General features: G+C 64.7%; 56 protein-coding genes and 1 tRNA gene (2 of these 57 cut by a window edge). 23 read left to right on the top strand and 34 right to left on the bottom strand.

Annotated features, from left to right (window positions below; genetic code table 11):
* Nucleotides 1-3,075 carry the 3' portion of a carbamoyl-phosphate synthase large subunit gene (gene carB / locus FJV43_RS23225; protein WP_239621386.1) on the top strand. Its footprint begins 390 nt before the window's first position, so 3,075 of the gene's 3,465 nt are visible here — the last part of the coding sequence; the start codon falls outside the window, past its left edge; its stop codon occupies nt 3,073-3,075.
* Between the two features lie 214 nt (nt 3,076-3,289).
* Complete coding sequence (greA, locus tag FJV43_RS23220; protein ID WP_035710309.1) at nt 3,290-3,763, top strand: transcription elongation factor GreA; 474 nt, start codon at nt 3,290-3,292, stop codon at nt 3,761-3,763.
* A gap of 308 nt (nt 3,764-4,071) precedes the next feature.
* Here the strand turns inward: greA and FJV43_RS23215 are convergent, their stop codons facing one another.
* Nucleotides 4,072-4,551, bottom strand: coding sequence for an Lrp/AsnC family transcriptional regulator (locus FJV43_RS23215; RefSeq protein WP_028178740.1), 480 nt, complete (start codon nt 4,549-4,551; stop codon nt 4,072-4,074).
* A gap of 266 nt (nt 4,552-4,817) precedes the next feature.
* Between FJV43_RS23215 and trxB the strand changes: the two genes are divergently transcribed.
* The 5 genes from trxB to FJV43_RS23190 all read left to right on the top strand — a co-directional run bounded on the left by trxB (nt 4,818) and on the right by FJV43_RS23190 (nt 8,912).
* Nucleotides 4,818-5,783: a thioredoxin-disulfide reductase gene (gene trxB / locus FJV43_RS23210; protein WP_239621379.1), complete on the top strand. Its 966-nt coding sequence runs from the start codon at nt 4,818-4,820 to the stop codon at nt 5,781-5,783.
* Between the two features lie 4 nt (nt 5,784-5,787).
* Nucleotides 5,788-6,711 (top strand): LysR family transcriptional regulator, encoded by a 924-nt coding sequence (locus FJV43_RS23205; RefSeq protein WP_028178742.1) that lies wholly within the window; start codon nt 5,788-5,790, stop codon nt 6,709-6,711.
* A gap of 440 nt (nt 6,712-7,151) precedes the next feature.
* On the top strand, nt 7,152-8,060 hold the full coding sequence (locus FJV43_RS23200; protein ID WP_239621374.1) for a 4-hydroxy-tetrahydrodipicolinate synthase: 909 nt from the start codon (nt 7,152-7,154) through the stop codon (nt 8,058-8,060).
* Nucleotides 8,061-8,485: 425 nt separating this feature from the next.
* Nucleotides 8,486-8,635, top strand: coding sequence for a hypothetical protein (locus FJV43_RS23195; protein ID WP_165935876.1), 150 nt, complete (start codon nt 8,486-8,488; stop codon nt 8,633-8,635).
* A gap of 130 nt (nt 8,636-8,765) precedes the next feature.
* Nucleotides 8,766-8,912 (top strand): hypothetical protein, encoded by a 147-nt coding sequence (locus FJV43_RS23190; RefSeq protein WP_162131096.1) that lies wholly within the window; start codon nt 8,766-8,768, stop codon nt 8,910-8,912.
* 77 nt (nt 8,913-8,989) lie between these two features.
* On the opposite strand, the gene FJV43_RS23185 is transcribed toward FJV43_RS23190, so the two are convergent.
* Both FJV43_RS23185 and FJV43_RS23180 read right to left on the bottom strand, forming a co-directional pair.
* A complete protein-coding gene (locus tag FJV43_RS23185) occupies nt 8,990-9,667 on the bottom strand; it encodes a ParA family protein (protein ID WP_061880428.1) in 678 nt (225 codons plus the stop codon).
* Nucleotides 9,668-10,006: 339 nt separating this feature from the next.
* Nucleotides 10,007-10,357 carry a hypothetical protein gene (locus FJV43_RS23180; protein ID WP_239621372.1) on the bottom strand — a complete coding sequence of 117 codons (351 nt, stop codon included), beginning with the start codon at nt 10,355-10,357 and terminating at the stop codon, nt 10,007-10,009.
* A 472-nt stretch (nt 10,358-10,829) separates the two neighbouring features.
* On the opposite strand from FJV43_RS23180, the gene FJV43_RS23175 reads away from it, so the two are divergent.
* Both FJV43_RS23175 and FJV43_RS23170 read left to right on the top strand, forming a co-directional pair.
* Nucleotides 10,830-11,996 carry a CaiB/BaiF CoA-transferase family protein gene (locus FJV43_RS23175; protein ID WP_239621371.1) on the top strand — a complete coding sequence of 389 codons (1,167 nt, stop codon included), beginning with the start codon at nt 10,830-10,832 and terminating at the stop codon, nt 11,994-11,996.
* A 2-nt stretch (nt 11,997-11,998) separates the two neighbouring features.
* Nucleotides 11,999-12,922, top strand: a complete 924-nt coding sequence (locus FJV43_RS23170; protein WP_239621369.1) for a CoA ester lyase — start codon at nt 11,999-12,001, stop codon at nt 12,920-12,922.
* 199 nt (nt 12,923-13,121) lie between these two features.
* Here the strand turns inward: FJV43_RS23170 and FJV43_RS23165 are convergent, their stop codons facing one another.
* Entirely contained in the window at nt 13,122-13,325 is a 204-nt protein-coding gene (locus tag FJV43_RS23165; protein WP_239621367.1) for an MbcA/ParS/Xre antitoxin family protein, read from the bottom strand.
* A 91-nt stretch (nt 13,326-13,416) separates the two neighbouring features.
* Here FJV43_RS23165 and FJV43_RS23160 point away from each other — a divergent pair, with 91 nt between their 5' ends.
* The 3 genes from FJV43_RS23160 to FJV43_RS23150 all read left to right on the top strand — a co-directional run bounded on the left by FJV43_RS23160 (nt 13,417) and on the right by FJV43_RS23150 (nt 14,845).
* A complete protein-coding gene (locus FJV43_RS23160; RefSeq protein ID WP_239621362.1) occupies nt 13,417-13,701 on the top strand; it encodes an AEC family transporter in 285 nt (94 codons plus the stop codon).
* Between the two features lie 358 nt (nt 13,702-14,059).
* A complete protein-coding gene (locus FJV43_RS23155; RefSeq protein WP_239621360.1) occupies nt 14,060-14,473 on the top strand; it encodes a nuclear transport factor 2 family protein in 414 nt (137 codons plus the stop codon).
* A 75-nt stretch (nt 14,474-14,548) separates the two neighbouring features.
* Nucleotides 14,549-14,845 carry a hypothetical protein gene (locus FJV43_RS23150; protein WP_239621359.1) on the top strand — a complete coding sequence of 99 codons (297 nt, stop codon included), beginning with the start codon at nt 14,549-14,551 and terminating at the stop codon, nt 14,843-14,845.
* On the opposite strand, the gene FJV43_RS37180 is transcribed toward FJV43_RS23150, so the two are convergent.
* Both FJV43_RS37180 and tenA read right to left on the bottom strand, forming a co-directional pair.
* Complete coding sequence (locus tag FJV43_RS37180) at nt 14,842-14,976, bottom strand: hypothetical protein (RefSeq protein ID WP_256456200.1); 135 nt, start codon at nt 14,974-14,976, stop codon at nt 14,842-14,844. The two genes, FJV43_RS23150 and FJV43_RS37180, sit on opposite strands and share 4 nt — an antisense overlap.
* A gap of 231 nt (nt 14,977-15,207) precedes the next feature.
* Nucleotides 15,208-15,882 carry a thiaminase II gene (tenA, locus tag FJV43_RS23145; RefSeq protein ID WP_239621357.1) on the bottom strand — a complete coding sequence of 225 codons (675 nt, stop codon included), beginning with the start codon at nt 15,880-15,882 and terminating at the stop codon, nt 15,208-15,210.
* Between the two features lie 154 nt (nt 15,883-16,036).
* Here tenA and FJV43_RS23140 point away from each other — a divergent pair, with 154 nt between their 5' ends.
* Complete coding sequence (locus FJV43_RS23140; RefSeq protein ID WP_239621355.1) at nt 16,037-16,273, top strand: hypothetical protein; 237 nt, start codon at nt 16,037-16,039, stop codon at nt 16,271-16,273.
* A 127-nt stretch (nt 16,274-16,400) separates the two neighbouring features.
* Nucleotides 16,401-16,477: transfer RNA gene (locus FJV43_RS23135), tRNA-His, on the top strand.
* Nucleotides 16,478-16,627: 150 nt separating this feature from the next.
* Here FJV43_RS23135 and FJV43_RS23130 read toward each other — a convergent pair.
* From FJV43_RS23130 to FJV43_RS23110, 5 genes are all read right to left on the bottom strand, one after another.
* Nucleotides 16,628-16,876 carry a hypothetical protein gene (locus FJV43_RS23130; RefSeq protein ID WP_239621353.1) on the bottom strand — a complete coding sequence of 83 codons (249 nt, stop codon included), beginning with the start codon at nt 16,874-16,876 and terminating at the stop codon, nt 16,628-16,630.
* A 151-nt stretch (nt 16,877-17,027) separates the two neighbouring features.
* Complete coding sequence (locus FJV43_RS23125; RefSeq protein WP_239621352.1) at nt 17,028-17,504, bottom strand: hypothetical protein; 477 nt, start codon at nt 17,502-17,504, stop codon at nt 17,028-17,030.
* Between the two features lie 182 nt (nt 17,505-17,686).
* Nucleotides 17,687-18,706: a hypothetical protein gene (locus FJV43_RS23120; RefSeq protein ID WP_239621350.1), complete on the bottom strand. Its 1,020-nt coding sequence runs from the start codon at nt 18,704-18,706 to the stop codon at nt 17,687-17,689.
* Between the two features lie 17 nt (nt 18,707-18,723).
* Nucleotides 18,724-19,329, bottom strand: a complete 606-nt coding sequence (locus FJV43_RS23115) for a hypothetical protein (protein WP_239621348.1) — start codon at nt 19,327-19,329, stop codon at nt 18,724-18,726.
* A gap of 857 nt (nt 19,330-20,186) precedes the next feature.
* A complete protein-coding gene (locus FJV43_RS23110; RefSeq protein WP_239621347.1) occupies nt 20,187-20,621 on the bottom strand; it encodes a phasin in 435 nt (144 codons plus the stop codon).
* 654 nt (nt 20,622-21,275) lie between these two features.
* Here FJV43_RS23110 and FJV43_RS23105 point away from each other — a divergent pair.
* A complete protein-coding gene (locus FJV43_RS23105) occupies nt 21,276-24,779 on the top strand; it encodes a PAS domain S-box protein (protein WP_239621345.1) in 3,504 nt (1,167 codons plus the stop codon).
* Nucleotides 24,780-24,784: 5 nt separating this feature from the next.
* On the opposite strand, the gene FJV43_RS23100 is transcribed toward FJV43_RS23105, so the two are convergent.
* Nucleotides 24,785-25,264 (bottom strand): nuclear transport factor 2 family protein, encoded by a 480-nt coding sequence (locus FJV43_RS23100; protein WP_239621344.1) that lies wholly within the window; start codon nt 25,262-25,264, stop codon nt 24,785-24,787.
* Nucleotides 25,265-25,437: 173 nt separating this feature from the next.
* On the opposite strand from FJV43_RS23100, the gene FJV43_RS23095 reads away from it, so the two are divergent.
* Nucleotides 25,438-26,418, top strand: a complete 981-nt coding sequence (locus FJV43_RS23095; protein WP_239621342.1) for a LysR family transcriptional regulator — start codon at nt 25,438-25,440, stop codon at nt 26,416-26,418.
* Between the two features lie 62 nt (nt 26,419-26,480).
* Here FJV43_RS23095 and FJV43_RS23090 read toward each other — a convergent pair whose 3' ends face one another.
* The 11 genes from FJV43_RS23090 to FJV43_RS23040 form a co-directional block, all read right to left on the bottom strand.
* Entirely contained in the window at nt 26,481-27,653 is a 1,173-nt protein-coding gene (locus FJV43_RS23090) for an acetyl-CoA C-acyltransferase (protein WP_239621340.1), read from the bottom strand.
* A 267-nt stretch (nt 27,654-27,920) separates the two neighbouring features.
* The gene (gene serA / locus FJV43_RS23085) at nt 27,921-29,510 is read right to left on the bottom strand and encodes a phosphoglycerate dehydrogenase (RefSeq protein ID WP_239621331.1); all 1,590 of its coding nucleotides are present in this window, start codon (nt 29,508-29,510) and stop codon (nt 27,921-27,923) included.
* 219 nt (nt 29,511-29,729) lie between these two features.
* Nucleotides 29,730-30,902, bottom strand: a complete 1,173-nt coding sequence (locus FJV43_RS23080) for a phosphoserine transaminase (protein ID WP_239621329.1) — start codon at nt 30,900-30,902, stop codon at nt 29,730-29,732.
* 79 nt (nt 30,903-30,981) lie between these two features.
* Nucleotides 30,982-31,173, bottom strand: a complete 192-nt coding sequence (locus FJV43_RS23075; protein ID WP_239621322.1) for a hypothetical protein — start codon at nt 31,171-31,173, stop codon at nt 30,982-30,984.
* 173 nt (nt 31,174-31,346) lie between these two features.
* Nucleotides 31,347-31,811, bottom strand: a complete 465-nt coding sequence (locus tag FJV43_RS23070) for a GNAT family N-acetyltransferase (protein ID WP_131869240.1) — start codon at nt 31,809-31,811, stop codon at nt 31,347-31,349.
* A 17-nt stretch (nt 31,812-31,828) separates the two neighbouring features.
* Nucleotides 31,829-32,419: a glutathione S-transferase family protein gene (locus FJV43_RS23065; RefSeq protein WP_239621321.1), complete on the bottom strand. Its 591-nt coding sequence runs from the start codon at nt 32,417-32,419 to the stop codon at nt 31,829-31,831.
* A gap of 69 nt (nt 32,420-32,488) precedes the next feature.
* Complete coding sequence (locus FJV43_RS23060; protein WP_239621319.1) at nt 32,489-33,370, bottom strand: outer membrane beta-barrel protein; 882 nt, start codon at nt 33,368-33,370, stop codon at nt 32,489-32,491.
* Nucleotides 33,371-33,537: 167 nt separating this feature from the next.
* Nucleotides 33,538-34,368 carry an outer membrane beta-barrel protein gene (locus FJV43_RS23055; protein ID WP_239621312.1) on the bottom strand — a complete coding sequence of 277 codons (831 nt, stop codon included), beginning with the start codon at nt 34,366-34,368 and terminating at the stop codon, nt 33,538-33,540.
* A gap of 227 nt (nt 34,369-34,595) precedes the next feature.
* Nucleotides 34,596-35,846, bottom strand: a complete 1,251-nt coding sequence (locus FJV43_RS23050) for an MFS transporter (RefSeq protein WP_239621306.1) — start codon at nt 35,844-35,846, stop codon at nt 34,596-34,598.
* A 141-nt stretch (nt 35,847-35,987) separates the two neighbouring features.
* Nucleotides 35,988-37,331: a phosphoglucosamine mutase gene (glmM, locus tag FJV43_RS23045; protein ID WP_028180072.1), complete on the bottom strand. Its 1,344-nt coding sequence runs from the start codon at nt 37,329-37,331 to the stop codon at nt 35,988-35,990.
* A 223-nt stretch (nt 37,332-37,554) separates the two neighbouring features.
* On the bottom strand, nt 37,555-37,722 hold the full coding sequence (locus tag FJV43_RS23040; protein WP_165935878.1) for a hypothetical protein: 168 nt from the start codon (nt 37,720-37,722) through the stop codon (nt 37,555-37,557).
* A 114-nt stretch (nt 37,723-37,836) separates the two neighbouring features.
* On the opposite strand from FJV43_RS23040, the gene FJV43_RS23035 reads away from it, so the two are divergent.
* Nucleotides 37,837-38,973: an alpha-hydroxy acid oxidase gene (locus FJV43_RS23035; RefSeq protein WP_239621304.1), complete on the top strand. Its 1,137-nt coding sequence runs from the start codon at nt 37,837-37,839 to the stop codon at nt 38,971-38,973.
* A gap of 220 nt (nt 38,974-39,193) precedes the next feature.
* Here the strand turns inward: FJV43_RS23035 and FJV43_RS23030 are convergent, their stop codons facing one another.
* The 8 genes from FJV43_RS23030 to FJV43_RS22995 form a co-directional block, all read right to left on the bottom strand.
* Nucleotides 39,194-40,162, bottom strand: a complete 969-nt coding sequence (locus FJV43_RS23030; protein ID WP_239621302.1) for an IS110 family transposase — start codon at nt 40,160-40,162, stop codon at nt 39,194-39,196.
* A 325-nt stretch (nt 40,163-40,487) separates the two neighbouring features.
* Entirely contained in the window at nt 40,488-41,114 is a 627-nt protein-coding gene (locus FJV43_RS23025; RefSeq protein ID WP_239621300.1) for a hypothetical protein, read from the bottom strand.
* Nucleotides 41,115-41,172: 58 nt separating this feature from the next.
* Complete coding sequence (locus FJV43_RS23020) at nt 41,173-42,012, bottom strand: shikimate dehydrogenase (RefSeq protein ID WP_239621298.1); 840 nt, start codon at nt 42,010-42,012, stop codon at nt 41,173-41,175.
* Between the two features lie 124 nt (nt 42,013-42,136).
* The gene (locus tag FJV43_RS23015; RefSeq protein ID WP_239621297.1) at nt 42,137-43,879 is read right to left on the bottom strand and encodes a SulP family inorganic anion transporter; all 1,743 of its coding nucleotides are present in this window, start codon (nt 43,877-43,879) and stop codon (nt 42,137-42,139) included.
* A 92-nt stretch (nt 43,880-43,971) separates the two neighbouring features.
* Nucleotides 43,972-44,244, bottom strand: a complete 273-nt coding sequence (locus FJV43_RS23010) for a helix-turn-helix transcriptional regulator (RefSeq protein WP_124160417.1) — start codon at nt 44,242-44,244, stop codon at nt 43,972-43,974.
* Nucleotides 44,245-44,577: 333 nt separating this feature from the next.
* Entirely contained in the window at nt 44,578-46,626 is a 2,049-nt protein-coding gene (locus FJV43_RS23005; protein ID WP_239621296.1) for an elongation factor G, read from the bottom strand.
* 213 nt (nt 46,627-46,839) lie between these two features.
* Nucleotides 46,840-47,319: a DUF992 domain-containing protein gene (locus FJV43_RS23000; protein ID WP_239621294.1), complete on the bottom strand. Its 480-nt coding sequence runs from the start codon at nt 47,317-47,319 to the stop codon at nt 46,840-46,842.
* Between the two features lie 174 nt (nt 47,320-47,493).
* On the bottom strand, nt 47,494-48,696 hold the full coding sequence (locus FJV43_RS22995) for a pyridoxal phosphate-dependent aminotransferase (RefSeq protein WP_239621292.1): 1,203 nt from the start codon (nt 48,694-48,696) through the stop codon (nt 47,494-47,496).
* 549 nt (nt 48,697-49,245) lie between these two features.
* Here FJV43_RS22995 and FJV43_RS22990 point away from each other — a divergent pair.
* From FJV43_RS22990 to FJV43_RS22965, 6 genes are all read left to right on the top strand, one after another.
* The gene (locus FJV43_RS22990) at nt 49,246-49,896 is read left to right on the top strand and encodes a glutathione S-transferase family protein (RefSeq protein WP_239621290.1); all 651 of its coding nucleotides are present in this window, start codon (nt 49,246-49,248) and stop codon (nt 49,894-49,896) included.
* A 153-nt stretch (nt 49,897-50,049) separates the two neighbouring features.
* Nucleotides 50,050-50,226: a hypothetical protein gene (locus tag FJV43_RS22985; RefSeq protein ID WP_162832045.1), complete on the top strand. Its 177-nt coding sequence runs from the start codon at nt 50,050-50,052 to the stop codon at nt 50,224-50,226.
* 73 nt (nt 50,227-50,299) lie between these two features.
* On the top strand, nt 50,300-50,458 hold the full coding sequence (locus tag FJV43_RS22980; protein WP_035672192.1) for a hypothetical protein: 159 nt from the start codon (nt 50,300-50,302) through the stop codon (nt 50,456-50,458).
* Between the two features lie 128 nt (nt 50,459-50,586).
* Complete coding sequence (locus FJV43_RS22975) at nt 50,587-51,399, top strand: PAS-domain containing protein (protein ID WP_239621285.1); 813 nt, start codon at nt 50,587-50,589, stop codon at nt 51,397-51,399.
* 151 nt (nt 51,400-51,550) lie between these two features.
* On the top strand, nt 51,551-52,006 hold the full coding sequence (locus FJV43_RS22970) for a GNAT family N-acetyltransferase (protein WP_239621265.1): 456 nt from the start codon (nt 51,551-51,553) through the stop codon (nt 52,004-52,006).
* Between the two features lie 256 nt (nt 52,007-52,262).
* Complete coding sequence (locus FJV43_RS22965; protein WP_239621263.1) at nt 52,263-53,204, top strand: aldo/keto reductase; 942 nt, start codon at nt 52,263-52,265, stop codon at nt 53,202-53,204.
* Between the two features lie 13 nt (nt 53,205-53,217).
* Here FJV43_RS22965 and FJV43_RS22960 read toward each other — a convergent pair whose 3' ends face one another.
* From FJV43_RS22960 to FJV43_RS22950, 3 genes are all read right to left on the bottom strand, one after another.
* On the bottom strand, nt 53,218-53,541 hold the full coding sequence (locus FJV43_RS22960; protein WP_024340421.1) for an antibiotic biosynthesis monooxygenase: 324 nt from the start codon (nt 53,539-53,541) through the stop codon (nt 53,218-53,220).
* A gap of 142 nt (nt 53,542-53,683) precedes the next feature.
* Nucleotides 53,684-54,901: a DUF1501 domain-containing protein gene (locus FJV43_RS22955; protein ID WP_239621258.1), complete on the bottom strand. Its 1,218-nt coding sequence runs from the start codon at nt 54,899-54,901 to the stop codon at nt 53,684-53,686.
* 2 nt (nt 54,902-54,903) lie between these two features.
* Nucleotides 54,904-56,113, bottom strand: the 3' portion of a protein-coding gene (locus FJV43_RS22950; RefSeq protein ID WP_239621253.1) for a DUF1800 family protein. Its footprint extends 347 nt past the window's final position; 1,210 of the gene's 1,557 nt are visible here — the last part of the coding sequence; its start codon lies off the right edge, out of view — the gene reads right to left on this strand; the stop codon is at nt 54,904-54,906.

Genomic DNA, 56,113 nt, shown 5'->3' with positions numbered 1-56,113 from the left:
GCCGAAGACCGCCAGCTGTTCCGCAACGCCATGGAGAAGATCGGGCTGCAGACGCCGAAGTCGCGGCTCGCCAACGCGTCCGAGCTGAAGAAGTCGTTCCGCGACAAACACCAGGCCGAACGCGAGAAGCTGTCGGGCGCGGCGCTCGAAGAGCTCGACCGGCAATGGACTCTCGGCGAAGGCGACCGGCGCAAGCGCTATCAGGAATATGCGCTCGGACAGGCGATGATGGCGCTGTCCGAGATCGGCCTGCCCGCGATCATCCGCCCCTCCTTCACCATGGGCGGCACCGGCGGCGGCATCGCCTACAACAAGGAAGAGTTCCTCGACATCATCGAACGCGGTCTCGATGCGTCTCCCACCAACGAAGTGCTGATCGAAGAATCCGTGCTCGGCTGGAAAGAGTACGAGATGGAGGTCGTGCGCGACAAGAACGACAATTGCATCATCGTCTGCTCGATCGAGAACCTCGATCCGATGGGCGTCCACACCGGCGATTCCATCACGGTGGCGCCGGCGTTGACGCTGACCGACAAGGAATACCAGATCATGCGCGACGCCTCGCTGGCGGTGCTGCGCGAGATCGGCGTCGAGACCGGCGGCTCCAACGTGCAGTTCGGCGTCAATCCCGAGGACGGCCGCATGGTCGTCATCGAGATGAATCCGCGCGTGTCGCGCTCCTCCGCGCTGGCCTCTAAGGCCACCGGTTTTCCGATCGCCAAGGTCGCCGCCAAGCTCGCCGTCGGCTACACCCTGGACGAGATCGCCAACGACATCACCGGCGGTGCCACGCCGGCCTCGTTCGAGCCGACCATCGACTACGTCGTCACCAAGGTGCCGCGCTTCGCCTTCGAGAAATTCCCGGGCGCCTCGACCACGCTGACCACGTCGATGAAGTCGGTCGGCGAAGTCATGGCGATCGGGCGCACCTTCCAGGAAAGCCTGCAAAAGGCACTGCGCGGGCTTGAGACCGGGTTGACCGGCCTCGACGAGATCGAGATCGAGGGCCTCGGCCGCGACGACGACAAGAACGCGATCCGCGCCGCGCTCGGCACGCCGACGCCGAACCGGCTGCTCCAGGTCGCCCAGGCCATGCGGCTCGGCTGGTCGAACGAGGACATCTTCAAGTCCTGCAAGATCGATCCCTGGTTCCTCGGCGAGATGCGCGGCATCGTCGACATGGAGGAGAAGGTCAGGAAGAACGGCCTGCCGGGCAACGCCTTCGGCATGCGTACGCTCAAGGCCATGGGCTTCTCCGATGCACGCCTCGCCGTGCTCGCCGAGACGACGGAAGCGGAGGTGACGGCGAAGCGGCACGCGCTCGGCATTCGCCCCGTCTACAAGCGCATCGACACCTGCGCGGCCGAATTCGCCTCCCCCACCGCCTACATGTATTCGACCTATGAGGCGCCGTTTGCAGGCGCGCCGGCGGACGAAAGCACGCCGTCCGACAAGAAGAAGGTCATCATTCTCGGTGGCGGTCCAAACCGCATCGGCCAGGGCATCGAGTTCGACTATTGCTGTTGTCACGCCTGCTTCGCGCTGCATGACGCCGGCTACGAATCCATCATGGTCAACTGCAATCCGGAGACGGTGTCGACCGACTACGACACCGCCGACCGGCTCTATTTCGAGCCGCTCACCGCCGAGGACGTGCTGGAGATCATCGCGAAGGAGCGCAGCAAGGGCACGCTGCACGGCGTGATCGTGCAGTTCGGCGGCCAGACGCCGCTGAAGCTGGCGCGCGCGCTGGAGGCTGCCGAAGTGCCGATCCTCGGCACCTCGCCGGACGCCATCGACCTTGCGGAGGACCGCGACCGCTTCAAGCGCGTGCTCGACAAGCTTCGTCTCAAGCAGCCGAAGAACGGCATCGCCTATTCGGTCGAACAGGCGAGGCTCGTCTCCGCCGACCTCGGCCTGCCGCTGGTGGTCCGCCCGTCCTACGTGCTCGGCGGCCGCGCCATGCAGATCATCCGCGAGGAGAACCAGCTCAACGACTACCTGCTCGGCACGTTGCCGGAGCTGGTGCCGGCCGACGTCAAGGCGCGCTACCCGAACGACAAGACCGGGCAGATCAACACCGTGCTCGGCAAGAACCCGCTGCTGTTCGACCGCTATCTGTCGGACGCGACCGAGATCGACGTCGACTGCCTCTGCGACGGCAAGGACACGTTCATCGTCGGTATCATGGAGCACATCGAGGAAGCCGGCATCCATTCCGGCGACAGCGCCTGCTCGCTGCCGCCGCACTCGCTCGATGCGAAGATGATCGAGGAGCTGGAGCGGCAGACCCGCGAGCTCGCGCTCGGCCTCGACGTCATCGGCCTGATGAACGTGCAATATGCCATCAAGGACGGCGATATCTACGTGCTCGAGGTCAATCCGCGCGCTTCGCGCACGGTGCCGTTCGTCGCCAAGGTGGTCGGCACGCCGGTCGCCAAGATCGCCGCGCGCATCATGGCGGGCGAGAAGCTCGCCGATTTCAAGCTGAAGAAGGCCAGGCTCAAGCACGTCGGCGTCAAGGAATCGGTCTTCCCGTTCGCGCGCTTCCCCGGCGTCGACACGGTGCTCGGTCCCGAGATGCGCTCGACCGGCGAGGTCATGGGCATCGACCGTTCGTTTGCGGTGGCCTTCGCCAAGAGCCAGCTCGGCGGCGGCACGCGGGTGCCGCGCAAGGGCACGGTGTTCGTGTCGGTGCGCGAAAGCGACAAGACGCGCATCGCCGAGGCCGTTCGCGAATTGCACTCGCTCGGCTTCAAGGTGCTGGCGACCTCGGGCACCCAGCGCTTCCTGACCGACCAGGGCATCCCGACCGAAAAGGTAAACAAGGTGCTGGAGGGGCGGCCGCACATCGTCGACGCCATCACCAACGGGGACGTCCAGCTCGTCTTCAACACCACCGAAGGCCCGCAGGCCCTGGCCGACAGCCGTTCGCTGCGGCGCGCGGCCCTCTTGCATAAAGTGCCGTATTACACCACTCTTTCCGGGGCCGTGGCGGCCGCGCAGGGCATCCGCGCCTATTTGGGCGGGGACCTTGAGGTTCGTACCCTGCAGAGCTACTTTTCGGAAACCTGATCGCTAGCTCCGGCGAAGCCGCGGCTAAGTGATTGGCGATGAAGCCACAATGGCCGGAGGAACTGTCCGGCCAGGTGGTGGTTCTGTTCCGGCGCTAAAAGCCCATATCTGTCAACGTCCGGCAGTCCCTGCGTTGGGCTCCGGAAACACTGACGAATCAAGGTTGCGGCGCCCATCCGCGTTTGGGGCGCACGATCGAAGGACGAGAGAGACGATGGAAAAGGTTCCGATGACCCAGGCCGGCTTTGTCGCGCTCGGGGAAGAATTGAAGCAGCGCCAGTCCGTGGATCGTCCGCGGATCATCGAGCATATCGCGGAGGCGCGCTCGCACGGAGACCTGTCGGAAAACGCGGAATATCATGCCGCGAAGGAAGAGCAGTCCCACAATGAAGGCCGCATCGCCGAGCTCGAGGACAAGCTCGCGCGCGCCGACATCATCGACATTTCCAAGCTCTCCGGCGACACCATCAAGTTCGGCGCCACCGTGACGCTGGTCGACGAGGACACCGAGAAGAAGACGGTGTGGCAGATCGTCGGCGAGGTCGAGGCCGACGCCAAGAAGGGCCGCATCTCCATCACCTCGCCGCTCGCGCGCGCGTTGATTGGCAAGAAGAAGGGATCGACCGTCGAAGTCAATGCACCCGGCGGCGCCAAGGCGTATGAGATCACCAAGGTGGAGTGGCGGTAAGGATTTGCCGCTGCATGTGACGTTTGAAGAAGGCCGCGCGATCTGCGCGGCCTTCTTGTTTCGGGGTGAGCGCTTGCGCGAGTGGAGCGCGCGCTCTCACCGCGTCATTGCGAGCGTAGCAGGAGCAGCGAGCATCACTCCATCACCGTCACCCTGAGGTGCTCGCCTCTTCGGCGAGCCTCGAAGGGCGACGGCCCGGCTGCTGCTGCATCTCGGCCGTGCATCCTTCGAGGCTCGCCATGGGACGCGTTGCATCCCATGCCTCACACCTCAGGATGACGGGACTGACAGCGCCGCTACGCCGGCCCCTACCTTCTTCCCTTCACATCCAGCGGCACGGCCGCCTCGTACTTCGAATTGTGCAGCACCAGCGAGGTCCGCACGTTGCGGACATGTGGCGCGGCAGTCAGGTGCGTGACGAAATCCTGGAAGGTCGCCATGTCGGGCGCGACGCATTTCAGGATGAAATCGACCTCGCCCGACAGCATCCAGCATTCCCGCACCAGGGGCTCGGCGCGGACGAAATCCTCGAAAGCGCGCAAATCCGCCTCGGCCTGGCTGGACAGGTGCACGGCCGCGAACACGGTGACGTCGAAGCCGAGTTTGCGGGCATCGAGCAGGCCCCGATAGCCGTGGATGTAGCCCTCCTCCTCCAGCGCCCGGACACGGCGCAGGCAGGGGGGCGGCGAGATGCCGACGCGCTTGGCCAGCTCGACATTCGTGATTCGACCGTCGGCCTGAATCTCGGTGAGAATCTTCAGGTCGATCTCGTCTAGGTTCCGCGACACGTGATTGGAACTCCTGCCCTTTGCAGCGGTATTGGATGGTTTGTCGAAATCCTCATAGCCCAGTCGGCACGGGCAGCGCAATTTTATTGCGCGTGCAACGCAATCGACTTTTGTTCCCTGTTGGAAAAATCCGCCGAGAGGGAATGCAATTCTTGCATAGCTCACCAGAAGGCTTAGATTAGCTCTGATATTTCAGCGCCTCCGCGAGGCCTCCCGGCACCTTCCGCGCCCGCGCTGCAGATCCCCCGTGAAAGGCGTCCGTCGAAATGTCCGCTCCTGTTCATGCAAAGGTCGTCATTGTCGGCTCCGGCCCTGCTGGCTACACGGCGGCAATCTATGCCGCGCGGGCGATGCTCGAGCCGATCCTGATCCAGGGCATCCAGCCCGGCGGCCAGCTCACCATCACCACCGACGTCGAGAATTATCCGGGCTTCGCCGACGTGATCCAGGGCCCCTGGCTCATGGAGCAGATGGAGAAGCAGGCGGTCCATGTCGGCACCAGGATCGTCACCGACCTGGTCACCAAGCTGGAGACGGCGCAGCGGCCGTTCCGCCTCACCTGCGACAGCGGCGATGTCTATCTCGCCGACACCGTGATCCTCGCCACAGGCGCGCAAGCGCGCTGGCTCGGGCTGCCGTCCGAAGCCAAGTTCCAGGGCGGCGGCGTGTCGGCCTGCGCCACCTGCGACGGCTTCTTCTACCGGGGCAAGGACGTGATCGTGGTCGGCGGCGGCAACACCGCGGTCGAGGAGGCCCTGTACCTCACCAACCATGCCTCGCAGGTCACCATCGTGCATCGTCGCGATCACTTCCGCGCCGAGCGCATCCTGCAGGAGCGCCTGTTCAACCACCCGAAGATCAAGGTGATCTGGGACTCGGCCGTGGACGAGATCTGCGGCACCGAGAATCCGAACAAGGTCACCCATGTCCGGCTCAAGAACGTCAAGACCGGCGCGCTCACGGACGTGAAGGCAGACGGCGTCTTCATCGCCATCGGCCACGCGCCGGCGACGGAGCTCGTCAAGGACCAGGTCAAGCTGAAACCGTCGGGCTATGTCGAGGTCGCCCCGAACTCGACCGCCACCTCGGTGCCCGGCCTGTTCGCCGCCGGCGACGTCGCCGACGAGACCTTTCGCCAGGCCGTGACGGCCGCAGGCCTCGGCTGCATGGCCGCACTCGAAGCCGAACGTTTCTTGGCCCTTCGCGCCAGCGAGCGCGCGGCAGCGGAATAACATCATGCCTCGAACACGCGACGGATTTACGGATATGGATTGGGACAAGCTGAAGGTGTTTCACGCGGCGGCGGAAGCGGGCAGCTTCACGCATGCGGGCGAGCAGCTCGGCCTGTCGCAATCGGCGGTCTCGCGCCAGGTCTCGGCGCTGGAGCAGGAGCTTTCGGTCTCGCTGTTCCACCGCCACGCCCGCGGCCTGATCCTCACCGAGCAGGGCGACCTGCTCTTCCGCACCGCGCATGACGTGTTCATGCAGTTGCAGGCGGCGCGCGCCAAGCTGACCGACAGCCGCGAGCGGCCGAGCGGTGATCTCAAGATCACCACCACGCCCGGCGTCGGCATCAACTGGCTGATCCCGCGGCTCGGCGAGTTCACCGCGCTCTATCCGGAGATCCGCATCTCGCTGATCGTCACCGACGAGGAGCTCGATCTGTCGATGCGCGAGGCCGACGTCGCGATCCGCACCCGCAAGCCGACGCAGCCGGACCTGATCCAGCGCAAGCTGTTCGCGATGGGCTTCCACGCCTATTGCTCGCCGGAATACATCAAGCGCTTCGGCACGCCGCGCACGCTGGAGGAGCTCGACTCCCACCGCATCATCACGCTCAGCGACGGCAGCTTCGCGCCGCATCTTCAGAACCGCAATTGGCTGATCGAAGCCGGGCGCAACGGCTCCGGCCCGCGCGAAGCCTATTTCAAGGTCAACAACATCCTCGGTCTCGTGCGCGCCTGTCAGCAAGGCCTCGGCATCGCCGCGCTGCCGGACTATCTCGTCGAGGAACAGAACAAACTCGTGCAGCTGTTCGGCGAGTCGGATTCGATCCAGCTCGACACCTACTTCGTCTATCCCGAGGAGTTGAAGACGGTCGCGCGCGTGCAGGTGTTCCGCGACTTCGTGGTGAGCAAGGCGCAGCGCTGGCCGTCCTGATTTCCGCATGACTGACATGCGGCCTCGGCTGTTGCTGCATGACACTGGCCAAGCCCATAATGTTTGCACGCTGAGCCTTCGCGTTGCGCATTTGTCCCCCTCCTCCAGTGGCGCGGGAGTTCAGTAATCCCTCTTGGAAGGTGATTGTGTCGGCCTCACGTGGCCAATACCTAAGCCGGGCCTTCGGGTCCGGCTTTTTTTCGTCTGCAAGAGCTTTCGCCCTCCGCGTGTATTGACAGTTCCAGGCATACCCCGCATCATTTGCAGATGATCACGAAGTCGTGCGCAGCCAATTCGAAAAAAGGCCCCCATTCGGGGACCTCGGATTTCTGCGCGCACTAGCTGACTTCGTCATCGCTGCAAATCCCGAAAACCCCGCCGCCTGGACGGGGTTTTTTCATGTGCCCTCCGTCTCAGGTTTCCCGAGAAGGAGATGGAACATGACCGGACTTGAAGATCACTTGCACGGGCTGTGGCTGCCGCTGGTGACGCCGTTTCAGGGCGGCGCGCTCGACGAGAGATCGCTGCGGCGGCTGACGCGGCACTACGGCGCGGGAGCCGTCGACGGCTTTATCCTGGGGGCGACCTCCGGTGAAGGCATGACGCTGCGCGAGGCCGAGCTCGAACGTCTCGTCGCCGTGGTGCGCGACGAGATAGCGGCCGGCGGCCTCACCATGCCGATCTGCCTCGGGCTCTCGGGCGCCGACACCGCGCGGCTGAAGGAGCGCCTCGACGAAACCGCGGACTGGCCGATCGACGGTTACCTGATCGCGAGCCCCTATTACGTGCGGCCGTCGCAGCGCGGCCTGCTGGCGCATTTCGAGGCGCTCGCCGATCACGCGGCATGGCCGATTGTGCTCTACAACATCCCCTATCGCACCGCCGTGAACATCACCAACCAGACGCTGCTGCGGCTTGCCGAGCACAGGAACATCGTCGGGCTGAAGGATTGCGGTGCGAGCCGCGAGCAGTCGATCGCGCTGCTGCGCGACCGTCCGAAGGCATTCCGCGTGCTCACCGGCGAGGATGCCAACTATTTCGAGGCGCTCAGCGACGGCGCCGACGGCGGCATCGTGCTGTCGGCGCATGTCGAGACCGCGACCTTTGCAGCCGTCCATGCCGAGCTGAAGCGCGGCAATCATGATGCTGCGCTGGCGCGCTGGAACGAGGTCGCCGAGCTGACGCGGCTATTGTTCTCCGAGCCGAGCCCCGCGCCGGCGAAGTACTGGCTGTGGCGCAGCGGCCTGATCGACAGCCCCGAAGTGCGCCTGCCGATGGTCGAAGTGAGCAGCGAGCTCGCAGCGGCGATCGATCGCGAGATCGAGCGACGGACGAAGGTCGCGGCGTAGCGGCTTCGCTTACCCTCCCCTGGAGTGGGGTGGGGTGACGGTCTCTCCACATCGAACACTGCTCGAGCTGAGAGATCACCCCACCCCGCTCGCGCTACGCGCGATCGACCCTCCCCCTCCAAGCAGGGCAATCGCATTTGAATATTGCAGAGGTCGTCATGCCCGGGCTTGTCCCGGGCATCCACGTTCTTTGTGCTGCGTGGAAAGGCGTGGATGGCCGGGACAAGCCCGGCCATGACGCTGTGGAAACAGTCGGTACCCATAGCCACGTCTCATATGCGATAGCCCTGCCCTCCAGGGGAGGGTAAGAGCACCGCCCCGTGGTTAACCGCTCCTCAATCGCCTTCGCTCCCGCCGCATCGCGCATCCACGGCTCGTTTACGCAATCGCGCCTATCCTCCGGGACCTACAGAGGGGGAATGACCATGGGGCATCGCATCCGGCCGACGGCCGCGCGACAATTCGCGCCGGCCGATCTCTTGCAGGGAATTCTGGTGGTGTCGTCGTTCGGGTTCTGGGCGGTGATGCTCGGCCTGATGCCGGTGCTGCTGTTTCGCCTCTGGCTGGTCGGCTGACGGACGCGCGCGCGGGATGGTTAACCCGCGGTAGCACCTGTGTTCAAAAAGCAGGGGCAGCTGCGATCCGGATCTTAAAACATCCCCGCTACCACTGACGCCCATAAGCGAAGAAATCGCGGAGGCGTTTGTGAATAGTCAGAATGAAATGGCGTCGCATTACGACGCCGGACAGCAGGGCTTTACCACCGAGGACATTCTCTGGGCCGCCGGCATCTGGTCGGTGATCCTGACCCTGTCGCCGGTCATCGTGTTCTACATGCTGATGGTGGCGTAACTCGTCTTCACCGGTGCAAAAACGCAAAACGCGCGGCTCGTCCGCGCGTTTGTCGTCCGGGGAATGAACAATGAAAATTAAGCTGCCTGCTTGTGCATTGCGCCGGAAGCCGACGCCGTGCCGCGAATAGCCTTGACCGAACGCTCGATCGCCGCCCACAGCCTTGCGATCTCCTGGGCTGCACGGCTCTCGGCCTGATACTCGCGCGCACCCTCGCCGTGGCTCAGCGCCATCAGCAGGTCCGAACGATTGGTGATCTGGCCGCCCCACACCGGAGCACGGAATTTGGCCAGCGCTTCGCGGGCGATGGTGACGATCGGGCTTTCGGATTCGTCGCGCTTGGCCGGCGCACCGTTGAGCACGACCGCGTAGGGCTTGCGCGCGGCGCGGCACATCTGGATGGTTTCCTGCACCGCGTTGACGTCGAACACGCCCGGACGGGCGGGGATCACCACCATGGTTGCGTTCTTGATCGCGTCGTCGACGACGGCCGACAGGTTCGGCGGCGTGTCGATCAACACCCATTCATAGCCGTCACGCTTGGCAGCGGAGACGATGCCGCTGACGGAGTTCACGGCAGCCTTGATCGGCGGTTCGTTGGTGCCACGCAGCTTGTGCCACAGCGTGAGCGAGCCCTGCGGATCCGCATCCACGAGCATGACCTGCTTGCTCGCCTTGATCTGCGCGGCGAGATGTGCAGCCAGGGTACTCTTGCCCGAGCCGCCCTTACGCGATGCAAAAACAATAACGTTCATACCTTCGGCCTCCAGATTGACCCCAGGCCGCGAAAATGAATCAGCGCGCTGATTCGGGAAAGAAAAATTTATCAGGGGTTGCGTTACGGCCACGAAATAACAAGGCGTGTTGGCTTTTGAGTCACACTGCATCGCCGAACGGAGACGCGGACCCAAGCGAAACACCGCTCGCCCGGGCATTTGTGCGTTATTTGAGCAACAAGCGGGACAACGCAACCTTGCCGCGCAAACCTGCGGGCGCCTCTTTTCCGTCCCCGGGGGCTGTCATGGCCGCAAGCCTCGCGCGACGGCGCGTGAACAAAAGGAGTCCAGTGGCTGTCGCCAAGCCGACGTCCGCGCTCAGCCTTCGCTGGATTTCTTTCTGGCCACCTTCGGCGCCGGCTTGGTGGTCTTCTTCGCAGCCTTGGGCGCGATGTTGGTCGGCTTGCCGGCGCGGACCTCGCCCGGCTCGGGGCCGGAGCGGAAGAACACCCGGCATTGCGGCGAGAGCTGCGCCTTCTTCTTGATCATGCAGGCGGTGATGGCATCGACGTTCGGAACGAACTCGCTGCACAGCCGCATCGCATCCGGCGAGCAGGCCTGCTGCTCCTCCTGGGTGTAGGCGAAGCCGGCGCGCGGCAGGGCCAGGACGGCGAGGGCAAGCGAGAGGCTTGCAGCGGCCAATGATTTCTTGAAGCGAAATGCCGGCATTGATGTCCCCACGTGATGTGTCCTTGGGAATAGTGGGTGAACGGCGGTGCGTTGGCAACGAGGGCAGATGCGAAAGCCGCAACGTGTGCGGTCTCGGCAACAGGGCGGTCAGCCTGCCGTCTTCTCCGCTGTCATCCCCGCCTTGTGCGCAAGTGCGCACTGGGGCGGGGATCCAGTATTCCAGAGACGCCTGCTGTTCCCAGAGGGGCCGCGCCGTACTGGATCCCCGCCTGCGCGGGGATGACAGTTGTGGGTGGGGAAGCGCTGAACACAAAAACCGCGAAAACAACCCCATGCACAGTAGCCAAGTGACGGCAATCCCTCGTTATTTTTCTCCTTAGGATTTAACGAAGTCGAATTTGACTTGTCGGGCAAAACAGGGGCATGATGGCATCGTCAAAAAGATGCGCGTGGGGTGGTCGGCCTGTCTCCTGCGCCGGTCAAAAGCGTTGGCGGGAGTGGAGGCGATCGCATGGAGGGGAATGAGGCGGAATTGCCGCTGGCGGGCGTGACGGTGGTCTCGCTCGAGCAGGCGATCGCGGCGCCGCTGGCCAGCCGCCACCTGGCGGACTGGGGCGCGCGGGTCATCAAGATCGAGCGGCCGGGCGCGGGCGATTTCTGCCGGGACTACGATCACGTCATGAACGGCATGTCGAGCCAGTTCGTCTGGACCAACCGTTCCAAGGAGAGCCTCGCCATCGACCTCAAGAGCGAGGGCGGCCGCAAGGTGCTCGACGCCCTGCTGCCGCGCGCCGATGTGTTCATCCAGAACCTCGCGCCCGGCGCGGCGGAGCGGCTCGGCCTCGATGCGGCATCGCTGGTGCGAAGATTTCCGCGCCTCATCGCGTGCGACGTGTCGGGCTATGGCACCGGCGGCCCCTACGGCAACAAGAAGGCCTACGATCTCCTGGTGCAGTGCGAGGCCGGCGTCCTCGCCATCAACGGCACCGAGGCGGAGCCCGCCAAGGTCGGGCTCTCGGTGGTCGACATCGCCACCGGCATGTACATCCTCAACGGCGTGCTGATGGCGCTGTACGCCCGCGAGCGGACCGGCAAGGGCACGGCCTTCCAGGCCTCGCTGTTCGATTCCATCACGGACTGGATGAGCTATCCCGCGTTCTACACTGAGAGCACGGGCCGGCCGCTGCCGCGCACCGGCGCGAAGCATGCGACGATCGCACCTTACGGACCGTTTCGCGTGGGCGACGGCAACACCATCTTCTTCGGCATCCAGAACGACCGGGAATGGCGGTCGCTGTGCCGCATCGTGCTTGGCGATGCCGGCTTTGCCGACGACCTGCGCTTCCGCACCAATCCGCTGCGCATGCAGAACCGCGACGACCTGCAGGCGCATATCGAGCAGCGCTTTGCCTCCATGACCAGCGAAGAGGTGCTGCGGCTGCTGGACGAAGCCGCGATCGCCAACGCGCATCTGAACTCGGTCGAGGCCTTCCTGCAGCATGAGCAGCTTCATGCACGCTCGCGGGTGCAGAGCGTGGGATCGCCGAGAGGCCCGGTGATGAGCTTCCTGCCGGCGCTCACCATTCCAGGCGTGAGCCCGCGGATGGACCCGGTGCCCGATGTCGGCGAGCACAATGAGTCCATCCTCCGTGAACTCGGGCTGGCCAAGGAGACGTGACGATGGTCTCGCTGCGACCGAGCCGGGCCTATCTGGCCGTTCCCGCGCATCGCTCCCGTCTCGTCGCCAAGGCCGCGGCTTCAGTGGCGGACGCGGTATTCATGGATCTCGAGGACGCCGTGCCGCCTGCCGAGAAGGCTGTTGCGCTGGAGGAAGCGGTGCGGTCGCTGTCATCGCTCGATTGGGGCAGCAAGCGCGTCGCAGTCAGGCTCAATGCCGTCGACAGCCCGTTCATCGCAGAAGAGATCCGCACGCTGGCGACCCTGCCGCGGCTGGATGCGGTGATCGTGCCAAAGGCGGAGCGCGCAAGCGACATCGTCGCCATCGCCGATCGCTTGCGCGCGGCCGCGCCGGATCGCGCCGCACCTGTTACGCTCGAACTTCTGATCGAGACCGCGCTCGGCCTCGTCAATGTCGACGCGCTCGCCGCCGGACACCAAAGCGTGGCCGCGCTGCATCTCGGCGTCGGCGATCTCGCGGCCTCGCTCGGCGCCCGCACCTCCGACGTCGGCATCTCGCCGGACGGCTACCGCCACGTGGGATCGGCGCAGAGCGGCTACGCCTCCGCGCCGCTCGACCTGTTCGCCTATCCCATGATGCGCCTGCTGGTGGCCGCGCGCGCCTTCGGCCTGCGCGCCATCGACGGCCCCTGCGGCGCGTTCCGCGATGCCAGGCTGACTGAGGCCAGCGCGCAAAAGGCCGCGGCGATGGGGTTCGACGGCAAGCAGGTCATCCATCCTGACCAGATCGAACCGACGCTGCGCGCCTTCACGCCATCGGCCGAGGAGCTGGCCCAGGCGCGGCGGGTCGTCGAGGCGATGGAGCAAGCCGAGGCGCAGGGTCAGGGCGCGGTGACGCTGGACGGCAAGATGATCGACTATGCCAATGTGCGGATGGCGCGCAGGATTATTGGGTTGGGGTCGTAGGGATTCGTGGAGGTCGCATGCGCTCCAGCGCATCCTTCGAGACGCCCGCCTTTGGCGGGCCCTCAGGATGAGGACGAAATGCGCAACAGCAGTTTCGGCGAGCCCTGATGCTGCTTCGCCTTATCCTGAGGAGACCGCTGAAAGCGGTCGTCTCGAAGGATGAGGCGTGCGCTCAGCCGACCCCGGAAGATCCAGATCCTCACGTGACGATGCCGTGATCGATTTGGTGCAGCATCTCCTCGACCACGCGCGCGCCCTCCTCCGTTGCGAGGTAAGCCAACGGCGTTTCACCACCGAGCGCTTGCTTGGGCTTACGCAGCCAGCGATACGCCTTTGCAGGATCGCCGAACACATTTGTAGCGAGACAGTCGACCCGCGCCAGCCACGCTGCCTTTTCGATCATTTCGTTTGTCAAACGACCAGCCTCCGAGGCATCCAACCAAGCGGAAGATAGACATATCTTCAGGTGCCTTCAACGCACTCCGACAATCGGGATGTTGGCCTGCGAGACTTCGCGTACTGTTCACGGGAGTGCCCTATCGACGCGATCCAGGTGCGCGCTCAAGCTCGCGGCAATACCGGCAGCCGCATTCGTGCTGGCAAGATTGCTCGACCTGCCACCGATTGCCGCCGGTGTCGTCGTGCTGTTCGCGGCGATGCCGACGGGCGCGAACGCCTACATCTTCGCGGTGCAATATCAGCGGCTAGTGAACCCGGTGTCGGGCGCGGTGGCGCTGGGGACGCTGATGGCAGCGGTGACGTTGCCGGTGGTGGTGTGAGTGGTGGCGCGGTGAGGTGAGGCTTTACGGTCGACGCCGCTCGGCCTCGCCCGAATTGCCAATCAGCGCAGGCCCAGGAACGAGAGCACCACACCAATCACGACGACAAGTCCGACCAGATAGATAATTCCGTTCATAGCTCAGCTCCTCAGCGTTGTTCGTCCTGCCTCGGCTACAAACACGCAGGGTCATCAAAAGGTTCGCCGGTGCTGGCCGCCGTTTTCTGCCAAAGCCGGGGAACGAAAACGAACGATCCTGTTTCGTGGTGCGCTGAGCACCTGCACCATGGGTCTTATGCTTTTGCCTTTGCACGCAAAGGTCGCTAGGCTGCCCTGATACGTGTTGCAGGGAGGGTAACATGGGACAACGCGAAGACATGCTCGCGCTGGTCAGGAGCGCTTACGCCGCACGCGACAACGATGACGCCGAGGGTTTGGTGGCAGCTTTTCATCCCGACGGTCTGTTCAGCTTGAAGGGCGACAAGAACGCGCTCGGATTGACGGGGAGCGTGCACGGACACCCGAACCTTCGTGGTATCTTTAGTCAATTGATTGAAGACTTCCGCTTCGAAGGACGCGAGATCCTGGCTGAGTTGGTCGACGGGGATCGTGTCGCCATCCATTCCCGCGTAGACGTTCGATACGGTCCCACGGGGCAAACTACGCGGACCGAGATCCTCGATCTGTTCAAAATTCAGGATGGCAAGATCGTCGAGCTGATCGAGTTTGCGGACACCGCGCAGGTCAAAGCCATGATTTCCTGCGCACGATGAGATTGGATCTTCATCGCGCTTGAAGCGGGCGAGAAGCTCGGCATCCTCGTGACATGCGCGCTCAAGCTGCGGGCGATGCTGGTGGCCGCGTTCGGGCTGGCAAAACTGCTCGACCTGCCGCCGCTAGCTGCCGGCGCCGTCGTGCTGTTCGCGGCGATGCCTACTGGCGCGAACTCCTACAAGTATCAGCGGCTGGTGAACCCGGTTGTCGGGTGCGAAGGCGCTGGGGACGCTGCTGGCGGCGACGACGTTGCCAGTGGTGCTGTGGGTGGTGGCGGGAGGGACGTAGCGCCGCGCCGACACAAACTCGGCTGCTGGGTTTACGGTGCTCGGCATGACCAATCGAAGGCGAGCATTTTGACTTTAGCCTAGGCAGCCCAGTCCATGATCGCGTCGATGAAGGTCTGAGCCTGGCGGATCGCGTCGAGCCTCGTCGCACAGACACCGACCGACACTGTTCGGCCCTTTCCGACAGTCCACTTCCAACCAGCCGGGTAGCTCATTTCAACGATCGAGAAGCTTACGCCGCGATGTTCCACGGAGAACCTCCGCTAACATGTTGCTGTGTCTGAAAAGGCTACTCCAAACGGCGAATTTGTCCAGCCGAACGCAGGCCCACAATTCGCTCGCGCGGCTTGGATATAAGCGTCTAGGAGAGCGCATGGAGACTTATTGCGGTGGTGGTGTTGATGGTGGCGGGAGGAAGTAGGGGCGCCTGACGATTGCCGACCCCGCTATTCAACACGTTGGCCCGCGCGCCAGGCCATCTCCCAGAAGTCTGCCTCGAGGCGGGTGGCTTCCTTGAAGATCGCAATCAGCTCGGCCTCGCGGGCCGGCGTGGCGTAGAGATCGGCGAGCTGCTCCATATGCGCTAGAGCCTTGGCAGCGACCTCCTGGTACGCCACGCCGGCGTACTCGGCGATCCAGACGCGATAGGCGTTGCTCGCCGCGTCGGCATCGGGGCGCGAAGCGAGCCGCGTTGCGATTTCCGCGTACCCGATCACGCAAGGCGCAAGCGCCACCTTGAGCGCCAGCAGATCGCCGCGCATTCCCGCATCTAACACGTAGCGCGTATAGGCCAGCATCTCGGCCGCCGGAGGGGCTTGTTCAAGGTCGCTCGGGGATAGACCCCATTCGGCACAGAGCTTCACGTGCAGATTCATCTCGACATCAAGGATGGCCGAAAGGCCGGCCGCGGCTTCACGCATGTCGGCAAGTCTGGGCGACTTGTAGACCGCGAGCGCGTAGGCGCGCGCAAACTCGATGAGGAACAAATAGTCCTGAACGAGGTAGTGACGAAACGCCGCTTCGGGGAGCGAGCCGTCTGCCAATCCGTTCGTGAAGGGATGCTCGGTATAAGCCCGCCACTCAACGGATGCTTCTGTCTTGAGACGCTCGAAGAAACTCACGATGTTTTTCGCCTAGCTTGCTTGTCCATGAACATCCGTGGCTCGCTACCGATAGCGCATTGCGAACCGAGGAGCTACGGTGACCGCGCACAGAGCTAAACGTTAATTACGGTGACAGTGCTGTCACCGTAATTATTGGTTTGATCCTACGACCTTGGAGGCGAGGCTGGTCGCGGCTGTTGATGCGTTGCCGAACGCCTTCGCGCTCTCGGCAGCGGAGAGGCAGGAGACGCTGGCCGGCATCGAAGCTGAGCTGCTGCAAAGTGAAAGGGAAGAGGAAAGCCTGATCACACTCAGTGAGGCGGCGGACTCGACGATCATGCGCCGCGTCAATGCCGATGCACCGCTCCGATGCCTGCCATCAAATCCGATTTCGTCGCACCGCCGGTGATTTCCGCAAGGTTTTTCGCCCCATTGCGGCCTTGCCAAACCGGGCCGTTGCACCTAGTTTCCGCCCCGTCCAGCCCCCTCGGCACCGGCCCTCTCGAAGGGCGTCCCAAGGCGCGGCTCGCCAGGATGCAGTTGTAGCTCAGTTGGTTAGAGCGCCTGTCTGTGGAACAGGAGGTCGGTGGTTCGAGCCCACCCAACTGTACCAGCTTGAAATCTCAGCAAGAAACGCCACATCTAGAGTGTCATTCTGACCTGCTCGGCTTTGCCTTAGCAAATGTGTGCCGGCAAAACCGGCTCGCGCGGAGCCGGGCCGGCAGGGGGTGCCCGCCGACCCGTCGATGTCGCTCCCGAAGAGTTAGACGATGGGCACCGGGTAGGCCTTCGCGAAGCGGCGCCCGTGAACGATATGGTTTACGGTGCCGACGTTCAGGCCGATAGCAATGGCCGCGGTAGTCTGCGACCAGCCCATCACCCGCACCGCCCAGAGGACGTTGCAGGCTTTCTGGAAGTTGCAGGGGTGGTGGTTGTTAGAATGCATCTGTGAAGTCCTTTCACCATAGGGTGTTTTCGAGGACTCCCGGCCTTGAAAAGGCTTGGCCGACATGCGAATCTATTCGGTGCAAGTGCCGCATATCGAGCTTTCTCCGGCCAGGAGATAGTTTTGCGGTCCTACTGAGCGGCTCAGGTGTTGCAAGCGCCTGAGCCGTTTCACTTTCCGAGGTGGACCACGTCCCCGGAAAGCTTCTCTTCGTCGATCATGCGCCCTCCTTGAAGATGTCGCGCTCTGCCGGCAGCGGCTTGTCCTTGATCCACCATCCGACGCCCTTAATGGAAACCAAGCGGCCGCTCTGACCCAGGACGGCGCTCAAGGTGGAGCGCGGTTCCTTGGACTTGAAGGTGATGCCCTTCTTGTCGAGCTCATTGAAGATGGTGCCGAGGGGGACAGGCCGGCCCGCGCTCTGGATCATTCCTTCGGCAATAGAAATTGAGGCCTTTGTGATGCTCACGCTCGGATCGATGGGGCGTTCCCAAGGAAGCGCCTGCCGCTGTGGTGCAGTCGCCGCCGGCGCCGCAACCGCGGGCGACGTCGTCGCTTCGACGACCTGCAAGTTGTATTTCGCCGTCAGCCGCTCAAGCTGTTCCAAATCCTTATCAATCTCGGCAGCCTGGCGCTGGGCTTGCTCAAGAATCTGGGCCTTGCGCTCGGCCAGCACCTTCCTTGGGTCAGCCATAGGTACTCTCCGTATAGACTCGCTATCCCAAGTGTATAGGGGCGCTCCCAAGTTCCCGTCAAGGATCATAGGGCTCGTTCCCCTTATATTCACAGGCCCAAGATGAGGCTTTGGCTGGCCTCGGTTGCTCCGCGCCCTATTGGGAGCGTCAACCTCGTCGCTATGGAGGACCAAAAAAAGCATCAGCCTTCGCTCTCTCCCTTTGCCTCCAACAAGTCGGCTTCCTGTTCGTCGATGGGGTACTTGGACAGCGCGTATCTTTGCTTAAGCGCAAGATCGGCTAGCATCGTCTTGTATTCGGGGGCCAAGTCTAGAAATTGGGCTTTCGCCCATTCGCTCCGCTGCACAATGAAAACGCTGGCTACGAAATCGCAGCGAGCCCAAAGATACTCAACAAAGGCTGCCTTCAGCTTATCGAGAGATTCGTGCTGGCGGTCGTCGCATTGTGCTTTGATGTGGTCGAATGCGTTCTCGATGTCGCCGGATACTCGTTGAACGGCTTCTTCCATGCCCTCATCGTCCTTCACCGAGGCATACTTGGGACTCAATAGGACGTCGCCATATTGCTTCTCGAATTGTGACGTCAGCCACAGCGCGTCTTCGACGCACTCAAGAGGATCGTCTTCGTTCTCATCAGGCAAACCAAGAACGTCTGTTTCATGAATAAATTTGTGACGCGCATCGAAGACGCGCTCTAGGCGGTCAAGCTTCGCTGCATACTCCTTGTTCAGGACGGTGTCGCCGTTTGTTCCAATATTCACAAAGTCCCAAGGGAAATCATGCGGCTTGCCAAGAAGCACTGAAAAGAAGTGGCTTGCCCTTTCTCGATAGGCCGCCAGCGTCGAGACGGAAATGTTTGCAGCGACGATATCCGCCAGACCGAACGTTTTGCTGGTCGCTGATACTAAAGTGTCGGTGTCCACCTGAATGTCTTTATAGAGCGCTCGTAGCATGTCCGGGAAATCGTCAAATGCTTCCGCCGCGGCTGCATAAAAGTACTTGATGTGGCTTTCGAGGCAGGTGCATATCCCGACGAGAAGGTACTTGCGGTACGACGCCGGCGCGTTCGCATAGTCTTCTTTGAGTCGCCAAAGACGTTCTTCCGCAACCCCGGCCGCATCGTGATAGCTAGCGCCACCTCTCCGTTTCGCAAATTCAGCTATCCGTTGTTGTGAGGCGAGGCGCTTCGGTGCTTTTGACATCAACAGGTCTTGCTCTCTCAAGTAGACGGTTCTTTAGCTTCGGTTGAGGCCGTCGCGCTCGTCGGAGGTGTCGGCGGTGGGGGTGGAGCGGCAATTACTGGAAAGGGCTCCACAATATCCTTGGCGCCGATATCCAATGCTCGCTCTAGCAGAGCGTTGAATGCCGCTTCTGTGAGTCCTGGCGTCTTCTTTTGTTGATGCATCCGAATGATGTGGTGCGGATTCCAAATCAACACGTGGCTGATGTCACCCGATTTGCCGGGCTTAATGTCTATGAAGTTCAGCTCCTTGAGCAGCAGCATGCGCGTTCGCCAAGTGTAGACAGCGCGCTGGCCGGTAAACCCAGCAGCATGGGCCATCTCATGGGGTTTCGATAGATTCACCATCGAGTTGTCCCACGTGTCGCACCAGAGGGCGAGATAAGTCGAAGAAAGCGGTTTTCCGTTGCTCAGGTCGTCCATGATCCTGAGGATGAGAGGCATTGTCTTTGGGATCGTGGCAAAGCCCTTGTTGGCTTTGCGATGCCAGAGCCAGGGGTCCGCCCCCGGCCACAATGCTTCGCGCTGGGCGAGCTGCTTCGCGACGATAGCCTTGCCTGCGGCAACTGTGGACGGGATGGCCATTCGAAAGACTTTCAGATTGAGGAGGGAAGCGGGACCGGGGTGGAGACCGGCCCCTAAGTGAGGTTCCCTCGGCATCGAGTTTGGACCCCGGTGCTTGAAGGCAAACTTACAGTAAATATCAATAAAATCAATGACTTAGATGTTTACTGGTTGGAGGTGAGTTGCAGTCGATTGCATTTCATATAATCGAAAATTCACGAGCCAGCGTAACTCAAGGTATCGAGTTTAGTCAAACATTTCGAGCGACTCCCGAAAAAGGAAGCCTTTTCAGAGCCTTAGGGAGACGTGCCCTATACTCAATGTGCTACTGTGCTGTATCGTGCTAAATTGTGCTCGATGTGCTCGCAGCGAACCAGGCACCCGCCTGGCCCTGCGAAACTGGAAACTTCAAGCGAGCCGCCGCTGGAAAGCCGGACAGGGGAAGCGGCTGGCTCGCTTGCCCCTGCCGCGCCCGGAAGTGAGAAGAGGCCGCAGGGAGTCGGGGGTTCTTTCATGAACATGGTCACTCCACCGACTTGACCATGGTCAGAGCGGGCCGATCCGCTCCGAGAGACGACCTCCCGAGACGACGGCTTATCGGGAGGGTATTCGCTTAAGCCGCCTTCACCCGCTGGACCTTGCTCCTCTCCGTGCCGGCGAACTGGACGCCGAGCACCGCTCGAGCGCCGTCTCTGCCGGCTTACGGGGCATTCCAGGGCGGAGAGAGCCGTCACCCTCGCCCCGCGAGGCTTCGCATCGCCTGGCGCCGGAGTCTCCCGCATCCGCCTTCAGGGCTTCAGCGGGACGAGCGCGGAAGCGGCAAAGAAAAACCCGGGCATTTCGGCCCGGGTTTCGTTGGTTTAATCCTGCCTCACCGCTCAGGCGGCGGACGGATAGTACTTCGAGGCACTGGCCTTGATCGGCTCGGCGGTCTCGGCGGCGACGCGCTGGGAGAGCTCGACCAGCTCCTTGGCCTGCGACTGCAGGGTCTCGAACTGCTTGCGGGTGTGGCCGGTCCACAGCTCCAGCGCTTCGGCCGGCGACTTCAGGCCGAACAGCTGCTGGGCGAAGTCGAGCTGGGCGCTGGTGTTGGCCTTCATGAACTCGACCAGCTTGGCGGTGTATTCGCTCGCGCCCTTGGAGGCGCAGGTGAAGACGGCTTCGACGGTGCCGTTGTGGGTCTCGGCGGCGTCCTTGAACTTGGCGTAGTTCTCGCGGGCCTGCGACACGCCCTTTTCGGCGAACGCACGCATCTGCTCGGGAACCTCGAACGGAATGATCGAGGCAGAAAACGGATCAGTCGCACCTGTCATGGTTGTCCCTCACGCTAATGGAAAAATCGAGTGAGCCTTCTGGCGCGCCCGCCGGCCCCGATCGCGGGCCCTCACCTTCAGCGGGTACGAAAGACTGGAAACGCGGAACGAATGAGATGGCTCGCCCAGCGCCCAGCACTATGACTGCCTATCATGTCAACATTGTGCATCGCAACGCGCCACAAGGGTGCGCTGCGAAATTTAATCTAGGTCAGGGTGAGGTTCCGGGTCGGGGGAACCGGGGGTTGAGGTAGTCGGGTGTGTTGGGCAGGTGGCTCTTCACCTCTTCCGCTTGCTTGCGGGAGAGGTCGGATCGCACAAGCGATCCGGGTGAGGGCTCTTTTCTCTGGGGGAGTCTTCGCTGTCGAGACACCCTCTCCCCAACCCTCCCCCGCAAGCGGGGGGAGGGAGCGCACCTTCGTCGGAGCTCTCAGCGAATCTCACTCGTCAGGCCGGCCTGACCCGCTGCTCTTCGAATCCCTTGGATGCAACGGCGCTTCGGCTTGCGGGGTCGGCACCATTAAGGTTATCGCCGCTTGGGGCGCCGTTTCGGGCTGGCGGCCGTGGACCTGCCCGCGCCTCTCGGGCGATAACTCTTTCTTAAGGCTGCCATTCCGGCAGCCGCCACCTGATGCGTGAGCGACAGCCGGCCTTATGAAGCGTTCGGATTTCCAGTTGCGAGGTGTGGGCGATCCGCGGCTGGCCGTGCATGCGACCTCGCCGCTGGCCACCTGGCTGTGGTCGGTCGACGGCGCGCGCGTGCTGTGGGCCAATCCGGTCGGCGCAAACCTGTTCGGCGCGGCGAACAGCGCTGGCCTCGCGGACAAGGTGTTCGGCCCGGCGGACAGCCATCGCCGCCAGGTCGCCCGGCTCGCGGGCCAATTGCCGGCGAACGGCACCGTGCGGCTCGAACGGCTGCGCGGCTTCGGCGCCCGGCTCGGCACGCTGATGACCTGCGCCTGCGCGCGGCTCGACTTCGCCGATGGCGGCCATGCCGTGCTGGTCACCGCCATGGATCCCACGTCGCGCCCGATGCCGCTGGTCGAGCGGCTGTCTCGCCTGGTCGCGGGCGCCAAGGTGCCGATGGCCGCGTTCGCGCCGGACGGATTGTTCGTCGGCGCCAGCGAGGCCGCCCGCTCCCTGCTCGGCTTCCGCGATCTCTTTGAGGCCGGCCTCGACCGGGCACGCAGCGATGCGCTGGCAACCGGCCGCGCCGCGACGCCGATCGGCATCGGCCAGATGGTGCTGCAACGGGTCGGCACGGGGGCCGATGTCGGGCTTGTCGCGCTGATCGAGCCTGCGGCCCGGACAGCAGCGGCGCACGAGGCCGCGCCTGAAGTGGCGCCCAATATCGCACGCGGCCAGCCGGCTCCGCCCGCGCCCGAGGTCCTCCCTGTCGAGCCTGCAGCCGCAGGGCCGGAGGAGCCTGCGCCTTCGAACGCGCCGCCGAACGCGTTCGCGCTGTTCGACGCCTTCACCGATCCGGTCGAAACAGCTGCGCCAGCCGAGACTGCACACACGCCCGGGCAGCCCGCCTGCGAGGCGATACCGGACGTCGCACCGGTCCAGACCATTGAAGAGCCGATCGTCCCCGCGGCGGCCGACGCCGCGCCCAAGACTCCGGTTGAAAACCCGGCAGAGGCCATTGTGTCGCCGCAGGTTGTGCCGATCACTCCAGGCATGGTCGAGCCGGAGTCGGGCCAAGAGTCCTCGGGCCAGCAGGAGCCGCCCGCACCGCGTCAGCATCCGCTGCGCTTCCTCTGGCAGATGGATGCAGAGGGTCGCTTTGTGCTTCTCTCCAATGAATTCATCCGCCTGATCGGCGCGCGCACGGCCGCCGGCTTCGGCCGCCCCTGGCGCGAGATCGCCGAAACATTCTCGCTCGATCCGGACGGGCGCGTCGCGCAGGCGCTTGCAAGCCACGACACCTGGGCCGGCATCACCGTGAACTGGCCGGCCGACGGCGGCGAGCGTCTTGCGGTCGAGCTCGCGGGCCTGCCGGTCTACGACCGCGAGCGCAATTTCGCGGGCTTCAGGGGATTTGGCGTCTGCCGCGATCTCGACGGCCTGAACCGGCTCGAGGCGCTGCGCCGCTTCGAACTGCTCGTCGCGCCGCCGGCGCAGCAGGACCTCGCCGCTGACGCCGCCGAGCCCGCTCCGGAGCCGAAGGCCAAGCCCGAAATTGAGCCCGAAGTTGAGCCCGAAGCCAAGCTCGAAGCAGAGCCCGCAGCCGAGCCGGAAGCAACGGCAGCGCCTCCGCCGATCGAGCCGCCCGAGCCCGAGCCGACACCCGAGCCTGAACCGGCAGCCGCCACAGCCGACGCGAATTCACACCCAACCGATCTGGAAACGCCCGTGGAAACGCCCCCCAATGTCGTGCCGTTCCGACCGGCCGGCGACACGCGACCGCCGACGCTGACGCCGGTCGAAAACAGCGCGTTCAACGAGCTCGCGCGGCAATTGTCCGAACGGCTCGAACGCGATCGCGAGACGATCGCGGCCGATGCGGCCGAGCCGGCGGCGGAGATCGCAGCCGAGCCGCCGGAGCCCGAGGCGCCGCACACCGCGGCCGAATGGCTGACCGAGCCCGCAGCCCCGGCGCGCGGCGCCAGCGCGCGCGACCGCACGCTGCTCGATCTGTTGCCGACGGGAATCCTGATCTACCGGCTCGACCGCCTGCTCTACGCCAACCCCGCCTTCCTCGCACGCATGGGCTATGCCAGCCTCAACGCGCTGGAGAATGCCGGCGGGCTGGACGCTCTCTATGTCGAGCCTGGCGTGTCGTCAGCGAGCAGCACCTCGCAAGGCGGCACGCCCGTCACGATCAGCGCGACGGTCGCGAACGGCGAAGCGCCGCTTGCGACGACCGACGCGCATCTGCACACGATCGACTGGGACGGCGAGAGCGCGCACGCGCTGATCTGCGCGCGGCCGCAGGCGACACCGGTCGCCGCGGCGCCTGTCATCGCAGAGACCGTGATCGCCGAATCCGTCGTCACCGGGTCCGTCGTCTCGGCGTCCTACACCTACGAATCCGAGTCCGCGGCCGGCGAAGCCGAGGCCGAGGATCTCGCCGCCATCCTCGACACCACGGCCGAGGGCATCGTCATGTTCGATGCCGAGGGCAACATCCACGCCTGCAACCGCAGTGCCGAGGCGCTGTTCGGCTATGACGGCGAAGCGCTGCTCGAGCAGAACCTCTCGACGCTGTTCGCGCCGGAAAGCCAGCAGATCGTCGCCGATTATCTCGAAAGCCTTAAGAGCCAGGACATTGCGAGCCTGCTCGACCACGGCCGCGAGGTGCTGGGACGCGAGAAGAAGGGCGGCGTCATTCCGCTCGCGATGATCATGGGCCGCACGCGCCCCGACGGCCCGAACTTCTTCGCCGTGTTCCGCGACCTCTCGCAGAGCAAGAAGGGCGAGAGCGAGCTGACGCAGGCCCGCCGCCTCGTCGACGGCGCGGCCAATGCCAAGGCCGACATGCTGGCGCGGATCAGCCACGAGATCCGCACGCCGCTCAACGCCATCATCGGCTTTGCCGAGGTGATGATTTCCGAACGCTTCGGCGCGCTCGGCAACGAGCGCTATGGCGAATACATGAAGGACATCCGCGCCTCGGGCGAGCGCGTCATCGCCATCATCGACGACCTGCTGGAGCTGTCGCGGATCGAGACCGGCAAGCTCGACCTCACCTTCGACAACCTCAACCTCAACGACCTCGTCGAGGCCTGCGTCGCGGTGATGCAGCCGCAGGCCAACCGCGAGCGCATCATCATCCGCACCTCGCTCGCCCATGCGCTGCCGCAGGTAAACGTGGATGCGCGCGCGATGCGGCAGATCACCATGAACCTGATCTCGAACTCGATCCGGCTCGCCAGCGCCGGCGGCCAGGTCATCGTCTCGACCGCGCTGACCGACCACGGCGAGATCGCCTTGCGTATCCGCGACACCGGCCACGGCCTCACCGAGCGCGAGGTCGCCGCCGCCATGGAGCCGTTCCGCACCCCGCCGCCCGGCGATGCCGCGGACAGCTCGGCGCTGAGCCTGTCACTGACCAAGGCGCTGGTCGAAGCCAACCGCGCCCGCTTCAACATCAAGAGCGCGGGCCACGGCACGTTGATCGAGGTGGTGTTCGCGCCAGCTCTGGCGGGGGCTTGAGGCGCTCACTGGCTTGCGGGCAGACCGCGCCCCAGCGCCGCCGCCTGCTGCAGGCTGATGCCATTGGCCAGCGGGTCGGCGTGGCGATGCGCCAGGCGCCACTCGGTGCCCACCCGCCGGTAGACGAGCGTCACGCGCAAGGCCCACTCCTGGGCCGGCAGCCCTCCGACCTCGACGCTGTCTCGCTCGATCAGGGCCAGGACGACCATGTCCTGCGAGCCATAGGTCTGCACGACCTCCTGCCTGTGCGTTCCGTTCCTGAAGAACCGGCCCATCCGCTCCCACCTTTCGGGCGTGTACTCCGCGGCCTTTGACGGGACCCCGCCGAACGGCGACATCAGCACGAAGTCGTCGGTGAGGGAGACCATCCGCCGGTAGGTGCCGGCGTCGCCGCGCATCAACGCCGCGTTCGCTTGCTGGGTATGGTCGATCAGTTTCGCGATCACGTCGTCGGCCGTGGCCGCCTCGGCGACGACGAGCGGCATGCATGCCATTCCTGCGAGCGTGTGACGCCTGGACACCGCCGCGGGCGCGGCTGCGCGATGCAGATCTTGATCGTTCTTCATCCGAGGGCTCCGGTGTTGACGGCTCATGCGGTTGCACAAGATGCTGCATGCCGCTTTGACCGAGATGAAGCCAGTGATAAGATCTCAGGACCATGCTGAATCCTGCTCAGCTTGCCCGGATCGACGTCAGCCTCCTCGTCGTGTTCAGCACCGTGCTGGAGGAGCGCCAGGTCTCGCGCGCGGCGGACAAGCTCAAGCTCACGCCCTCAGCGGTGAGCCACGGATTGGCCCGGCTGCGGCGCATCTTCCACGATCCGTTGTTCCTGAAGACGCCGAGCGGCGTGAAGCCGACGGAGCGTGCGCTCGCGCTTGCAGGTCCCGTCGCCGAACTCCTGTCGCGCCTCGATGCGATCGTGTCGGCCGCCGAGCCCTTTGACGCGCGAACGGCGAGGCGATCGTTCACGATCGGCACACCAGATGCGTTGGCCGCGGTGTTTCTCGCTTCTCTCCTCGAGACCCTGGCCCGGGAAGGCCCGGGGATCGACATCCGGCTGCTGCAGCTGATGCCGCAACGCCATGGCAAGGCGTCGAGCCAGGTCTGGCAGGACACGCTCTCCGAGCTTGATTCGCACCGGCTCGACCTCGCCGTGCTGCCGGTCGGTCCGCTGCCGTCACGTTACGCCGAACGGCTGCTGTTCGAGGAGGACTTCGTCGTCGCCATGCGCAAGGGCCACACGATGGCCCGCAAGGTCACGCTCGCGACCTATCTGGCAGCACGGCACATGCTGGTCTCGGCGACCGGTGATGCGCTCGGGATCGTCGACGTCAGGCTTGCCGAACGAGGCCATTCCCGGCGCGTGGCGCTGACCGTGCCCAACTTCATGTTGGCGCTGGCGCAGCTCGCCGAGAGCGATTTCATTGCGACCTTGCCGCGCCATCTGGTCGAACGCCATGCCGCGCGTTTCGACCTCGTGATCCGCCCCGTGCCGTTTCCGTGGACGCCCGACCCGGTGCGCGTCGTCGCCTCACAAGCCGCGATGGCGGATGCCGGTGTCGCCTGGCTGTTCGAGACAGTGGCGCGCTGCTTGGGTCCGCCGACGCCGACAACGCCCAGACTTCGCGTCTCCGCCTGATGCCCGAATGACAAAAAGGGCACGGCTTGCGCCGTGCCCTTTCACATTCCTGTCGCCTGGTCTCAGCTGTAGATCTCGAACAGGCCGGCGCCGCCCTGGCCGCCGCCGATGCACATCGTCACCACGCCCCACTTGGCCTTGCGGCGCGCGCCTTCCTGCAAGAGGTGGCCGGTGAGACGGGCGCCGGTCATGCCGAAGGGATGGCCGATCGCGATCGAGCCGCCGTTGACATTGTACTTGGCGGGATCGATGCCGAGCTGGTCGCGGCAGTACAGGCACTGGCTGGCGAAGGCCTCGTTGAGCTCCCACAGATCGATGTCGTCGATCTTGAGGCCGGTGCGCTTGAGCAGCTTCGGAATCGCGAACACCGGGCCGATGCCCATCTCGTCGGGCTCGCAGCCGGCGGTCGCCCAGGCGACGAAGCGGCCGAGCGGCTTCAGCCCGCGCTTCTCCGCATCCTTGGCTTCCATCAGCACCACGGCGGCGGCGCCGTCGGAGAGCTGGCTGGCATTGCCGGCGGTGACGAACTTGCCGGGACCCTTCACCGGCTCGAGCTTGGCGAGACCTTCCAGCGTGGTCTCGGGCCGGTTGCACTCGTCGCGGTCGACGACGTAGTCGACGATGCTCTCGGCCTTGGTCTGCTTGTCGACGACCTTCATCCGGGTCTTCATCGGGACGATCTCGTCCTTGAACTTGCCGGCCTGCTGCGCCGAAGCCATGCGGCGCTGCGACTCCAGCGAGAACTCGTCCTGATATTCGCGGCTGAGCTTGTAGCGCTCGGCGACGATGTCGGCGGTGTCGATCATGGCCATGAAGATGTCGGGCGCGACCTTGAGCAGCTCCGGGTCGACCGATTCCTTCGGCGTGGCGCCGCCGGGGATCGAGATGCTCTCGACGCCGCCGGCAACGATGCAGTCGGCGCCATCCGAGCGGATCGAGTTGGCGGCCATCGCGATGGTCTGCAGTCCCGAGGAGCAGAAGCGGTTCACCGAGACGCCGGCGGTGGTCTTCGGCAGGCCGGCGAGCAGCGCGGCCTGGCGGCCGATGTTCGGTGCGCCATGGGCGCAATTGCCGAGATAGCAGTCCTCGACATAGTCCTTCTCGACGCCGGCGCGATCGACCGCGTGCTGGATGGCGTGGGCCGCGAGCGACATCGGCGGCGTGATGTTGAACCCGCCGCGGCCGGATTTTGCCAGGCCCGTGCGCGCATAGGAAACGATGACGGCTTCACGCATGTGTTTCTCCCTTGTCGAACGATTTGAACGGAGCGTAGTTACGAGGCGTTCTGGGCGCCATTGGTACACAAAGTCAGCAGATCGCGGGAAAATAAAAATGCCGCCCCCGGTGACGGAGGCGGCGTTGTTCCGCGGGTCGGAATATCAATGTGAGCGTCACTCTATCCACACGTCATGCCCGGGCTTGTCCCGGGCATCCACGATCTTGGACATGCGTGGGAAGGCGTGGATGGCCGGGGCAAGCTCGGCCATGACGACGGTGAGAGTTCAGAACGTCAGCGCCTTGGCCTGCTTGACCTGCGGCAGGGCCTGCACCTTGGCGAGCAGGTCCGCCGGCACCGCGCCGTCGACCTCGACCAGCGCAATGGCATCGCTGCCGGGCGCGACGCGGCCGAGATGGAAGGTGGCGATGTTGATCTTGGCGTCGCCCAGAAGGCTCGCGAACTTGCCGATGAAGCCCGGCTTGTCCTCGTTGGTGACGTAGATCATGGACTTGCCGAACTCGGCATCGACACGGATGCCCTTGATGTCGACGAGGCGCGGCTTGCCGTCGGCATAGACGGTGCCCGAGACCGACCGCTCCTGCCGCTCGGTGGTGACCGCCACGGTGATCAGGCTCTCATAGTCGCTCTGGGCGGCGCGCACGATCTCGTCCACCACCATGCCGCGCTCCTTGGCGACGACCGGCGCGGAGACGACGTTGACCTCGCCCAGCATCGGCCGCAGCAGACCGGACAGCACGGCGGAGGTGATCGCCTTGATCTTCATCTCGGCGACGTGGCCCTCATAGGTGATCTCGACCTTGAGAATGCCGGTCTCGGTGAGCTGGCCGGCGAAGGAGCCGAGCTTCTCGGCAAGCGCGATGAACGGCTTCAGCTTCGGCGCTTCTTCGGCCGTGATCGAGGGGAAGTTGACGGCGTTCGAGATCGCGCCGGTGAGCAGGTAATCCGACATCTGCTCGGCGACCTGGAGCGCGACGTTCTCCTGCGCTTCGGTGGTGGATGCGCCGAGATGCGGCGTGCAGATCACGTTGGGATGGCCGAACAGCACGTTCTTGGTCGCGGGCTCCTCGACGAACACGTCGAAGGCGGCGCCCGCGATGTGCTTGGAGTTGAGCGCATCGACCACCGCCTGCTCGTCGACGAGGCCGCCGCGGGCGCAGTTGATCAGGCGCACGCCCTTCTTCATCCTGGCGATCGCAGCCGCGTCGATGATGTTCCTGGTCTTGTCGGTGAGCGGGGTGTGCAGCGTGATGAAATCGGAGCGCTTGAGCAGGTCGTCGAGCTCGACCTTCTCGACGCCGATGTCCTTGGCGCGCTCCGGCGACAGGAACGGGTCGAACGCGATCACCTTCATGCGCAGGCCGAGCGCACGGTCGGCGACGATCGAGCCGATATTGCCGCAACCGACGACACCGAGCACCTTGCCGGTGATCTCGACGCCCATGAATCGGTTCTTCTCCCACTTGCCGGCCTGGGTCGAGGCGTCGGCCTGCGGGATCTCGCGGGCCAGCGCCAGCATCAGCGTGATGGCGTGCTCGGCGGTCGTGATCGAGTTGCCGAACGGCGTGTTCATCACGATGATGCCCTTGGCCGTGGCGGCGGGAATCTCGACATTGTCGACGCCGATGCCGGCGCGGCCGATCACCTTCAGCTTCGCCGCCTTCTCCAGGATCTTGGCGGTTGCCTTGGTCGCCGAGCGGATCGCAAGGCCGTCGTAATTGCCGATGATCTCGGCGAGCTTGTCCTTGTCCTTGCCGAGGTTGGGCTGGAAGTCGACCTCGACGCCGCGATCCTTGAAGATCTGTACGGCGGCGGGCGAGAGCGCGTCGGAAATGAGAACTTTGGGTTTGGTCATGGTGATGTGTCCTTCACCGTCCCTGAGGGAGGATGGGCCCCGAGGGCCGGAATGAGGAATTGCGCAGAAGCACTTTGCTCTCCCTCTCCCCGTTCTTACGGCGAGAGGGTTGGGGTGAGGGGCAGCCACAGGCGAGGTGCTCGTGGAGAGAGCCCCTCACCCGGATCGCTGCGCGACCCGGCCTCTCCCCGTAAGAACGGGGAGAGGCGAAGAAAGCAATCACGCCGCCTTGGGCAGAGCGGCCTTGGTCTCGGCGAAGGCCCAGTCGATCCACTGCGTCAGCAGCTCGACGTCCCTGGCCTCGACGGTGGCGCCGCACCAGATGCGCAGGCCGGCCGGCGCATCGCGGTAATAGGCGAAGTCGAAGCCAGCGCCTTCCTTCTCGACCAGCGCGACCAGCTTCTTGCAGAAGTCGGCCTGCGCGTCCGCCGAAAGCGAAGTGATCGCGGGATCAGTGAACTTGAGGCACACCGACGTGTTGGAGCGGATCGAAGCGTCCTTGGCGAGGAAGTCGATCCAGGGCGTCTTCGCCTTCCAGTCGGCGAGCACCTTGGTGTTGGCATCGGCACGCGCGATCAGCGCCTTGAGGCCGCCGATCGACTTGGCCCAGTTCAGCGCGTCGAGATAGTCCTCGACGCAGAGCATCGAGGGCGTGTTGATGGTCTCGCCGACGAAGATGCCTTCGTTGATCTTGCCGCCCTTGGTCATGCGGAAGATCTTCGGCAGCGGCCAGGCCGGCTTGTAGGTCTCGAGCCGCTCCACCGCGCGGGGCGACAGGATCAGCATGCCGTGCGCGGCTTCACCGCCGAGCGCCTTCTGCCAGGAGAAGGTGACGACGTCGAGCTTCGGCCAGTCAAGAGCTTGCGCGAATGCGGCGGACGTCGCGTCGCAGATGGTCAGGCCCTCGCGGGTCGCGCTGATCCAGTCGGCGTTCGGCACGCGCACGCCTGAAGTGGTGCCGTTCCAGGTGAAGACGACGTCGCTCTTGGGATCGACCTTCGACAGATCGGGAATCTCACCGTAAGCCGCATTCAGCTTGGTGACGTCCTTGAGCTTCAATTCCTTGACGATGTCGCTGACCCAGCCCTCGCCGAAGGATTCCCAGGCGAGCGTGGTGACGGGGCGCGCACCGAGCAGCGACCACAGTGCCATCTCGACCGCGCCGGTATCGGACGCCGGCACGATGCCGATCCGGTAATCGGCGGGGACCTCGAGCACTTCGCGCGTCAGGTCGATCGCGAGCTTGAGCTTGGTCTTGCCGATCTTCGCGCGATGCGAGCGGCCGAGCGCTGCGTCCTTGAGATTTTGGGCGTTCCAGCCGGGGCGCTTGGCGCAGGGACCGGAGGAGAAATGCGGCACGGCGGGCCGCGAAGCGGGCTTCGCTACAGTCATGATCTACCCTTCCAGATAGTAAGCCTCCCGTTGGGGGGAGGTGTCCCGCCGCGGCTGATACGGGAATCGGGAAGACCAGTCAAGGAAGTTCCGGGGCCTCACGTGCGAGTGATGGCGCCTCGGGTGCGATCTCCGGGGATTGAACGACGGCGAGCGCATTCAGCAAGTCCGTGGCATCGCTGATCAATTGCGCGGCCCTGCGCCGGCTGCCGACCTTCAAAATGCATTTGTCATGGGCCTGCACGACGTAGTCGTTGCCGACCTTGATCATTGAATAGCTTGTCATCGAAATCCCCGAACCGACCGAGCCCGGTGCCAGAAGCTGCCGTAGCACTGTTCGTTCCCGATTCAACGTGAACGACGGACGGGTAGTTTACCGCCCATTAAGATGAACGAATGCGCGATCCGAATTTGCTGATCGTGCAAGGCTCGCGGGAAGCTGCCTCAAAAGCGGACAGTCATGCCCACATGACTCGCGGCAAATCCGAGCCGCTTGTAGAAGCGCTGCGCGTCGACGCGCGTCTGATGCGTCAGCAGTTCGACGAGATTGCAATTGCGCGCCTTCGCTTCCGCGACCGCCCATTGCACCAATTGCTCGCCGATGCCGCGGCTGCGACAATCGGAAGCAACGCGGACGTCCTCGAGCAGGCCGCGCACGCCGCCTTGGGAACTCAGGCCCGGCAGGATCGCGAGTTGCAGGCAGCCGACCACCCTGCCCGCGCTCTCGGCAACGACGAGCGTGAGATTCGGATCGCGCTCGACCCGCGCGAATGCGTCGTAATAGGAGGCGGGCAACGGATCCTCCACGCGCTCGCGCGCGCGGCCGAGATGATCGTCGGCGAGCATCGCCACGATCGCGGCGACGTCCTCGCGGCGCGCGGGACGGATGGAGACGGCTTCGGCATTCATGTCAGACAACTCCGGACTCAGCGCGCCGGCGCAAGGCCGAGAAACGCTTCGACTTCGCCGATCCAGCGGCGGACGGACGCATGGCGGCCGAGATCGAAGCCGCCTTCATGCGCGAGGCGCGTATAGGCGAGCAGCGACACGTCGGCGAGCGAAACCTCATCGCCGGCGAAGAAGCGGCTGCCGGAGAGATGCTGCTCCATGCGGTCGAGCGCCGCATAGCCGCGCTTGACCTTCTCGGGATCGAGCTCGGATGCGTCCTTGCCCAGGTAGACCAAGAGGAAGCGGCACACCGCGATATAGGGCTCGTGGCTGTACTGCTCCCAGAACAGCCATTCGTCCATCTTGGCCGCTGCAAAGGCGTCGCGCGGAATGAGCGTACTGTCGCGGGCGAGATAGCGGATGATGGCGTTGGACTGTGCGAGCGTGCGGCCGTCGTCGAATTCGACGGTCGGCACCTGGCCGGCGCCGTTCATCCTGAGGAATTGCGGCGTACGCGTCTCGCCCTTGCGCGTGTCGATCTCGATCCACTGGTAGGGCACTGCGAGCTTGTCGCAGACCCACTTCACCTTCAGGCAGTTTCCGGAATTGCCGTCGCCGTAGATCTTCATCGCTGCCGCCCCGTCTTCGGGCGACAGAGCATCAGGACAGAGGGAATCTGTCAACAGGAAGCGGGCGGCTCAGAACTTGTAGCCCAGCCCGACGCGCGCGTTGTTCAGCGTGACCTGCGTGTTCATGACGGGCGAGAATCTCACATACTCGTATTCCACGCGCGCGAACAACCCGTCCCAAATGCAATATTCGAGCCCGAGGCCCGCGGTCCAACCCACAGCGAAAGTGTTGGTCCTGTGCTGGCTCTGAGTCTGCGATTGCACCGGAACAGCATACGTATTGCTCGTGGTCGTCGTAACGCCGCCGACCGTTGTCGATACGACCTGCGTGAGCGTCACGTCGCTCGTCACCGTGCGGGAGACGTCCATTCGGCCAACCGCGGCGCCAAAGAAGGCATACGGCATGAAATCGCCGCCATCCCAGCCCACGCGGCCACGGAGCGAAATCATGTCCTTGACCTTCGCCGCGGCCGTGCCGGTCAAGGTCACGTTGTAATTGTTGGTCGTGCCCTCGGGCGGGTTATCCCCGGGCGGGTTGGTGATGACGAGCGAGTTGTAACCGCTGGTCTGCGTGTAGAGATTGTCGAAGTAGCTGTAGGTGCCTTCAAGACCGAGAATGGCATCGTACCATTGCCAATTGCGGCCGACGAAGCCGCCGAAATTGACGCCTTGCGTGTTGGCCTTGTTCAGGAGCGACCAGTTCGCGGTCGGTTGCTGCAGGACGCTGTCGCGGAAGATGTAGTTGGTCAGGCCGACCACGCTCTGGCTGAAATCAGTCGCGTCGGTCGTGTAGCCGGCGTTGCCGCCGATATAGGCGCCATCCCAGTTGCGGGTCGTCTTCGACAGGCCCTCGGTGTAGCCGCCGCGCAGGACGGGCAGATCCGGCATGTCGGCCGCGTGCGCGGCAGACACCGTCCCCAACATCGCCGCCCCCAACAAAAGCCCACGCATCGCAACGCTCCATCGACTCGAACTTTCGCCCGTGATCATGGCTCGTTAACCTTAACCAATGGTTGCGGTAGGCAATTTCGTCAGTGCAAGCCGTGAAAAATACGCAAAGCAAAACGGCGCGGGATGATCCCGCGCCGTTAAGAGACGTTAAGCGATGAGGCTGACGATCAGCCCTTGGTGACGAGCGGCGGCGGCATGTAGGCCGGCGGACTGCTGAGATCCCAGCGCACGCCGAGCTTGATGTCGTGCGAGGTGATGTCCTTGATCTTGATCGAGGTCGGGCCGGAGGCACTGTTGTCGAACAGGCGGTAGTTGCCGGGCGCGGCGTCGCCGAGGTCCATGTAGCTGTAGGCCAGTTCGACCGTGAAGCCGGGGTTGACCTTGTAGGCGAGACCGGCGTGAGCGGCCCAGGCGAAGTTCCACTTGCCGCTATCGGCGAAGTAAGCGACGCTGTTGTTGAGCCCCGGGCTGTACGAGACGCCGTCGTCGCGGAAGCCGCTGATCTTGTTGTAGGAGCCGCCGACACCGGCACCGATGAACGGCGTAATGCACCACCAGGTGCCGAGGTCGACGTAGGCGTTGGCCATGACGACCCACTCGGACTTGCTGCCGCTGTAATTGTTGGAGCCGACGAAGCCCGGCCCGATGACGTTGTCAGCACCGTGCAGGGTGGCCTTGCCGCGGTACTGGCCGATCACGTCCGCACGAAACCAGTTGTTGAAGCGATAGCCGACGCCGAGACCGAACAGCGGCGACGAGTCGAAGCCGAATCCCTCCGTCGTCTTCTGATACCCAGCCGGCAAGGCGGCGTCGATGCTCTTGGCGCGCTGGTTGGTCATGCCGATGTCGCCGCGCAGATACCAGCCGCCGAAATCGGCGGGCGGGGCGGGCGGCGCGTACATGGGAGGGGGCGCCGCGATCGGCATATCGGCGGCGAACGCCATCGACGAGATCAGGGTTGCCGCACCCGCGGCAAGGAGAGACTTAACGCTACGCATTGCTTCGTCCTTTTGGCCGGTGAGGCAAAGACGGGCGCCCCACGTTCTGGAAACTCACGACCCGGACGATGGCAGCAAATGTTTAAGCGCCACTTAACCCTAATTTTTAAGGTTGATTTTTTCTCACCGCACACGCCGGTGCGACGGCAGCGTTGCAAAAATGCAGCGCGGGGCGGGCCGCATTTGCTAACGATGTATGAAGCTGCAATGCAGCGAATAGTAATGCGTTAACGCGCGTGCCGCGGCAGCTTGGGCAGGAACACCGCGAGCAGCCCGATCGCCGGCAGATAGGCGCAGACCTGGTAGACGAACTCGATCGAGGTGTGGTCGGCGAGCTTGCCCAGCACGGCGGCCCCGAGACCGCCGATGCCGAACGCGACGCCGAAGAACACGCCGGAGATCATGCCGAAGCGGTGCGGCACCAGCTCCTGCGCGAACACGATGATCGACGAGGTCGTCGAGGAGATGATCAGGCCGATGGCGACGCTGAGCACGGCGCTGGCGTAGAGGCCGGCATAAGGCAGCGCCAGCGTGAACGGCAGCGCGCCCAGGATCGAGATCCAGATCACGATCTTGCGGCCGAAGCGGTCGCCCAGGGGACCACCGAGAAACGCACCCACGGCGTTCGCGGCGAGGAAGATGAAGAGGTAGATCTGGGCTGCCTGCGTCGACACGCCGAAACGATCGATCAGGTAGAAGATGTAGTAGCTCGACAGGCTCGAGACGTAGAGCTGCTTCGAGAACAGCAGCGCGACCAGCACGGCCAGCGCCACTGCGACGCGGCGCGAGCTCGGCGCGTCGGGATGGGCCTGAATCGTGGCCGTCTTCTTCGCCTTGATCTGCGGCGCATACCAATTGCCGATACGCCAGAGGATGAGAATCGCGAGGAACGCGATCGAGGAGAACCAGGCGATGCTGCCCTGACCGAACGGCACCACGATCAGCGCGGCGAGCACCGGCCCCATCGAGGTGCCGAAACTGCCGCCGAGTTGGAACACCGACTGCGCAAAACCGTAGCGGCCGCCGGACGCGAGCCGCGCGATGCGCGCCGACTCGGGGTGAAACACCGCCGAGCCGAGGCCGACCAGGGCGGCAGCGACGAGGATGACGAGATATTGATGCGCGGCGCTGAGCAGCAGCAGGCCGAAGAAGGTCGAGGCCATGCCGATCGCCAGCGAATAGGGCTGTGCCTTCTTGTCGGTGTAGTGCCCGACCACCGGCTGTAGCAGCGAGGCCGTGAACTGGAAGGCCAGGGTGATCATGCCGATCTGCGCGAAGTCGAGCGCGTAGGTGTCCTTCAGGATCGGATAGACCGAGGCGATCAGCGACTGCATGGTGTCGTTGAGGAAGTGCGAGAAGCTGATGCCGGCGAGCACGATGTAAGCCGGCCCTGCCGCCTTGGCGGCGGCGGGCGACACGTCGCTGACGACGACGGGCTCGGTCAGCGTTTCCTCGGAGACGACGACAGGCTTGTTCAATGGAGCGGTCCCGGCGGGCGCGGCGAACCGCCGCATCCGCTAGTTACGATGCAAGCGGCGGTCGAACCACCGTCAATCGTCGATGGCTGGGATGCGTGGGTGTTCTCGTCGCTTACCCTCCAGGGGAGGGTAAGAAAAACATCAAGCCGCGGCCTGGCCGAGCGCCAGGACGATGGTGTCGACGACGTCCTCGACCAGGATGCGGTCCTCGCCCTCGCCCATGACGCGGATCACGGGCTCGGTGCCGGAAGAACGGATCAGCAGGCGGCCGTGGCCGTTGAGGCGCATCTCGCCGTCGGAGATCGCCGACTTGACGTCGGAATCGTCGAGCGGCTTGCCGCCCTTGTGACGGACGTTCTTGAGGATCTGCGGCAGCGGGTCGAATCGGTGGCAGACTTCCGAGACCGGCCGGCGCAGCTTCTGCACCACGGCCAGCACCTGCAAGGCAGCCACGAAACCGTCGCCGGTGGTGGCGTAGTCGGAGAGGATGATATGACCGGACTGCTCGCCGCCGAGATTGTAGCCGCCGTTCAGCATCTGCTCGAGCACGTAGCGATCGCCGACCGGCGTACGCACGAGATCGAGCCCCTGCCCTTTCAGGAAGCGCTCTAGGCCGAGATTGGACATCACGGTGGCGACGATGCCCGGGCGCGACAGGCGTCCGTCCTCCTTCCAGCTCTGCGCGATCACCGCGAGCAGCTGGTCGCCGTCGACGATGTGGCCGCGCTCGTCGACCAGGATGACGCGATCGGCGTCGCCGTCCAGCGCGATGCCGATATCGGCGCGCATCTCGCGCACTTTCTTCGACAGCGCTTCGGGCGAGGTCGAGCCGCATTCCTTGTTGATGTTGAAGCCGTCGGGCTCGACGCCGATCGCCACCACGTCGGCGCCCAGCTCCCACAGCGCTTCCGGCACCACCTTGTAGGCGGCACCGTTGGCGCAATCGATCACGACGCGCAGGCCATCGAGCGACAGGTCGCGCGGCAGCGTGCGCTTGGCGAATTCGATGTAGCGGTCGTGCACACCGTCGATGCGGCGGGCGCGGCCCAGGCTCGCACTTTGCGCCAGCCTCCTGTCGAGAGATTCGTCGAGCAGCTGCTCGATCTGCTTCTCGACGTCGTCGGAAAGCTTGAAGCCCTGCGGGCCGAACAGCTTGATGCCGTTGTCCTCGAACAGATTGTGCGAGGCCGAGATCATCACGCCGAGATCGGCGCGCATCGACTTGGTCAGCATCGCGACCGCCGGCGTCGGCATCGGGCCGACCAGCAGCACATCCATGCCGACCGAGGTGAAGCCTGCGACCATCGCGTATTCGATCATGTAGCCGGACAGGCGGGTGTCCTTGCCGATCACGACCCTGTGGCGGTGGTCACCGCGCTGAAACGCAAGGCCTGCGGCCTGGCCGACCTTGAGCGCGAGCTCCGGCGTGATCAGTCCGTTGGCGCGGCCCCGAATCCCGTCCGTCCCGAAATATTTGCGGCTCATATCGTCCCCCAAAGGCAACAACCAGGGGATCCCCTCTACAACCACGGGATGCCCGAAAGGGCCCCGCATCCCTGATTTGCTGGGGTCTTATAATGCTATCGCGGCTAACTTGGCTTCAAGAAATATGATGAATCATTACGGAACCGGGCGTGGCACCGGCTCAGTAAGATCTTGTTAACACTATATTTCCGGCCGGAACGCGGCGCCGAGGCGGAACCCGCCCCTACCGCGTGCGCTTCACATGGCCATCCTCGCGGCTCGGCGCCGGCTGGGTGACATTGACCGGATCCGAGCCCGGAAAGGTCTCTTCCAATCCCTCTTCCAGCGCCTCCTCGAGATCGTGCTTCTCCTTGATCTCCTCCGGCGAAGGTCCAGCGTGCGGCCTCGTCATCGCGCCCTCCTGCAAAACGTCCTGCAAACGATTTGGCTATGCATCCAACCATGCTAGATGACCCCGAAATCTTCCGATGCAAGACTTCCAAGCTAGACGGGCCGGGGAAAAGACATGAAGCACATCACCTGTATCGATGATCTTCGCGCGCTGCATCAGCGCCGCGTGCCGAAGGCGTTCTTCGATTATTGCGACCGCGGCTCCTATGCGGAGGAAACGCTGCGCGCCAACCGCGAGGACATGCAGGCGATCAAGTTCCGCCAGCGCATCCTGGTCGACGTCTCCAAGCGCGACACCTCGACCACGATCCTGGGCGAACCCTCGACCATGCCGCTGATGCTCGCGCCCGTCGGCCTGCTCGGCATGCAGCACGGCGACGGCGAGATCCACGCCTGCCGCGCCGCGCAGGCCGCCGGCATCCCGTTCACGCAATCGACCATGTCGATCTGCTCGATCGAGGACATCGCCGCCAATGTCGAGAAGCCGTTCTGGTTCCAGCTCTACGTGATGAAGGACCGCGGCTTCATCAAGGCGCTGATCGAGCGCGCGATCGCGGCCAAATGCTCGGCGCTGGTGCTGACCGTCGACCTCCAGGTGATCGGACAGCGCCACCAGGACATCAAGAACGGCATGACGGTGCCGCCCGAATGGTCGCTGTCGAAGCTGATCGATTTCGCCACCAAGCCGGCCTGGGTGTCGGGCGTGCTCCAGGGCAAGCGCCGCACCTTCGGCAATCTCGCGGGTCATCTGAAGGTCAGTGACGACATCACCTCGCTGTCGACCTGGATCAACTCGCAGTTCGACACCTCGCTGAACTGGAACGACATCGACTGGATCCGCTCGATCTGGCCGGGCAAGCTGGTCCTGAAGGGCATTCTCGACGTAGAGGACGCCGAACTCGCCGCAAAGACCGGCGCGCAGGCGATCGTGGTCTCCAACCATGGCGGCCGCCAGCTCGACGGTGCACCGTCCTCGATCGAGGTCCTGCCCGAAATCGTCGACACCGTCGGTGACAAGATGGAGATCATGTTCGACGGCGGCATCCGCTCCGGCCAGGACGTGATGCGCGCGCTCGCGCTCGGCGCAAAATCCTGCATGATCGGCCGCGCCTATGCCTATGGGCTGGGTGCCGGCGGCCAGGCCGGCGTCGCCAAGGCGATCGACATCATCCAGAAGGAGCTGCTCACGACCATGGGCCTGTGCGGCGTCAACCGGATCGACGAGATCGACGATCATATCATTGCGATGTGAGCGCGGAGACGGTGCCGTAGCAACCATTAAATAGCGGCCGTGTTTTGCGCCGTCCGGATCGCCTGCGTCTGCCATGATGACGCCGTGCTCGCGTCCGTCAAGGCGTGGCCTGGCGGCAGATCGGGTGATGTTGGGGCGAGCGACGGCCATCCTTGACGGACGCTACGCGCGACGTCATGAGGAGCCGTAGGTCGGGACGAAGAAGCGCGTCTCGGTCGAACTAAGAAGCAGGGAATGATCCTACCGGAGGTTCGCCGCACCACGGCGTGCCGCGAGCCACCACTGTGTTGGCGAAGATGAGCATCTTTCTGGCACAGGCAACGAGCGCCTGCTTGTGTTCCTTTCCAGCCGCAGTCAGCCGTTGATAGAGCTTGATGAGCTGCGGGTTCCATCGAAACGATGCGGCCAGTGAAGCCGTATAAAGGGCGCGGCGCAGCCGCTTTCGTCCGCCCTCGATATGCCGAACGCCTGACCGGTCGCCGCTGTCGTCGTCATAGGGCGCAAGGCCGGCGAGAGCGACAGCTTGCTCCCGCGTGATCTGGCCGATCTCAGGCAGACGCACCAGGATGGCCACGGCGGTCGGCAGCCCGATGCCGTCAACGCTGTTGATCAGGGCAAGTCTCTTGGCAAGGTCGGGATGCTTGCGGATCGAGGCGACCAGAGCCTTGAGTGCGACCCTCACGCGCTGCTCCAGGCGAGCGATATCCTCTTGCCAGAGCTTGTTGATCGCCGCATTGCGGCAGCTTTCGATCCTGTTTTTGAGGCGTGCAATATCCTCACCGATCTGATCGATCATGGTCAGCTGCTCGGCGAACGGCAGCAACCGGGGATCGGGAGCGGTATGGATCTTCCGCACCGCGGCGGTGCAGGTTGCGATAAGAGCGGCATCGATCTTATCGTTCTTGGCCCGTTGCAAGTGGAATGCGGCATAGGCTCGGACCTGAGCCGGCTGAAACACCACAACCACAAACCCCTTGCGTCGCAGTTCGGCGACGACAGCCTGTTCGTAACCGCCGCTCGCCTCGATGCCGACGCGTTTGATGCGATGCTGTCGCAGCCACGTCAGCAAAGCCTCATGGCCTTCCGCCGTGTTCGTCACCTGCAACTGCTCGCGGCTGCCCTCGATCGCCACATCGAGCTTCCGTTTGCCGGTATCGATCCCGGCACAGATCGTGGTATGCTTGGCCATCTTCGTCGATCCCTCCCTTGTTATGCGAACCTAAAGTTCGTTCAACCATTCGGGTCCCGATGAAGTGCCGATCGCGATCTTGCTACGTCTGACAGCCCTCAAGGCTTCGGTGGGTACCGATCCGATCGAACGGCGACCCAGCTCGGGCGGCCACCCGGGCTGGGCCATTCCTCACGGAACGGCTCAATATAACCAATCGGGCTAATACAAGGGTGGGCAAAGCGAAGCGTGCCCACCACCTTTCGCGCGACGTAAAGCAGATGGGGACACGGCGCAAAGGCGCCTTTGCCCGCCCTACGACGCTACGGAAGCGTCCCTCCCCGCCTCACATCGGCGGCGTCAGGCCGTCGCGGCCGACGCTGACGCGGCTCGTCTCGAACGAGCCGTCGGGCAATTGCTTCATGAAGGCGATGACCTTGGCACCCGGCTTCAACTCGGATTTGTCGCTCGGCACGAAGGTCACCACCGGCGTGTTGTCGGCGACGAACACCTTCTTCTCGCCATCCTTGTACTTGACTAGCAGCGTGTGACCGTCATTGCCGACGACGCTTTCGGCCACCGTCGCATTGGTCATGCTGGAGTTCGGCTTGAGGTCCCAGGGCCGGGAGCCCTCGCCGGTGCCGCGCATGCTCTCCGGAAACACGTGGACCTCGACCGCGTTCTGGCTGCCGTCCGGTCCCGGCACGGTGGTCGCACCGATGAACGAACCCGGCTTGATGTCGGCGAGTGAAATCCTGGTGATCCCCGACACGTTCACGTCGGATGCGATGTGAAGCTTGACATCTTCACCGCTGCGCGACTTGACCTGCATGGTGTCGCCATTGACGCTCTCGATCGTGCCGCGCACGCGCGTCGGCACCGGCGCCCTCTGGGCGAAGGCGCAGTAAGTTGAGACGGCCACCATCGCGACGGCGATCAGCGGACGTGTGAAAGTTGCACGTTGTACAGACATGACGGTCTCCGATTGCCCCCACCGGATAGAGAACTCCGGAAGACCGCGCGCTATTCTCTCAAGTCTTTGTGAGATCGGCCTCGACCAATGCGCGCAGCTCGGCCGTGACTTCGGGCCGGCGGCCGAACCACAGCTCGAAGCCGCGCACCGCCTGATGCAGCAGCATGCCGAGCCCGTCGGCGGTCTTCAGGCCGCGCGCCCTTGCAGCGGCCAGCAGCGGCGTCACCAGGGGAACATAGACGAGGTCGGCAACGACCGCCGTTTGCGGCAGGCGCGCGACATCAACATCGAGCGAAGGCTGGCCGTGCATGCCGAGCGAGGTCGTGTTCACGAGAAGTTTCACGCGCGGCAGCACGTCGTTGATCGCGTCCCACGGCAGCGGACGCACGTTCGGCCCGAACTGCCTTGCCAGCGCCTCGGCCCGCGCGACGGTGCGATTGGCGACATGCACGCATTTGATGCCGCGTTCCAGCAGGCCGAACACGACCGCGCGCGCGGAGCCGCCGGCGCCCAGCACCAGCGCCTCCTCGGCCGCGCCCCAGCCGGGCGCGCTGGCGTCGAGATTGTTGATGAAACCTTCGACATCGGTGTTGGTCGAACGCAGCTCGCCGTCGGCAAACCACAGCGTGTTCGCGGCGCCGACCGCCTTTGCGCGGGCGTCAGGCGTCGACAGCGCCAGCACGCTTTCCTTGTGCGGGATGGTGACGTTTGCCCCGGCGAAGCCGCGGAGCGACAGCCGCAGCACGAAATCGCGCAGATTCTCGGGCGGCACCGCCTCGATGACGTAGCCGCCTTCGATGCCGAGCGTGCGCAGCCAGTAGTGATGGATCAGCGGCGAGCGCGAATGCGCGGCCGGCCATCCGATCAGACAGGCTGCAGGAGCCTTGGTCAGGGTCATCCGTCCCTCGGGAAGTGTGGGAGGCGATCCATTTCGCGTCCCGCAGGCCCTGTCAAGATGCGGATGCCGGCCGCGAGGCCGCTGCACCGGTCGATCAAATCGGCCGGCTTTAAGAACAGCGCCGTCAGCTCGCAGCAGCCTCCTCGGCCGCAGAGCACTTGATGTCGGCGATGGCGCGCTCGAGGCTCGTGCGATAGCGCGCGCGCGGCGGCGTCACGCCATGGGTGAGCAGCGCGCGGCGGACCGTGGGCGAGGCTCCCGTGATGAACAGCCTGATGCCCTGGCGGTGCGCCTTGGCGGCGACGCGGCCGAGCACGTTGGCCGCGGTCGAATCCAGGAACGGCACCGCGGCGAAATCGACCACGAAGGCCTTGCGTTTGTCGGCGATCCCGTCGAGCACGCTGCCGATCGCCGAGGCCGCGCCGAAGAAGAACGCACCGGTGATGCGATAGACCAGCACGTCGCGGTCGACCGCGAGGGCGGAATCGTAGGGAACGCGATCGCCATTGCCGTCGTCGGGGCGATCGGCCGCCGCCAGCGGCGTGCGTTCCTCGATGCCCGTCATCTCCGCCATGCGGTGGATGAACAGCACCGCGCCGAGCGCGAAGCCGACCAGGATGCCTTCGGTGAGATCGCGGAAGATCGTGAGCAGGAAGGTCGCGAGCAGCACGACGGCATCGCCCCATGACGAGCGCACGAGCGTGGCGAATTCGTGCTTCTCCGCCATGGTCCAGGCCACCACGACCAGCACGGAAGCGAGCGCGGCCAGCGGAATGTAGCTCGCCAGCGGCGCCGCGATCAGCATGAACAGCAGCAGGAACACCGAATGCAGCATGCCCGCGAGCGGTCCGCGCGCGCCGGCGCGGATGTTGGTGGCGGTGCGTGCGATCAGGCCGGTGACGCAGATGCCGCCGAACAGCGCCGAGCCGACATTGGCCGCTCCCTGCGCCACCAGCTCGCAATTGGAGCGGTGACGGCGGCCGGTCATGCCGTCCGCGACCACCGCCGACAGCAGCGATTCGATGGCAGCCAGCAGCGCGAACGCGATCGCATCCGGCAGCACCGCTCTTGCCTTCTCCAGCGAGAACGCGGGCAGCGCCGGCGAGGGCAATTCGCGCGGAATACCGCCGAAGCGCGAGCCGATGGTCTCGACCGGCAGCGACAGCAACGACGTGGCGACAGCCGCGAAGATGACAGCGATCAGAATGCCGGGCCAAGACGGCCGCCAGCGGCGCAAGCCGGCGATGATGGCGATGCTGACGATGGCGACGGCAACGGCGGACGGATTCACGGTGTCGAGGCCGCCGGCGAGCGCGACAAGCTTCGGCACGAACTCGCTGGGCTCTTTCCCTGCGAGCGTGATGCCTGAGAGATCGCGGAGCTGGCTGGCGAAGATGATCACGGCGATGCCGGCGGTGAAGCCGACCGTCACTGGATAGGGGATGAACTTGATGTAGGTGCCGACCCGCAACAGCCCTGCGGCGATCAGGAACAGGCCCGCCATCATGGTGGCGAGGATGACGCCATCGACGCCCTGACGCTCCGCGGTCGCTGCGACCAGGACGATGAACGCGCCGGCAGGTCCGCCAATCTGGAACCGGCTGCCGCCGAGCAGGGAGGCGATGAAGCCGCCGACGACGGCGGTATAGAGACCGCGGTCCGGCGTCACGCCCGAGGCGATCGCGATCGCCATCGACAGCGGCAGCGCGACGATCGCAACGGTCAGGCCGGCGAAGACGTCGGCACGGAAATCCGCGATGCCGTAGCCTTCGCGCCAGACGGTGACGAGTTTCGGCAAATACAGTTCGGCAAAGGTCGGCTGACGCAGCTGGTGCAGCCGGCTTGCCTGATCGGTCGTAATGCTCATGCCCACAATGCTCCAAAGCACCGTGCGCCCCTTCGTTGCCGAGGGCGACGATGCGCTAGCCCATCCTGATCCCGGGCACGATCAACGCGCGATCATGCTCCGACGCGGCGCGGCTGCCCCGGCTCCTTCAGGCGAACGCCACGCCCGCCGCCGTCGCTGCGGGCCTGCTCGCCGATCAGCTCGACGCCGGCCCGGTCGAACGCCTCGACCACCTTGATCAGGGTTTCGACCACGCCACGAACATTGCCGGTGCTGGCCTCCATCCGCTGGATGGTCGGCAGCGAAACGCCGGCGAGCTCGGCCAAGGTTTTCTGGTCAATGCCGAGCAGCGCGCGGGCTGCCCGCATCTGGAATGACGTGATCACCTTGGCCTCACTTACCAGAACGCATAAATGATATCTGGAACATATACAATGATATAAAATACATCATCCCGCGGCGAGCGCAAGTGGCTGCCCGTCTGTCTCCTCCGTCATTGCGAGGAGCTCTTGCGACGAAGCGATCCAGGCTATTTCCGCAGAAACAGCCTGGATTGCTTCGCTTCGCTCGCAATGACGGTGGTTTGGGCGCCGGCCTGAATGGGACGCCGAGCTCGCGGAGGCAGCCCCCACCCCGCCCTCGCCCCGTAAGAACGGGAAGAGGGCGTGAGAGAGCGGCGCCTCCCTTACTGTCCCTCTGTCACCGCGCGAGAGGCAGATTCACGCCGCGTGCTGATGCGCGGCGATGATCTGGTCGGCGGCGCGGCCGGTGACCTCGGCCATGTGGTCGAACTGGCGGGTGAAGCTGCCGGCGCCGGCGGTGGCCGAGCGCAGCTCGACGATCAGCTCCCCGATTTCGGCTTCGGGCATCATGGCGCGGACGCAGTCCCAGCCGCTCCAGCCCTCGCGGGTATCGAAGCCGAGAATCTGGCCGCGCCGCGCCGACAGGATCGCGTTGATCTTGGCAGTGGCGTCGGTCGGGCAGACGATCTCGACCATGTGGATCGGCTCCAGCAAGACCGGCTGGCATTGCGGCAGGCCTTCGTTGAGCCCGATCCGCGCGGCCGTACGGAAGGCGAGATCGGAGGAATCGACGCTGTGATAGGAGCCGTCGGTCAGCGTCACTTCAACGTCGGTGACGGGGAAGCCGAGCGGGCCGCGCGCCAATCCGTCGACCACGCCTTCTTCCACCGCCGGGATGTAGTTGCGCGGCACCGCGCCGCCCACGACCTTCTCGCCGAACCTGAAGCCGTCGCCGCGCGGCAGCGGTCTGATGTCGAGCACGACGTCGCCGAACTGACCGTGGCCGCCGGACTGCTTCTTGTGCCGCCCGCGCTGGGTGATCGGCTTGCGGATGGTTTCCTGGTAGCCGATCCCGGGCGGTTGCGAGGTGACCTTGACGCCGAAGCGATCGCGCAGCCGCTCGCCGGCCACGCGCAGGTGCATCTCGCCCTGCCCCCACAGCACGGTGTCATGGGTCTTGGCGTTCTGCACGACGACGAGTGACGGATCCTCCTCATGCAGCCGCGTCATCGCCTGGCCGAGCTTGACGTCGTCCTTGCGATCGACGGCCGCGATCGAAATCGCGAGCACCGGCGGCGTCGGCTCGATCGTGATCAAGGCCGCGGGCGGCGTCTTGCCGTTCGACACCGTGTCGCCAGTCTTGATCGCATCGAGCTTGGCCAGCGCCACCGTGTCGCCGGCTTCGGCCGAGGCACGCTTGGTGTCGTAGGCGCCGTTGACGGCGAGGATACCGGAGATGCGCCCCAAGCCCCCGGAGGCGGATTGCATCGTCGCTCCGTCGTCGAGATGGCCGGCAAGCAGGCGCGTCAGCGACAGCTTGCCGCCATGCTGCGAATGCAGTGTCTTGAAGACGTAGCCGAGCCCGTCCTTGGTCTCGGGAACGCCGAGACGCTTCGCCGTCTCCGCGATGCCGGGCGCCTCGTGGCGCAGCGCCTTCATCAGGCGCAGCACGCCGTTTTCGCGCGCAGCCGAGCCCAGCAGCACCGGGCAGATCAAGCCTTCGCGCAATTCGCGGGCGAGATCGTCGAACACGGCATCGCGCGGCGGCTGGATGTCCTCGAGCAGTTGCTCCATCAGCGCATCGTCGTGATCGGCAAGCTTCTCCAGCATCGAGAAGCGGGCTTCCTTCTCGCGATCGAGATCGCCGCCTTCGAGCGTGATCACCTCGGAGGCCTTGTGCTCGCGATAGATGAAGGCGCGTTCCAGCGCGAGATCGACGAAGCCCTCGATCAACTCGTCCTTCCAGATCGGGATCTGGCGCAGCACCAGCGGCACGCGCGAGGCGGGCTGCAGCATGGCGAGCGTCTCGCGGATGCGCTCGTTGGCGCGATCGATCTTGTTCAGGAACAGGAAACGCGGGACCTTCAACTCCTCCAGCTCGCGCAGGATGATCTGGAGCTGCGGCAGCTTCTTCTCGTCGGCCTCACAGACCACGATCGCGGCGTCGACCGCGGGAAGCGCGGCGCGCATGTCGTGGGCAAACTCGACGGAACCGGGACAATCGAGGAAAGTGTAGCTGTCGCCCATGAAACTCGTGGTCGCGGCAGTCAGTCCGACGGTCATCTTGTGATGACGGGCCTCCGGCGTGGCGTCACCGACGGAAGTTCCGGCATCGACGCTGCCGGCGCGCGGGATCGCGCCCGTTCGCGCCAGGATTGCTTCAAGAAGTGTGGTTTTACCGCTTTGGAAAGGGCCCACCAGCGCGATGCACCGTGGACCTCGGGGACTTCTGACGTCTTGTCCCATTCGCCGCCTCCTTGGTGTGGAGCTCGGCCCGTGATTGGGTCGGCAAGCGCCGATGCTCTGCCCCTCCCCGAGATTTGGCAAGCATCAAAAGTCGCTGCGGTGCGTCGTCAGTTGGATCTAGTTTTATAGTGCCTTTTGGGATCCAATCGGCCTATCGGCGGCGTTCCACCTCTCCCCCAGCGGGAGAGGTGAATGCAATGCCGGCGTTGCAGCTTACCGCCCCGGACGCAGTTCCAGGCTTTCGAGTCCGGCGGCGACGTTGAGGCCGACCTGGCCCTGCACGCTGAGCGGCTGGAGCGAGATCGAGTTGTTGGAGCCGCCGACCAGAACGTTGCCGCCAAGTCCGACACCGACCGAGGCGCTGCCCTGCGCGCCCACGTAATTGCCGGAGAGGTCGCCGGGGCCGAGCCGGTCGACCGGTGCGAACACACCCCAGGCCAAGGCCGTCTCCTGGGTGATGCCGATGTCGAGGCCGACCTTTTGGATGGTCGCGACGTAGCGGTCGTCGGGCAAGCCGTCGGCGCGCAGCACACAGCCGAGATGGGTTACCGATCCCACGATGAAGCCGACACTGGCGCCGCCGCGGCACTCGAGCACGCCGATCCGCGTCATCCGCTGCTGCGCGCCACCGGTCGCGACGGAGGCAAGGAGGCTGGCGGCGGCGAGCCCTGCGAGGAGGAATGAACGGCGCATGAATGTCTCCGGCGATGATATGATGCGAGCAGAGAGAGCGCCCCACCCGTGTTGCGTGACGGTCTATGCCACAACAGCCGTGGTGGTGCCAGATCGCGCACGAGGATAAGCGTGCAAACAACTAAAAAGGCCCGCCAGAGGCGGGCCTTTTCGATGTCTTCTCGCGGCAGAGCCTCAGCGCAGATTGCCGCAGAAGCGCTGGATGCGCTTGCAGGCGTCTTCGAGGTCCGAGGTCTTGGTCGCGTAGGAGATGCGGAACGCAGGTCCCAGGCCGAAGGCCGAGCCCTGCACCACGGCGACGCCTTCGGTCTCCAGGAGCTCTGTGACGAACTGCTCGTCGTTGGAGATCACATTGCCCGACGGCGCCCTCTTGCCGATGGTGCCGGCGCAGGACGGATAGACGTAGAACGCGCCTTCGGGGCGCGGGCACTCGATGCCGCTCGCCTGGTTGAGCATGGAGACGACGAGGTCACGGCGCTCCTTGAAGACCTTGTTGTTGGCGGGAATGAACTCCTGCGGACCGTTGAGCGCCTCGACCGAGGCCCACTGCGCGATCGAGCACGGGTTCGAGGTCGATTGCGACTGGATCGTCGCCATCGCCTTGATGAGATGCGCCGGACCGCCAGCATAGCCGATACGCCAGCCGGTCATGCAATAGGCCTTGGAGACGCCGTTCACGGTGAGCGTGCGGTCGTAGAGGCCGGGCTCGACCTGCGCGACGGTGGTGAACTGGAAGTCGTCGTAGACGAGATGCTCGTACATGTCGTCGGTCATCACCCAGACATGGGGATGCTTCACCAGCACGTCGGTGAGTGCTTTCAGTTCCGAACGCGTGTAGGCGGCTCCCGTCGGGTTCGATGGCGAGCACAGGATGACCCATTTGGTCTTCGGCGTGATCGCGCGCTCGAGCGCCTCTGCCTGGAGCTTGAAGCCGGTCGCCGCGGTGCAGACCACCGGCACCGGCTCGCCGCCGGCGAGCGCGACCATCTCGGGATAGCTGACCCAATAGGGCGCGGGAATGATCACCTCGTCGCCCGGATTGATGGTCGCCATCAGCGCGTTGTAGAGCACCTGCTTGCCGCCGGTGCCGACGATGATCTGGTTCGGCTTGTAGGCGACGCCGTTCTCGCGCTGAAACTTGGCGATGATGGCTTCCTTCAGCTCGGGAATGCCGTCCACCGCGGTGTACTTGGTCTTGCCGGCCTCGATGGCGTGGATCGCCGCCAGCTTGATGTTGGCGGGCGTGTCGAAGTCGGGCTCGCCGGCGCCGAGGCCGATGACGTTGCGGCCAGCCGCTTTCAGCGCGCGTGCTTTATCCGTGACCGCGATGGTCGCGGACGGCTTCACACGGTCGAGCGCAGCGGCAAGGAAGGACATCATCATCTCCTGGCGAGCGTCGTGAAGCCTTTCGCCTCACGACTCCAATTGTGGGAATGAGCCACCCTAAAACGTGTGCCGCTGCGCCGCAAGAAACTTCGGCCCGATCTCGAAAAAGATTGCCGATTTCCGGCGTTTCGGAGCGCCCCGACCGCAATGTTCCGTAACTTTGCCGGCCAAATTCCTCATATCCGGCAAGGCCTGTCCTCGGAGCAATTTTGCGGATGGGCCGTCGTGAAAGAAACATTGCCGTCAGGCCTAGGCTGGTCCCGGCCATCTCGATGCGGAGGCATCAATCCGTCTCCGATCGTCGATACGATGCACACCTGCTTGACGATCTCGGAGGGCAATGCCTCCCCGCGTTGACGCAAGCGTGAACGGAGTTGCATCGTCGCGCGGAAATGATCTTCCGCAACATTGCAGTGCGGCAGGGTTTTCAAGTTTTTCTATTGGCCGGCTCTTGCGGCGGATTCGCATCGGCATCATTGTTTAGCCGCCTCGCGGGGCAACGATCGCCGCGTCTTCACGTCCTCGGATTCGAACTGCAGAATGTACAAGCTCTATTCGATGCAACGCTCGGGCAACAGCTACAAGGTCCGCCTTGCGCTGGCGCTGCTCAACCTGCCTTATGAAGCGGTGGAGGTGGACATCCTGCGCGGCGAGAGCCGCACGCCGGACTTTCTCGGCAAGAACCCGTCGGGACAGGTGCCGCTGCTCGAGGTCGGCGAGGGCCGCTATCTCGCCGAGTCCAATGCCATCCTCTGGTACGTCGCCGTCGGCACGCCGCTGGCGCCGGAAAACCGCATCGATCGCGCCGAGGCGCTGCAATGGATGTTCTTCGAGCAGCACGCGCTCGAGCCGAATATCGGCGCTGCCTATTTCTGGCTGTCGCTGGTCAAGGGTGGCCGCGATCTCCAGACCCATTCGCTGGAGGACTGGATGGAGCGCGGCTATGGCGCGCTCCAGGTGATGGAGAACCATCTCAAGACCAACGCCTACTTCGCCGCGCGCCAGCTCACGGTCGCCGACATCGCGCTGTATGGCTATACCCACCTCGCCGACCGCTGCGATTTCGATCTTTCCACCTTCCCGGCGATCCGGGACTGGCTCGAGCGCGTCGAAGCCGCGCCCGGCTTCGTGACCATGGACTGGCGCCCGGCCGACATCGACGACCCCGCCAGCATCGCGGCGGGCGCCTGACGGCGCCATGCCCGGGCGAATAGCGGGCACAAGGGCCCCCTTTGCCGCAATCTCGCCATTTTTGGCGCGATGGCCGCCGCAATATTGCCGGTTGAAACTGGGAAATTCCGGAGAGTCGCGGGTGATTCGCTCGCGTGTTGAAGGATTTAGACCATGATGCGGGCGTCCGGCACGGCAGGCTTTCAGAGCCCATCCGCTACCGTCGCGTCTTCCCGGCTCACCCATGCGGTCGCGGCCTCGCTCGCCGTCGCCGCGCTCTCGCTGTGCCTGATCGTCACCCTGACGGTGCTGTCGACCAAGGCGACCATGGCGATGGGCCTGCCGGTCTGATTCCCGTTTCATCCTGGACCTGCCTTCAGGGCGCCGTGCGGCCCGCGCCGACCGGCATCGCGACAGGACGTCGATGAAATCACCTGTGGTAGTCGTTGCAATCACCCTGACCGCGGCCATCCTGGTCGCGGCATCGCTGTTGATCATCGTCGGCACGCGCAAGGGCGTGGGGACGTCGACGCTGAATGCGCCCGCACTGCAACAACGCGTCAAGCACGCGCACATGGTCTAAAATCATCCGAAAGCTTGAGGCTTGCACGCAAGCGCGCCTTAAGCACGCCGCACGAAACCGCATCGCAGTCACGCAACAATCAGTCAGTGTTGCGGCCTGACCTCGTTCGTGAGGAGCGAGACTGGTCCATGCGGTTCGGATGGCGCGCGATTTCAGGTCCGGCGCTGACGGCAGCGGCCCTGCTGCTGGCAATGCTGTTCGATCGCCTTTTCCCCACCCCCTCGCCCGCGCCGCTGTTGGTCTGCATCGTGGCTCTCGCCGGCGCCCTCGCGGGTCTCGCCTCCGCCATGACCACCGCCGTTGTCGCAGTGATCGGCGCGGCGCTGTTCTTCCTCAACCGCCACGGCGTTTCCGGCTATGGCGCCGCCGATCTGGTCCGGCTCGGTCTCCTGACCGTCACGGCTGTCGGCACCGCCGGCATCACCGGCCTGATGCGCGAGCGGCTGCTCGGCACGGTCGCGGCCGAGCGCCGGAGCCACGCCACGGCCGCGCGGCTGTCGGCCGCGCTCGACCAGGTCGATATCGGCATCGTGCTGCTCGATGCCGAGACCCGGGCCGAATTCATCAACCGCGCGTTCCGCGATTACTTTGCGGTGCCGGACGTGATCGCCGAAAGCAAGCCGCCCTTCATCGCGCTGATGTATCACGGCCGCGACACCGGCGCGTTCGAGCTGCCGGAGGAGGAGCTCGGCACCTTCATCGCACGACGCATGGAGATGGTGCGGGGCGGCGATGCCACGCCGATCAACATCAAATTGAGCAACGGCGAGGTGCTGCGCTTCGTCTGCACCGCGCTGCCCGACGGTGGACGCATGCTGAGCTACACCCCGGTGACCGACCTCGTGCGCCACACCGACGAGCCATCACGTGCCGACTACTACCGCTCGCTGCGCGACCCCGCAAACCGCAAGCTGACCCGCTACCTGCGCATCGCGGAGTAGAGCATGTTGAAATCAAAGCTCCGATGGCGCTCGGGGCAGTTCTGAGCCTGCTCCGATTCACCCAATGCCATCTTGCCCAGGTGACGGCGCAATTGATCGGCGCACCCTTCATCACGTATGAAGGACGCTTCATCGATCCCGGAATTCTCTCATGTCCCTCACCATTCGCGCCGTCACCAGGCAGGATTACGATCAATGGCTGCCGCTGTGGGACGGCTACAACGCCTTCTACGGCCGCTCGGGCTCGACCGCCCTGGCGCCCGAGATTACGAAGATGACGTGGCAGCGCTTCTTCGATGCCTATGAGCCGATGCATGCGCTGGTGGCCGAGGACGACGGCCGCCTGCTTGGGCTGACGCATTATCTGTTTCATCGCAGCACCACCGCGATCGAGCCGTCCTGCTATTTGCAGGACCTGTTCACGCTCGAATCCGCGCGCGGCAAGGGCGTCGCCTCGGCGCTGATCCATGGCGTCTATGAGCGGGCAAAGCTCGCGGGATCGCCGCGCGTGTACTGGCAGACGCACGAGACCAATCTCACGGCGCAGCGCCTGTATGACAAGGTCGCGGAGCGGTCCGGCTTCATCGTCTATCGCAAGATCTTCTGAGTGCTGCGCCCTGGAGTCCTGTGGATAACTCCGCCTGTCACCCGCGCGTAACACAGCAAGACTACGCTGCGCCTGCGTCTGGTCAGGCCCCCGTCACCGATCAAGCGCCCCAAAGCGGCCCCCGTCAGTCGCCGCGTCTGACAGGGGCCGCATTTTTTTGTCCGGGATTGTCTGCATGGCAGCAGCGCAGGCATCAGCTTGCTGATGCGGCGCACGGTGGTCACAATGTGCCGCTGCTCATCTGACAGGATCTCCCATGGAAATTCGCAATCTCGGCGCCTCCGGCCTTCGCGTGTCTGCGGTCGGGCTCGGCTGCAACAATTTCGGCCAGCGCACGGATCTGGAGACCTCGCGCAAGGTGATCCATCGCGCACTCGATCTCGGCATCACGCTGTTCGACACCGCCGACATCTATGCCGGGATGGGCGGCTCGGAGACGGTGCTCGGCACCGTGCTCGGCGACCGCCGCAAGGACATCGTGCTCGCCACCAAATATGCCAAGCCGATGGCGACCGACGGCACCAGGCAGGGCGCCTCGCGCCGCTACATCATGGATGCGGTCGAGGCGAGCCTGAGGCGGCTCAAGACCGACTACATCGACCTCTACCAGCAGCACGATTACGATCCGCTGACGCCGATGGAAGAGACGTTGCGTGCGCTCGACGATCTCATCCGGCAAGGCAAGGTGCGCTACATCGGCAACTCCAACTTCCCGGCCTGGCGGATCGCGGAAGCCGAGTTCACCGCGCGCGCGATGAATGTCAGCCGCTTCGTCTCCTGCCAGGACGAATACTCCCTGCTGGTTCGCGACATCGAGAAGGACCTGCTGCCGGCTGCGCAAGAGTACAGGCTCGGCCTGCTGCCGTTCTTCCCGCTCGCGAGCGGCCTGCTCACGGGCAAGTACCAGCGCGGCGCGGCGGCACCCGCCGACACCCGTTTCGCCAAGGCGCCGGCGCTGCGCGACCGCTACGTCACGCCGCGCAACGAGGACATGGTCGAGAAGCTCCAGGCCTTCGCCAAGTCGCGCGGCCGTTCGATGCTGGAGCTCGCCTTCTCCTGGCTCGCCGCGCGCCCGCAGGTGTCGAGCGTGATCGCAGGCGCCACGCGCGTCGAGCAGATCGAGGAGAACGTGAAGGCGATCGCCTGGAAACTCAGCGAGGATGAGATGGCGGAGATCGACAAGATCACTCTGGGCTGAGCTCTGCGGCGCGCTACTTCGCGCCGCGCCCGACCGTCTGCACCACCTCGAAGCCCTCGAACTGGGGATGGCCGAGATAAAGCGGCTTGTTGTCACCCGCCTTGTGATGCGCCGCGCGAAACGCCTCCGACTTGGTCCAGGCCTCGAACGCGGCGTGGTTCGCCCACACGGTGTGGGAGGCGTAGAGCGTGTGGTCCTCGAGCTCGGGGCCCCTCAGCAGATGGAATTCGACGAAGCCCGGCACCTTGTCGAGATGGGTGTCGCGCGAAAGCCAGACCTGCTCGAAAGCAGCCTCGGAGCCCTTGGCGACGCGGAAGCGGTTCATGGCGATGTACATTGGGTGGTCTCTCCTGATGCTCGGCCCATCATGTCGTCATTCCGGGATGCGCCGCAAGGCGCTGGCCCGGAATCCATTTCGCCACGGAACAAGTCGATGAACGGATTCCGGGTTCGTGCTCCGTGCGCCCCGGAATGACGGCCTAAGCCACCAGCCCCTTCATCGGCCGTGCGCTTGCGCTATCCGGAAACACCGTCTCCGCCAGCACGCGATCGGACAGGCCGAACCGGTCCTGCAGCACGCCCTTGATCACGGAGCGCAGGTCCGTCGTCGGCTTGAGGTCGCGGGCCTCGTGGAGGTTGGCGAGCTTGAGGCCAGGCCAGTCGGCGATGACGCGGCCGCCCTTGACCGCGCCGCCTGCGAGCAGCGCGATCGTTCCCGTGCCGTGATCGGTGCCGTCGGTGCCGTTGATGCGCGCGGTGCGGCCGAACTCGGTGGCGACGATGACGACGGTCTCGCGCCAGCGATCCCCCAGGCCGCTTTCGAACTCGGCGAGCGCGCCGTCGAGGCCGCCGAGCAGGAAGGCGAGACGACCCACAGGGCCGCCTTCATTGGCATGCGTGTCCCAGCCGTCGAAGGCGAGCGCGGCGATGCGCGGGCCGTCATCGGCCGCCATCAGCTTCGCCGCGCCGCGCGCGACCTGCCGCATCTGCGCGACGGCGTTGCCGCCCTTCGCCTTCATATCTGCGCCGGCTGCGACCTTGTCGAGCTGGAGGCCTTGCGACAACGCCGAGGCCAGTGCGGGATCGCGGTGACGGTAGAGCTCCATGAGGCGCATCGCGGTGTCGTCGTCCGCCTGCGGCAGCGCCACCGGCGCCCAGCCGACAGTGGGCGCGTTGCCACGCAGCACCAGCGGCGTGGTCGGCCCGACGGCGAGACCGCTCGACACGCGTTCGCCGCGCGGCAGCGCTTCCAGCGCGCGGTTGAGCCAGCCGGACTGCACGCGTCCCGGGCCGGCAAAGCCGCTTTCGAGCACGTCCTGGCCGTCGAAATGCGAGCGGTCGCGGTAGGGCGTCGCCACCGCGTGAACAACTGCCGCATGCCTGTCGCGATACATGCGCGCAAATTCCGGCATCGCCGGATGCAGCGCGAAGAAGGAATCGAGCATGACCGCGGGATGCGCACCATCGGCGGTGAGCGCGATCGATCCGTGCAGGCCGGCATAGTCGGGGTCGCCGATCGGCCCGACCGTCGAGAGACCGTCGAGCGCGCCGCGCAGGATCACCACGATCAATCGCGGATCGCGCCCACCGGCGGCGCGGGCGAATTTCGGCAGGTAGGCCCAGGCCGCGAAGGAGGCGCCGCCGAGCAGCAGGCCGCGGCGCGAGGTGAGGAGTCGGTTTTCGACGCAGTCGATCATCTTCATCTCCGCTGCATTTCCGGCGACATCAACAGCAGCGCCAGCGCCTGCTGTCGCGACTCCGCGCGCTCGATGGTTCGCCGCGTCTCGATCGAGGCTGCATCGGCGGCTGCGAACTCCAGGAGGTCGATCGGATCGATGTTGTTGCCGAGCTGCGCGCCGATCTGCGCCGCGATGTCCAGCCTGAGCTTGATGCCTTCAGGCGCGGCCCAGGCGGCATTGGTGTCGGGAAAGCCGTTGGGGCCCGGCGGCGACCATAGCGGCTGACCAAGCAGGTTGAGGCCGTTGAGATAGCGGCTCGGATCCTCCGGCACACGCGCGAGCAGCCGGCCGCTCGCGACCAGGAAATCGTAAGGCGAGCGCATCTTGGTCAGCGGCGCCCTCCACGCCTCGTCGGAATCGACCAGCGCCATGGCAAGCGCCTTGAGATCGCCGTCGGACTTGACGAAGACGTCGCGCAGGCGCGCAACGAGCGCCGGCGGCGGATCATCTGCGACGAAGTGACGGACGAATTTGGTGGCGATGAAATTCGCGGTCGACGGATGCCGAGCGAGGTCGGCGAGCGCGGCTTCGCCCTGTGCCAGCCCGGTGGCCTCGTAGCTCTTGCCGAGCAGGACTTGCGGCCCGGGCTGATGCGCATTGACGTTGAAGACGAAGGAGCCGGGCGACCCCAGCTGCCCCTGCCGGCCGGCGAAGGTCCAGCCAGTGATGATGCGCGCGAGCGAGGTGACGTCGCCTTGCGTGTAGCCGCCGCCGACGCCGAGCGTATGCAGCTCCATGATCTCGCGCGCGAGATTTTCGTTCAGCCCGCGCTTGCGGTTCTGCCCGGCGCGCGAATCCGGCCCGAGCGATTGCTGGTTGTCGAGAAAGAACAGCATCGCGGGATGCTGCTCGACCGCCCTCAGCATGTCGGCGAAGCGCCCGAGCACGTGCGGCCTGATCGCCTCGCGCTCGAACGCACCTGCCCAGATCCGTGTCAGCTCGCCCTTGCTGGCGGAGATGCAGAAATGGTTGGACCAGAACGCGACGAGGCGCTCGGTGAAGCCGCACTCGGCCAGCGTCGCGCGCTGCAACCGCGCCAGCGCTTCGGCGCGAAAGGTCTTCTGGATCACGTTGAGCGGCTGCGGCGCGGGCTTTGCGGCCGGCGGTGCCGCCGCGTTGGGCTGCATGGCGTCCGGCTTTGCCGCATTGTCCGCAGGCTTCGCCTCCCCC

The sequence above is a fragment of the Bradyrhizobium sp. I71 genome (assembly GCF_022354745.1).
Taxonomy (GTDB): Bacteria; Pseudomonadota; Alphaproteobacteria; order Rhizobiales; family Xanthobacteraceae; genus Bradyrhizobium; species Bradyrhizobium liaoningense.
The sequence above is the reverse complement of the archived record's forward strand: the minus strand, read 5'-3'. Positions and strand labels throughout refer to the sequence as shown.

Coding starts and splice junctions, on each gene's coding strand:
- FJV43_RS23055 (WP_239621312.1), bottom strand. CDS start 34,368: ATGCGTAGCGTTAAGTCTCTCCTTGCCGCGGGTGCGGCAACCCTGATC.
- FJV43_RS23100 (WP_239621344.1), bottom strand. CDS start 25,264: ATGCCGCTCGTCGTCGCCGAGGCGGCCACGGCCGACGACGTGATCGCG.
- trxB (WP_239621379.1), top strand. CDS start 4,818: ATGTCCGCTCCTGTTCATGCAAAGGTCGTCATTGTCGGCTCCGGCCCT.
- FJV43_RS22985 (WP_162832045.1), top strand. CDS start 50,050: ATGATGCGGGCGTCCGGCACGGCAGGCTTTCAGAGCCCATCCGCTACC.
- FJV43_RS23180 (WP_239621372.1), bottom strand. CDS start 10,357: ATGCCGGCATTTCGCTTCAAGAAATCATTGGCCGCTGCAAGCCTCTCG.
- FJV43_RS23000 (WP_239621294.1), bottom strand. CDS start 47,319: ATGCGCCGTTCATTCCTCCTCGCAGGGCTCGCCGCCGCCAGCCTCCTT.
- FJV43_RS23195 (WP_165935876.1), top strand. CDS start 8,486: ATGGGGCATCGCATCCGGCCGACGGCCGCGCGACAATTCGCGCCGGCC.
- FJV43_RS22965 (WP_239621263.1), top strand. CDS start 52,263: ATGGAAATTCGCAATCTCGGCGCCTCCGGCCTTCGCGTGTCTGCGGTC.
- FJV43_RS22955 (WP_239621258.1), bottom strand. CDS start 54,901: ATGATCGACTGCGTCGAAAACCGACTCCTCACCTCGCGCCGCGGCCTG.
- FJV43_RS23120 (WP_239621350.1), bottom strand. CDS start 18,706: ATGTCAAAAGCACCGAAGCGCCTCGCCTCACAACAACGGATAGCTGAA.
- FJV43_RS22975 (WP_239621285.1), top strand. CDS start 50,587: ATGCGGTTCGGATGGCGCGCGATTTCAGGTCCGGCGCTGACGGCAGCG.
- FJV43_RS23185 (WP_061880428.1), bottom strand. CDS start 9,667: ATGAACGTTATTGTTTTTGCATCGCGTAAGGGCGGCTCGGGCAAGAGT.
- glmM (WP_028180072.1), bottom strand. CDS start 37,331: ATGAGCCGCAAATATTTCGGGACGGACGGGATTCGGGGCCGCGCCAAC.
- FJV43_RS22960 (WP_024340421.1), bottom strand. CDS start 53,541: ATGTACATCGCCATGAACCGCTTCCGCGTCGCCAAGGGCTCCGAGGCT.
- FJV43_RS23035 (WP_239621304.1), top strand. CDS start 37,837: ATGAAGCACATCACCTGTATCGATGATCTTCGCGCGCTGCATCAGCGC.
- FJV43_RS23030 (WP_239621302.1), bottom strand. CDS start 40,162: ATGGCCAAGCATACCACGATCTGTGCCGGGATCGATACCGGCAAACGG.
- FJV43_RS23205 (WP_028178742.1), top strand. CDS start 5,788: ATGCCTCGAACACGCGACGGATTTACGGATATGGATTGGGACAAGCTG.
- FJV43_RS23060 (WP_239621319.1), bottom strand. CDS start 33,370: ATGCGTGGGCTTTTGTTGGGGGCGGCGATGTTGGGGACGGTGTCTGCC.
- FJV43_RS23005 (WP_239621296.1), bottom strand. CDS start 46,626: ATGGGACAAGACGTCAGAAGTCCCCGAGGTCCACGGTGCATCGCGCTG.
- FJV43_RS23090 (WP_239621340.1), bottom strand. CDS start 27,653: ATGCGTGAAGCCGTCATCGTTTCCTATGCGCGCACGGGCCTGGCAAAA.
- FJV43_RS23165 (WP_239621367.1), bottom strand. CDS start 13,325: ATGATCGAAAAGGCAGCGTGGCTGGCGCGGGTCGACTGTCTCGCTACA.
- FJV43_RS23025 (WP_239621300.1), bottom strand. CDS start 41,114: ATGTCTGTACAACGTGCAACTTTCACACGTCCGCTGATCGCCGTCGCG.
- FJV43_RS23150 (WP_239621359.1), top strand. CDS start 14,549: ATGCTGGTGGCCGCGTTCGGGCTGGCAAAACTGCTCGACCTGCCGCCG.
- FJV43_RS23200 (WP_239621374.1), top strand. CDS start 7,152: ATGACCGGACTTGAAGATCACTTGCACGGGCTGTGGCTGCCGCTGGTG.
- FJV43_RS23020 (WP_239621298.1), bottom strand. CDS start 42,012: ATGACCCTGACCAAGGCTCCTGCAGCCTGTCTGATCGGATGGCCGGCC.
- FJV43_RS23065 (WP_239621321.1), bottom strand. CDS start 32,419: ATGAAGATCTACGGCGACGGCAATTCCGGAAACTGCCTGAAGGTGAAG.
- FJV43_RS23105 (WP_239621345.1), top strand. CDS start 21,276: ATGAAGCGTTCGGATTTCCAGTTGCGAGGTGTGGGCGATCCGCGGCTG.
- FJV43_RS22990 (WP_239621290.1), top strand. CDS start 49,246: ATGTACAAGCTCTATTCGATGCAACGCTCGGGCAACAGCTACAAGGTC.
- FJV43_RS23160 (WP_239621362.1), top strand. CDS start 13,417: ATGTTGGCCTGCGAGACTTCGCGTACTGTTCACGGGAGTGCCCTATCG.
- FJV43_RS23075 (WP_239621322.1), bottom strand. CDS start 31,173: ATGATCAAGGTCGGCAACGACTACGTCGTGCAGGCCCATGACAAATGC.
- FJV43_RS23115 (WP_239621348.1), bottom strand. CDS start 19,329: ATGGCCATCCCGTCCACAGTTGCCGCAGGCAAGGCTATCGTCGCGAAG.
- FJV43_RS22980 (WP_035672192.1), top strand. CDS start 50,300: ATGAAATCACCTGTGGTAGTCGTTGCAATCACCCTGACCGCGGCCATC.
- FJV43_RS23170 (WP_239621369.1), top strand. CDS start 11,999: ATGGTCTCGCTGCGACCGAGCCGGGCCTATCTGGCCGTTCCCGCGCAT.
- serA (WP_239621331.1), bottom strand. CDS start 29,510: ATGACCAAACCCAAAGTTCTCATTTCCGACGCGCTCTCGCCCGCCGCC.
- FJV43_RS23130 (WP_239621353.1), bottom strand. CDS start 16,876: ATGTCGGCCAAGCCTTTTCAAGGCCGGGAGTCCTCGAAAACACCCTAT.
- FJV43_RS23040 (WP_165935878.1), bottom strand. CDS start 37,722: ATGACGAGGCCGCACGCTGGACCTTCGCCGGAGGAGATCAAGGAGAAG.
- FJV43_RS23110 (WP_239621347.1), bottom strand. CDS start 20,621: ATGACAGGTGCGACTGATCCGTTTTCTGCCTCGATCATTCCGTTCGAG.
- FJV43_RS23070 (WP_131869240.1), bottom strand. CDS start 31,811: ATGAATGCCGAAGCCGTCTCCATCCGTCCCGCGCGCCGCGAGGACGTC.
- FJV43_RS23095 (WP_239621342.1), top strand. CDS start 25,438: ATGCTGAATCCTGCTCAGCTTGCCCGGATCGACGTCAGCCTCCTCGTC.
- FJV43_RS22970 (WP_239621265.1), top strand. CDS start 51,551: ATGTCCCTCACCATTCGCGCCGTCACCAGGCAGGATTACGATCAATGG.
- FJV43_RS23015 (WP_239621297.1), bottom strand. CDS start 43,879: ATGAGCATTACGACCGATCAGGCAAGCCGGCTGCACCAGCTGCGTCAG.
- FJV43_RS23175 (WP_239621371.1), top strand. CDS start 10,830: ATGGAGGGGAATGAGGCGGAATTGCCGCTGGCGGGCGTGACGGTGGTC.
- FJV43_RS22995 (WP_239621292.1), bottom strand. CDS start 48,696: ATGTCCTTCCTTGCCGCTGCGCTCGACCGTGTGAAGCCGTCCGCGACC.
- FJV43_RS23125 (WP_239621352.1), bottom strand. CDS start 17,504: ATGGCTGACCCAAGGAAGGTGCTGGCCGAGCGCAAGGCCCAGATTCTT.
- FJV43_RS23080 (WP_239621329.1), bottom strand. CDS start 30,902: ATGACTGTAGCGAAGCCCGCTTCGCGGCCCGCCGTGCCGCATTTCTCC.
- FJV43_RS23155 (WP_239621360.1), top strand. CDS start 14,060: ATGGGACAACGCGAAGACATGCTCGCGCTGGTCAGGAGCGCTTACGCC.
- greA (WP_035710309.1), top strand. CDS start 3,290: ATGGAAAAGGTTCCGATGACCCAGGCCGGCTTTGTCGCGCTCGGGGAA.
- FJV43_RS37180 (WP_256456200.1), bottom strand. CDS start 14,976: ATGAGCTACCCGGCTGGTTGGAAGTGGACTGTCGGAAAGGGCCGAACA.